General features: G+C 66.9%; 53 protein-coding genes, 1 tRNA gene and 1 pseudogene (2 of these 55 only partly in view). 27 read left to right on the forward strand and 28 right to left on the reverse strand.

The window, feature by feature from the left end; translation table 11 throughout:
- Positions 1–791, forward strand: partial view of a pyridoxal phosphate-dependent aminotransferase gene (locus LL964_RS14695; protein ID WP_104587973.1) — the 3' portion only. 334 nt of this gene lie to the left of the window's left edge; only the last 791 of its 1125 coding nucleotides appear in the window; its start codon lies beyond the left edge, outside the window; the stop codon is at positions 789–791.
- A 223-nt stretch (positions 792–1014) separates the two neighbouring features.
- Here the strand turns inward: LL964_RS14695 and LL964_RS14700 are convergent, their stop codons facing one another.
- The 7 genes from LL964_RS14700 to LL964_RS14730 all read right to left on the reverse strand — a co-directional run bounded on the left by LL964_RS14700 (position 1015) and on the right by LL964_RS14730 (position 8029).
- Positions 1015–1419, reverse strand: coding sequence for a hypothetical protein (locus LL964_RS14700; RefSeq protein WP_104587878.1), 405 nt, complete (start codon positions 1417–1419; stop codon positions 1015–1017).
- Between the two features lie 9 nt (positions 1420–1428).
- Positions 1429–2163 (reverse strand): cell division protein ZipA, encoded by a 735-nt coding sequence (gene zipA / locus LL964_RS14705; RefSeq protein WP_104587879.1) that lies wholly within the window; start codon positions 2161–2163, stop codon positions 1429–1431.
- Positions 2164–2219: 56 nt separating this feature from the next.
- Entirely contained in the window at positions 2220–5723 is a 3504-nt protein-coding gene (gene smc / locus LL964_RS14710; protein ID WP_104587974.1) for a chromosome segregation protein SMC, read from the reverse strand.
- Positions 5724–5930: 207 nt separating this feature from the next.
- Positions 5931–6380 carry a 50S ribosomal protein L9 gene (gene rplI, locus LL964_RS14715; RefSeq protein ID WP_104587880.1) on the reverse strand — a complete coding sequence of 150 codons (450 nt, stop codon included), beginning with the start codon at positions 6378–6380 and terminating at the stop codon, positions 5931–5933.
- Positions 6381–6601: 221 nt separating this feature from the next.
- Positions 6602–6832 carry a 30S ribosomal protein S18 gene (gene rpsR / locus LL964_RS14720; protein ID WP_002804494.1) on the reverse strand — a complete coding sequence of 77 codons (231 nt, stop codon included), beginning with the start codon at positions 6830–6832 and terminating at the stop codon, positions 6602–6604.
- Between the two features lie 11 nt (positions 6833–6843).
- Positions 6844–7275 carry a 30S ribosomal protein S6 gene (gene rpsF, locus LL964_RS14725; protein WP_104587881.1) on the reverse strand — a complete coding sequence of 144 codons (432 nt, stop codon included), beginning with the start codon at positions 7273–7275 and terminating at the stop codon, positions 6844–6846.
- A 415-nt stretch (positions 7276–7690) separates the two neighbouring features.
- Positions 7691–8029 (reverse strand): HesB/IscA family protein, encoded by a 339-nt coding sequence (locus LL964_RS14730; protein WP_104587882.1) that lies wholly within the window; start codon positions 8027–8029, stop codon positions 7691–7693.
- Between the two features lie 203 nt (positions 8030–8232).
- Here LL964_RS14730 and asnS point away from each other — a divergent pair, with 203 nt between their 5' ends.
- The 5 genes from asnS to LL964_RS14755 are packed head-to-tail and all read left to right on the forward strand — an operon-like array spanning position 8233 to position 11148.
- A complete protein-coding gene (gene asnS, locus LL964_RS14735) occupies positions 8233–9627 on the forward strand; it encodes an asparagine--tRNA ligase (protein WP_104587883.1) in 1395 nt (464 codons plus the stop codon).
- A gap of 1 nt (position 9628) precedes the next feature.
- Positions 9629–9886 carry a hypothetical protein gene (locus LL964_RS14740; protein ID WP_104587884.1) on the forward strand — a complete coding sequence of 86 codons (258 nt, stop codon included), beginning with the start codon at positions 9629–9631 and terminating at the stop codon, positions 9884–9886.
- Entirely contained in the window at positions 9883–10188 is a 306-nt protein-coding gene (locus LL964_RS14745; RefSeq protein WP_104587885.1) for a hypothetical protein, read from the forward strand. Before LL964_RS14740 ends, LL964_RS14745 begins: the two co-directional genes overlap by 4 nt.
- Positions 10185–10511 (forward strand): hypothetical protein, encoded by a 327-nt coding sequence (locus tag LL964_RS14750; protein ID WP_104587886.1) that lies wholly within the window; start codon positions 10185–10187, stop codon positions 10509–10511. The genes LL964_RS14745 and LL964_RS14750 overlap by 4 nt, the downstream gene beginning before the upstream one ends.
- A 1-nt stretch (position 10512) precedes the next feature.
- Entirely contained in the window at positions 10513–11148 is a 636-nt protein-coding gene (locus tag LL964_RS14755) for an FMN-binding negative transcriptional regulator (RefSeq protein WP_104587887.1), read from the forward strand.
- 397 nt (positions 11149–11545) lie between these two features.
- Here the strand turns inward: LL964_RS14755 and LL964_RS14760 are convergent, their stop codons facing one another.
- Complete coding sequence (locus tag LL964_RS14760) at positions 11546–12283, reverse strand: hypothetical protein (protein WP_104587888.1); 738 nt, start codon at positions 12281–12283, stop codon at positions 11546–11548.
- Between the two features lie 183 nt (positions 12284–12466).
- A pseudogene (locus LL964_RS20170) lies at positions 12467–12656 on the reverse strand (hypothetical protein); the annotation flags it as partial.
- A 190-nt stretch (positions 12657–12846) separates the two neighbouring features.
- Here LL964_RS20170 and can point away from each other — a divergent pair.
- The 8 genes from can to LL964_RS14800 all read left to right on the forward strand — a co-directional run bounded on the left by can (position 12847) and on the right by LL964_RS14800 (position 22346).
- Positions 12847–13509, forward strand: coding sequence for a carbonate dehydratase (can, locus tag LL964_RS14765; RefSeq protein ID WP_104587889.1), 663 nt, complete (start codon positions 12847–12849; stop codon positions 13507–13509).
- 86 nt (positions 13510–13595) lie between these two features.
- Entirely contained in the window at positions 13596–14126 is a 531-nt protein-coding gene (locus LL964_RS14770; RefSeq protein ID WP_104587890.1) for a 3-hydroxyanthranilate 3,4-dioxygenase, read from the forward strand.
- A gap of 149 nt (positions 14127–14275) precedes the next feature.
- A complete protein-coding gene (locus tag LL964_RS14775) occupies positions 14276–16405 on the forward strand; it encodes an FUSC family protein (protein ID WP_104587891.1) in 2130 nt (709 codons plus the stop codon).
- A 33-nt stretch (positions 16406–16438) separates the two neighbouring features.
- Positions 16439–17713 carry a kynureninase gene (gene kynU / locus LL964_RS14780; protein WP_104587892.1) on the forward strand — a complete coding sequence of 425 codons (1275 nt, stop codon included), beginning with the start codon at positions 16439–16441 and terminating at the stop codon, positions 17711–17713.
- 171 nt (positions 17714–17884) lie between these two features.
- Entirely contained in the window at positions 17885–19252 is a 1368-nt protein-coding gene (locus LL964_RS14785; RefSeq protein WP_104587893.1) for an FAD-dependent oxidoreductase, read from the forward strand.
- Positions 19253–19382: 130 nt separating this feature from the next.
- A complete protein-coding gene (gene sbcB / locus LL964_RS14790) occupies positions 19383–20828 on the forward strand; it encodes an exodeoxyribonuclease I (RefSeq protein WP_104587894.1) in 1446 nt (481 codons plus the stop codon).
- A complete protein-coding gene (locus LL964_RS14795; protein ID WP_104587895.1) occupies positions 20825–21511 on the forward strand; it encodes a DUF2461 domain-containing protein in 687 nt (228 codons plus the stop codon). Before sbcB ends, LL964_RS14795 begins: the two co-directional genes overlap by 4 nt.
- A 268-nt stretch (positions 21512–21779) precedes the next feature.
- Entirely contained in the window at positions 21780–22346 is a 567-nt protein-coding gene (locus LL964_RS14800) for a DUF2939 domain-containing protein (protein WP_104587896.1), read from the forward strand.
- A 49-nt stretch (positions 22347–22395) separates the two neighbouring features.
- Here LL964_RS14800 and LL964_RS14805 read toward each other — a convergent pair whose 3' ends face one another.
- The 8 genes from LL964_RS14805 to LL964_RS14840 form a co-directional block, all read right to left on the reverse strand.
- A complete protein-coding gene (locus tag LL964_RS14805; RefSeq protein ID WP_104587897.1) occupies positions 22396–23139 on the reverse strand; it encodes a spermine/spermidine synthase domain-containing protein in 744 nt (247 codons plus the stop codon).
- A complete protein-coding gene (locus LL964_RS14810; RefSeq protein WP_104587898.1) occupies positions 23136–24101 on the reverse strand; it encodes a 5'-nucleotidase in 966 nt (321 codons plus the stop codon). Before LL964_RS14810 ends, LL964_RS14805 begins: the two co-directional genes overlap by 4 nt.
- A 184-nt stretch (positions 24102–24285) precedes the next feature.
- Complete coding sequence (locus LL964_RS14815) at positions 24286–25062, reverse strand: NAD kinase (RefSeq protein WP_104587975.1); 777 nt, start codon at positions 25060–25062, stop codon at positions 24286–24288.
- A 158-nt stretch (positions 25063–25220) separates the two neighbouring features.
- Positions 25221–27356 carry a bifunctional 23S rRNA (guanine(2069)-N(7))-methyltransferase RlmK/23S rRNA (guanine(2445)-N(2))-methyltransferase RlmL gene (rlmKL, locus tag LL964_RS14820; RefSeq protein ID WP_104587899.1) on the reverse strand — a complete coding sequence of 712 codons (2136 nt, stop codon included), beginning with the start codon at positions 27354–27356 and terminating at the stop codon, positions 25221–25223.
- A 335-nt stretch (positions 27357–27691) separates the two neighbouring features.
- A complete protein-coding gene (locus LL964_RS14825; RefSeq protein ID WP_104587900.1) occupies positions 27692–28642 on the reverse strand; it encodes an SAM-dependent methyltransferase in 951 nt (316 codons plus the stop codon).
- A 146-nt stretch (positions 28643–28788) separates the two neighbouring features.
- Complete coding sequence (locus tag LL964_RS14830) at positions 28789–29295, reverse strand: GNAT family N-acetyltransferase (protein ID WP_104587976.1); 507 nt, start codon at positions 29293–29295, stop codon at positions 28789–28791.
- A 37-nt stretch (positions 29296–29332) separates the two neighbouring features.
- A complete protein-coding gene (locus tag LL964_RS14835) occupies positions 29333–29860 on the reverse strand; it encodes an alpha/beta fold hydrolase (protein WP_104587901.1) in 528 nt (175 codons plus the stop codon).
- Positions 29857–30348, reverse strand: coding sequence for an MOSC domain-containing protein (locus LL964_RS14840; protein ID WP_104587902.1), 492 nt, complete (start codon positions 30346–30348; stop codon positions 29857–29859). Before LL964_RS14840 ends, LL964_RS14835 begins: the two co-directional genes overlap by 4 nt.
- A gap of 23 nt (positions 30349–30371) precedes the next feature.
- On the opposite strand from LL964_RS14840, the gene LL964_RS14845 reads away from it, so the two are divergent.
- Positions 30372–30947 (forward strand): N-acetylmuramoyl-L-alanine amidase, encoded by a 576-nt coding sequence (locus LL964_RS14845; RefSeq protein WP_104587903.1) that lies wholly within the window; start codon positions 30372–30374, stop codon positions 30945–30947.
- Between the two features lie 175 nt (positions 30948–31122).
- Here LL964_RS14845 and LL964_RS14850 read toward each other — a convergent pair whose 3' ends face one another.
- The 4 genes from LL964_RS14850 to LL964_RS14865 all read right to left on the reverse strand — a co-directional run bounded on the left by LL964_RS14850 (position 31123) and on the right by LL964_RS14865 (position 34636).
- On the reverse strand, positions 31123–32067 hold the full coding sequence (locus LL964_RS14850; protein WP_104587977.1) for a DUF1684 domain-containing protein: 945 nt from the start codon (positions 32065–32067) through the stop codon (positions 31123–31125).
- An 88-nt stretch (positions 32068–32155) separates the two neighbouring features.
- Positions 32156–33028, reverse strand: coding sequence for a sulfurtransferase (locus LL964_RS14855; RefSeq protein ID WP_104587904.1), 873 nt, complete (start codon positions 33026–33028; stop codon positions 32156–32158).
- Entirely contained in the window at positions 33025–33822 is a 798-nt protein-coding gene (locus LL964_RS14860; RefSeq protein ID WP_104587905.1) for a CoA pyrophosphatase, read from the reverse strand. Before LL964_RS14860 ends, LL964_RS14855 begins: the two co-directional genes overlap by 4 nt.
- 115 nt (positions 33823–33937) lie before the next feature.
- Entirely contained in the window at positions 33938–34636 is a 699-nt protein-coding gene (locus tag LL964_RS14865; protein WP_104587906.1) for an FKBP-type peptidyl-prolyl cis-trans isomerase N-terminal domain-containing protein, read from the reverse strand.
- A gap of 163 nt (positions 34637–34799) precedes the next feature.
- Between LL964_RS14865 and LL964_RS14870 the strand changes: the two genes are divergently transcribed.
- Genes LL964_RS14870 through nth form a run of 3 tightly spaced genes read left to right on the forward strand, consistent with a single transcriptional unit; the run spans position 34800 to position 36678 of the window.
- Positions 34800–35582, forward strand: coding sequence for an enoyl-CoA hydratase-related protein (locus LL964_RS14870; RefSeq protein ID WP_104587907.1), 783 nt, complete (start codon positions 34800–34802; stop codon positions 35580–35582).
- Between the two features lie 8 nt (positions 35583–35590).
- Entirely contained in the window at positions 35591–35971 is a 381-nt protein-coding gene (locus LL964_RS14875) for a hypothetical protein (protein WP_104587978.1), read from the forward strand.
- Complete coding sequence (gene nth, locus LL964_RS14880; RefSeq protein ID WP_104587908.1) at positions 35968–36678, forward strand: endonuclease III; 711 nt, start codon at positions 35968–35970, stop codon at positions 36676–36678. Before LL964_RS14875 ends, nth begins: the two co-directional genes overlap by 4 nt.
- Positions 36679–36879: 201 nt before the next feature.
- On the opposite strand, the gene LL964_RS14885 is transcribed toward nth, so the two are convergent.
- The 3 genes from LL964_RS14885 to LL964_RS14895 all read right to left on the reverse strand — a co-directional run bounded on the left by LL964_RS14885 (position 36880) and on the right by LL964_RS14895 (position 39568).
- Positions 36880–38439: a SulP family inorganic anion transporter gene (locus LL964_RS14885; protein ID WP_104587909.1), complete on the reverse strand. Its 1560-nt coding sequence runs from the start codon at positions 38437–38439 to the stop codon at positions 36880–36882.
- Between the two features lie 11 nt (positions 38440–38450).
- Complete coding sequence (locus LL964_RS14890) at positions 38451–39131, reverse strand: carbonic anhydrase (RefSeq protein WP_104587910.1); 681 nt, start codon at positions 39129–39131, stop codon at positions 38451–38453.
- Positions 39132–39247: 116 nt separating this feature from the next.
- Positions 39248–39568 carry a hypothetical protein gene (locus LL964_RS14895; RefSeq protein WP_208621461.1) on the reverse strand — a complete coding sequence of 107 codons (321 nt, stop codon included), beginning with the start codon at positions 39566–39568 and terminating at the stop codon, positions 39248–39250.
- A 337-nt stretch (positions 39569–39905) separates the two neighbouring features.
- Between LL964_RS14895 and LL964_RS14900 the strand changes: the two genes are divergently transcribed.
- From LL964_RS14900 to rnt, 8 genes are all read left to right on the forward strand, one after another.
- Positions 39906–41153, forward strand: coding sequence for an OprO/OprP family phosphate-selective porin (locus LL964_RS14900; RefSeq protein WP_104587912.1), 1248 nt, complete (start codon positions 39906–39908; stop codon positions 41151–41153).
- A 174-nt stretch (positions 41154–41327) separates the two neighbouring features.
- Positions 41328–42347, forward strand: coding sequence for a phosphate ABC transporter substrate-binding protein PstS (gene pstS, locus LL964_RS14905; RefSeq protein ID WP_104587913.1), 1020 nt, complete (start codon positions 41328–41330; stop codon positions 42345–42347).
- Positions 42348–42690: 343 nt separating this feature from the next.
- Positions 42691–43782, forward strand: a complete 1092-nt coding sequence (gene pstS, locus LL964_RS14910) for a phosphate ABC transporter substrate-binding protein PstS (protein WP_104587914.1) — start codon at positions 42691–42693, stop codon at positions 43780–43782.
- A 110-nt stretch (positions 43783–43892) separates the two neighbouring features.
- On the forward strand, positions 43893–44867 hold the full coding sequence (gene pstC, locus LL964_RS14915; protein ID WP_104587915.1) for a phosphate ABC transporter permease subunit PstC: 975 nt from the start codon (positions 43893–43895) through the stop codon (positions 44865–44867).
- Positions 44867–45730: a phosphate ABC transporter permease PstA gene (pstA, locus tag LL964_RS14920; RefSeq protein ID WP_104587916.1), complete on the forward strand. Its 864-nt coding sequence runs from the start codon at positions 44867–44869 to the stop codon at positions 45728–45730. The genes pstC and pstA overlap by 1 nt, the downstream gene beginning before the upstream one ends.
- Positions 45731–45752: 22 nt before the next feature.
- Positions 45753–46583, forward strand: a complete 831-nt coding sequence (gene pstB, locus LL964_RS14925) for a phosphate ABC transporter ATP-binding protein PstB (protein WP_104587917.1) — start codon at positions 45753–45755, stop codon at positions 46581–46583.
- 122 nt (positions 46584–46705) lie between these two features.
- Positions 46706–47416, forward strand: a complete 711-nt coding sequence (gene phoU / locus LL964_RS14930) for a phosphate signaling complex protein PhoU (RefSeq protein ID WP_104587918.1) — start codon at positions 46706–46708, stop codon at positions 47414–47416.
- A gap of 304 nt (positions 47417–47720) precedes the next feature.
- On the forward strand, positions 47721–48362 hold the full coding sequence (gene rnt / locus LL964_RS14935; protein ID WP_104587919.1) for a ribonuclease T: 642 nt from the start codon (positions 47721–47723) through the stop codon (positions 48360–48362).
- A 228-nt stretch (positions 48363–48590) separates the two neighbouring features.
- Here the strand turns inward: rnt and LL964_RS14940 are convergent, their stop codons facing one another.
- The 4 genes from LL964_RS14940 to rnr all read right to left on the reverse strand — a co-directional run bounded on the left by LL964_RS14940 (position 48591) and on the right by rnr (position 56119).
- Positions 48591–51623 (reverse strand): ligand-binding sensor domain-containing diguanylate cyclase, encoded by a 3033-nt coding sequence (locus LL964_RS14940; RefSeq protein ID WP_104587920.1) that lies wholly within the window; start codon positions 51621–51623, stop codon positions 48591–48593.
- 262 nt (positions 51624–51885) lie between these two features.
- Positions 51886–52635 carry a 23S rRNA (guanosine(2251)-2'-O)-methyltransferase RlmB gene (rlmB, locus tag LL964_RS14945; RefSeq protein WP_104587921.1) on the reverse strand — a complete coding sequence of 250 codons (750 nt, stop codon included), beginning with the start codon at positions 52633–52635 and terminating at the stop codon, positions 51886–51888.
- A 298-nt stretch (positions 52636–52933) separates the two neighbouring features.
- Entirely contained in the window at positions 52934–53407 is a 474-nt protein-coding gene (locus tag LL964_RS14950) for a GFA family protein (protein ID WP_104587922.1), read from the reverse strand.
- A 207-nt stretch (positions 53408–53614) separates the two neighbouring features.
- Positions 53615–56119 (reverse strand): ribonuclease R, encoded by a 2505-nt coding sequence (gene rnr, locus LL964_RS14955; protein WP_104587923.1) that lies wholly within the window; start codon positions 56117–56119, stop codon positions 53615–53617.
- 121 nt (positions 56120–56240) lie between these two features.
- On the opposite strand from rnr, the gene LL964_RS14960 reads away from it, so the two are divergent.
- Positions 56241–56245, forward strand: a tRNA-Leu gene (locus tag LL964_RS14960) (it continues 82 nt past the right edge of the window).

Here is a 56245-nt window from a genome sequence, read left to right on the forward strand (position 1 = left end):
CGCTCAATCGCAGCGGCGCACTGTTCACCTCGCCACGCGCGGGGCTGGTGATCGCAGACCCGACCTTCGAAGCGCTCGCCGATGTCGCGCTCGCGCACGGCGCGCCGGTGCGCCGCGTCCCCTTGCGCGCCGACGGCGCCCACGACGTCAAGGCAATGGCCAAGGCAGATCCGAACGCCGGGCTGATCTACGTCTGCAATCCCAACAATCCCACCGGCTCGATCACGCCACGTGCGGACATCGAATGGTTGCTGGCCAACAAGCCGGCCAGCGCGGTGCTGGTGGTCGACGAGGCCTACATCCAGTACAGCAACGAAACCTCGGTGGTGGAGCTGGTACGCCAGCGCCAGGACCTGATCGTGCTGCGCACGTTTTCCAAGCTGTACGGCATGGCCGGGTTGCGCCTGGGCGCGGCCATCGCCCCGCCGGGCCTGCTGACCAAGCTCGCCACGCTCGGCGGCAACCCGCTGCCGGTGCCGGCGATGGCCGCCGGCATCGCCAGCCTGCGCGACCCGCAGTTGGTACCGGCACGGCGTGCCGACAACGCACGCGTACGCGAGGACACCATCGCCTGGCTCAAGAGCAAGGGCTACGCCTGCCTGCCATCGCAGGCCAATTGCTTCATGGTGGACGTCAAGCGTGATGCCAAGGTGTTCGCCGATTCGATGCAGAAGCAAGGCGTCATCGTCGGCCGTAGCTGGCCGATCTGGCCCAAGCGCGTGCGCGTGACCGTGGGCACCGAGGCGGAGATGCTGCGCTTCCGTGAAGCGTTCGCCAAGGCCAAGCGCTGATCGCTCAGTGAAGCGAAGCACTTATCCCTTCTCCCCTCGGGAGAAGGTGCCCCGCAAGGGGAGGATGAGGGGGCGCCTCGGGAATCTGCCAGCGTCTGTCATGGCGAACGCGTCGCCACGCGCCGTCAGAATTGAATCACCGACTGCTCCGCTGCCACGCCCCGCACCCCTGCTCCGCACCCCGGCCCGCGCTTGCGGCGCGGGCGCTCCAAGGCCCGCGCGCCTACGGCGCGGGAGCCGTGCCTTCTCGCCCCGCAGGGAGAGGGGCTTTAGCGCGCAGCGTGAGCCGGATCCACAGATAACTGATGACGAAAGTCAGTGCCATCGAGCCGGCATTCCACAGCAGCAGTTCGTGCAGCATCGGCGGGCCCTGCAGGATGTGCAGGTAGTAGCGGCGATCCAGCAGCGCGATGGCGTGCGGCATGAATACGCTGATGAAAGGCGTGGGCACCGGCGCGACCAGCAAGGTGATCGCGGCAGCAAAGCCCACGACCACCCAGGGCGAATGTCGCGGGCGCTTGCGCAGACGCGTGGCGATCCTGGTAAAGATCCACAACAACGGCATCGCCAGGATCGCCCATAGCACCAGCAGCAACGCCACCGCCAGCACGCCCTGCAGACTCAACATGGGCTCAACTCACCAGCGCGGCGACTTGGTCAGCGGCGGCGCCTGGTGCTGGCGGTCGTAGGCGCGCAATTCGTCGCGGATATGCGCGACGCGCTGGCGGCCCAGGGCGTTGCGGCTGTCGTCCAGGACCACGCCATCGAGCAACTCGGCCATCCGCTGCACGGTCGGCAGCATCTTTTCCCAGGCGTCGAGCGCCGTCATCGGCGCCGGCAAGGTGAGGAAGAACGCGATCGCCGGCGTCTGCATCTCGCGGATGTTGGCCATGTCGAAGCTGCCGGGCTTGAGAATGCTGGCCATGCTGAAGATCGGCCCGCGCTCGGGGTGACCTTCCACCAGGCGGTGAAACACATTCATATGGCCGAATACCAGCCCGGTCTTCTCGGCGGCCACCACCACGTCTTCGCCACGCAGGATCTGCCCGGCCTTGGCCGCAACGAACAGCGAGACGATCTTGTCGAAATCCTGATTCGGGCGCTTGCCGACCTCGTTACCGCCGGCCGCGTCCTGCGCATCCAGATCGAGTTCGCTCTGCTCGACATCGCCTTGGGCACGCTCGGGGGCTGCATCGGAGCGGTCGGCATCGCCGGACATCACCGGCTCGCGCCGCTCGCGCGGCTGTCCCTCGTCCTTGTCGACCCGACGCCCCTGTGGCGACTTCTTCGGGCGGCCGAACAGGAAGATGGCCGCGACCAGCAGCAGCCCGGCGATCAGGATTCCGATCCGGATCATGGCCATGTCGGACATTCAGCGTGCCTCCGCAGTAAAGTGACAGGTGTCGTCATTCCGACAAGCATGGCACGTCATGCCGCACCCGCCAAACGGGCGGCCTCTTCCAGGTCCACGCTGACCAGGCGGCTGACGCCCGGCTCACGCATGGTCACGCCGGACAACTGCCGCGCCGCTTCCATGGTGGCCTTGTTGTGGCTGACGAACAGAAACTGCACCTTCTCGCTCATCTCGCGCACCATGTTGGCCAGACGGCCGACATTGGCTTCGTCCAGCGGCGCATCCACTTCGTCCAACAGGCAGAACGGCGCGGGATTGAGCTGGAAGATCGCAAACACCAGCGCCACCGCGGTCATCGCCTTCTCGCCACCGGACAGCAGCGAAATGCTGGACACGCGCTTGCCGGGCGGGCGCGCCATGATGGTCACCCCGGTATCGAGCAGGTCTTCGCCGGTGAGTTCCAGATACGCATGTCCGCCGCCGAACAGGCGCGGATACAGCGCCTGCACGCCGGAGTTGACGCGGTCGAAGGTGTCCTTGAAGCGGCCGCGGGTTTCGCGGTCGATCTTGCGGATGGCTTCCTCCAGCGTCTCCAGCGCGGTCATCAGATCCACGTTCTGCGCGTCCAGGTACTCGGACCGTTGTGCGGCCTCGCCGTACTCCTGGATCGCCGCCAGATTCACCGGTTCCAGGCGCCGCATGCGCCCGTCGATCTGGCCCACCGCCGCTTCCCACTCGGCGGCATTGGCCGCCTCGGGCAGGCCATTGACCACGTCCTCAAGCACGAACCCCGCCTTCACCACCGCAGCCGACAACTGTTCGGCGTTGAGCACCAGCGCTTGCTGATCGAGCTTGCGCTGGTTGATGCGTTCGCGCTGCGCCAGCGCCTGTTCGTCGCGTTGCTGGCGGGTCTGCTCGAAGCTGCGCAGCTCGCCGTCGATGCTGTCCAGCAGGGTGCGCGTTTCGCCGAGCACGCGCTCGGTGCGCACGCGCTCGCTCAAGGCGGCCTGGTGTTCGTGCTCCAGCGTCTCGACCGGCGAATCGCCTTCGCTGAGCTGTGACAGCAGGTCTTCCAGGCGCGTATCGAGCTGACCACGCTGGCTGTCCATGCGCTCCAGGGTCTGGCTGAGCGAGGCGATCTGGGTGCGCTGGGATTCCAGCGTGAGCGCCAGCGCATGCATCGCATCGCGCACCCCGCGCGCGGCATCGCGTGCCTGATCGCGCGCGTCGGTGAGCTGGCGGCGCTCGTTCTCCAGCGACTGCCGGGTGCCCTGCAGATCGCCCATCAGGGTGACCGCGTCCTCGAGCTTGGTGCGCGCTTCGCGCGCCTGCTCACGACTGGCATCCAGGGTTTCCAGCAACTGCGACAACTCGGTTTCGATCCGCTCGATGCGCGTGCGCGCCGCATCCACCTTGCCCTGCTGGCTCTGCAGTTGACCGGCCAGCTCGGACACGCTGCGATGGGCCATGTACAGCTGCCGCTGCGCATCTTCGCGCTGTTGCTCGGCCGCCAGCGACTGCTCGCGGAAGCTGGCGAGCCGGTGTTCGAGGTCGGCCTCGCGCTCCTGCAGCGTCTCGATCTGGGTACGCAACTCCTGGATCTCGCGCTCACGCAGCAAGGCGCCCTGCTTGGCCGCGCCCGAGCGCGATACACGCACCCAGCCCTCGCCCAGGCGTTCGCCATTGCGGGTGATCACCGAATCGCCTTCGGGCAGGCTGCGTTGCAGCGTGCGTGCCGCCTCCAGATCCTCGGCCGTGTGCAGGCGCGCCAGCAGGCGGCGAATCGCGATCGGCCCCTGTACCTTGGCGGCCAGCGAGGTCGGCGCGAAGTTCGCAGTGTCGGTGACGCCGGAAACCAGGGCGATGCGGCCTTCGCCCAGCTCGTCCAAGGCATCGACCAGCTGTTCGGGCGCATCCACCAGCACGCCTTCGATCAACTGCCCCAGCGCGCTTTCCACGGTGTTTTCCCAGCCGCTTTCGACCGTGAGGCGCTCGCCCACGCGCGCGGCCGAATCCAGTCCGCGCGCCTTCAACCATGCCACGGCCGCGCCCTGCTCCTGACCGAGCGCGGCCTGCTGCAGGGTTTCCAGCGACGACAGGCGGCCACGCGCAGCCTGCGCCTGCTTGCGCACTTCGGCCAACTCGCCCTGGCTGGCACGTTGCTGTTCCTGCAAGGCGGACAGGGTCTGCTTGCGGGCCTCCACCTGCTCGGTCAGCCCGTCCAGCGAAGCCTTCTGGGTTTCGTGGCGCAGCTCGATCTGCTCGAACGCCTCGGCCAGCGCATCCAGATCCAGCCCGGCGCGTTCATTGACCAGCGCTTCGCGGCGGCGCTCGGCTTCCAGCGACTGGCGGTCCAGGTAATCCACGCGCGTGCGCTCCACCTCGCCGGCACGCGAGGCTTCCCCGGTGTCGCGGTTGTGGGTCTCCCAGCGTTGCTGCCAGTCGGCCAGCCGCGCTTCGGCCTCGCGCAGCGCTTCCTGGCGGAACTCGTGGTCTTCGCGCAGCTGCTCCAGCTGCGGCTCGGCATCGGCCACCGCTTCGCGCAGCACGCTCAGCTTCGCCGAGTCCCCGCTGATGTGCTGGGACAGCTCCTGCAGCTGGCTCTGCGCCTCATCGCGCGCCTTGTGCAGGCGATGGGAGAGCTCGCGCTGGTGCTGGATCTGTTGCTCGATCCGCGCCAGCGCGCTACCCACCTGGTAGACATCGGCCTGCGCCTTGGCCACCGCTTCGGCGGCCTCCTCGCGGCGCACGCGCCCGGTTTCGATGCGCGCCTCGGCATCGCGCTGATCTGCGATCAGCTGCTGCAGACGCGTCTCTTCCTGGTTCAGTTTCTCCCGCAGGCCCTGCAACTGCCCGTCCAGAGCGCGGTACTCCAGCGCTTTCCACTCGGCGTCCTTGATCCGGCGCTCTTCCTGCAAGGCCTGGTACTGCTCGGCCTGGCGTGCCTGGCGCTGCAGGTGCGCCAGCTGTTTGGTGATCTCCTCGCGCAGGTCTCCCAGGCGGTCGAGGTTCTCGCGGGTGTGGCGGATGCGGGTCTCGGTTTCCTTGCGGCGTTCCTTGTACTTGGAAATGCCGGCGGCTTCTTCCAGGTACACGCGCAGGTCTTCCGGGCGCGCCTCGATGATCTGGCTGATCATGCCCTGCTCGATGATCGAATAGCTGCGCGGCCCCAGGCCAGTGCCCAGGAACAGGTCGGTGATGTCGCGCCGCCGGCACTTGGTGCCGTTGAGGTAGTACGCGCTGTTGCCATCGCGGCTGACCAGGCGCTTGACCGAGATCTCGTTGAACGAAGCGAACTCGCCGGAAATGGTGTGGTCGGAGTTGTCGAAGATCAGCTCCACCGTCGCCTGCGACACCGGCTTGCGCGCCGAGGAGCCGGAGAAGATCACGTCCGTCAGCGAGTCGCCGCGCAGGCGGCTGGCCGAACTCTCGCCCATCACCCAGCGCACCGCGTCGATGATGTTGGATTTGCCGCAGCCATTGGGGCCGACGATGCCGGTCATGTTGGTGGGCAGGTGCAAGGTCGTCGGATCGACGAACGACTTGAAACCGGACAGTTTGATCGTGGACAGGCGCATGGACGGGCGGGTTCCGGGCACCGCGCGGACCAGCCGGCAGGCGCTTTCCTGTGAAGCCGACGCCAAGCCCTTGATCGACAAGATCTACGGGCCACGCAACCGGCGATGGGGCATGAGTATAACGGGCGCGGTCGCTACGCTGCGGCCGGCCGTAAAACACGAAGGGCGCCTAACCAGGCGCCCTTCGGGTACTGCGTGCGGCGGTGATCAGACGTCGGATTCGACGATGACCTTGACCGAGGTTTCCACATCGGCGTGCAGGTGCAGCACAACGTCGTACTCGCCGACATTGCGGAATGCGCCTTCGCCCAGGATCACTTCGCTCTTTTCCAGCGGCAGGCCGGCGGCGGTGAAGGCCTCGGCGATATCGCGCGGGCCGACCGAGCCGTACAGCTTGCCTTCGGTCGAGGCATGCGCCGCGATGGTGACGCTGGCGCCTTCGAACTTGGCGGCACGGCCCTGTGCGTCGGCCAGAATGGTGTTGGCCTTGGCTTCGTACTCGGCGCGCTTGGCTTCGAACGCTTCGACGTTGGCAGCGGTGGCCGGCACGGCCTTGCCCTGCGGCACGAGGAAGTTGCGGCCGTAGCCCGGCTTGACGCTGACCTTGTCGCCCAGATTGCCCAGGTTGGTCACTTTCTGCAGAAGAATCAGATCCATGGTGGTACTCCGTTATTCGTTAGCGCCAGCACGATGGCGGGCGCAACGGGTGCTGTCCGAAAAGACGGGATTCGGGATTCGGGATTTGGGAATCGCAAGAGCGCGATCGACACCGCATCCCGAACCACCAGACGCCTATCAATTGATAACCCGCACATGGATGTGCGGGCTTTTGTGAGGAACTCACATACTACCGTGCGGGCTTTTCCGAGGGACTCGGATTAAACGTCGTGGTTGTCCGTGTACGGGATCAGCGCCAGGAAACGTGCGCGCTTGACGGCCGTAGCCAGCTGGCGCTGGTACTTGGACTTGGTACCGGTCACGCGGCTCGGCACGATCTTGCCGTTCTCGGTGAGGTACTGACGCAGGGTGTTGAGATCCTTGTAATCGATCTCCTTGACGCCCTCGGCGGTGAACTTGCAGAACTTGCGGCGACGGAAGAACTTGGACATGACAGCGCTCCTTAAGCGGCTTCGGCGTTGTCGCCGTCGGTATCGTTGGCGGCGGGGGTTTCGCCCTCTTCGTCGTCACGACGACGACGGTCGCTACGCTCGGGCCGGTCGCCCTTCTCGTCCTTGCTCTTCATGATCAGCGACTGCTCGGTGTCGGCGCCATCGCGCTTGACGACCAGGTGACGCAGCACCGCGTCGTTGAAGCGGAAGCTTTCCACCAGCTCGCTCAGCACGGCCTGGTCCACTTCGATGTTGAGCAGCACGTAGTGCGCCTTCACCAGGTTCTGGATCGGGTAGGCCAGCTGACGGCGGCCCCAGTCTTCCAGACGGTGGATGGTGCCGTTACCGCCTTCGATCAGCGACTTGTAGCGCTCGATCATGGCCGGGACCTGCTCGCTCTGGTCCGGATGGACCAGGAACACGACTTCGTAATGACGACTCATGTTTGTTTTACCTTTCGGATGTGGCCACGTGGGCCGGACAGCCCCCCGGTGGTCCGCGCAAGCGGCCGGTGGAGCAAGGGTTCCCGCCCGAGAGCCAGGCAGGAAGCTCGAAAGTATGGCAGCTCAGGCGTTTAGCCGCAACCGGCCGTCCAGCAAGGACGTTCTAACGCCCTCCCCCGCCGGGGCGAGAAGGCACGGCTTACGCGCCACTGGCGCATGCGCCTTGGAGCGCCCGCGCCGCAAGCACGGGCCGGGGGTTGAGTGAGGGTACGGGCAAAGCAGTCGTAGCGTCACTTCTGAAGGCGCGTGGCGACGCGTTTTTGATTCCGGGCACTGACAGATGCCTGGGGCACCCCCTCATCCGCCCTTCGTGCAACTTATCCCGCAGGAAAAGGGATAGCGCGCGTCGGCCGGCTCAGCGATGCTCGGCGTCGGTAGTGAAGCTCTCGCCGCATCCACATTCGGCAGTTGCGTTGGGGTTGCTGAAAGTAAAGGTCTCGCTCAGACCATGCTTGCCGAAATCGATGCGGGTGCCATCCACCAGCGGCAGGCTGACCGGGTCGACGAAGATGCGCACCCCACCCTGCTCGAACACCGCGTCGTCGTCGCGCGCCTCGCGCGCCAGGTCGGTGATGTGGCCCCAGCCGGAGCATCCGGTCTTGGTCACGCCAAAGCGCAGACCCAAGGCACCCGGGGTCTGCTGCACGAAACGCTGCACGCGCTCCAGCGCGGCGGGGGTGAGGCTGACGGCCATGGGAGCTCTCCGGAACGGTGGTGGCAAGTATAGCGAGGCCGCACATCACGGGTGGCAGGCCGGGTGGCGGGGTCTGCAACACATGGGGGCAGCACGCGCGCGCGACAAGCGGGCACCGGGCAAGCTGTTCAGATGCTCGCGCCAGCGCGGCCGCAGCCAGTAAACTCGCAGGTCATTCAAGGTCGCAACGGCGGGGAATAGTCATGACGGTGGTCAGCGTTGAACATGCGCTTGCGGGCAAACTGCCCGAAGGCGGCGAAGTCACGGTACGGGGGTGGGTGCGCACGTTGCGCGGATCTGCCGGACTGGCCTTCATCAACGTGACCGACGGCTCGTGCTTCGCTCCGATCCAGGTGGTGGCCAATGACACCCTGCCCAACTTCGACGAACTCAAGCGCCTGACCAGCGGCTGTTCGCTGATCGCCAAGGGTGTGCTGGTGAAGTCGCAGGGCAAGGGCCAGTCGTTCGAGATCCAGGCCAGTGGCGTCGAGATCGTGGGTTGGGTCGAAGACCCCCTGACCTATCCGATCCAGCCCAAGCCGATGACGCCGGAGTTCCTGCGCGAAGTGGCGCACCTGCGCCCACGTACCAACCTGTTCGGCGCGGTCACCCGCATCCGCAACTGCCTGGCGCAGGCGGTGCACCGCTTCTTCCACCAGAACGGCTTCAACTGGATCAGCACCCCGATCATCACCACCTCCGATGCCGAAGGCGCCGGGCAGATGTTCCGCGTGTCCACGCTGGACATGGTCAACCTGCCGCGCGACGCCGCCGGCAATGTGGATTTCAGCCGCGATTTCTTCGGCAAGGAGACCTTCCTCACCGTGTCCGGCCAGCTCAACGTAGAGGCCTACTGCCTGGCGCTGAGCAAGGTCTACACCTTCGGCCCGACCTTCCGCGCAGAAAACAGCCACACCACACGCCACCTGGCCGAATTCTGGATGATCGAGCCGGAGATCGCCTTCGCCGATCTGGCCGAAGACGCACGCCTGGCCGAACACTTCCTCAAGTACCTGTTCCGCGCGGTGCTGGACGAACGCGGTGACGACCTGGCGTTTCTGGCCGAGCGCGTGGACAAGAACGCGATCACCAAGCTCGAAGCCTTCATCAACGCGCCGTTCGAACAGATCGACTACACCGATGCGGTGAAGCTGCTGCAGAACGCCGGCAAGAAGTTCGACTTCCCGGTGGAATGGGGCCTGGACCTGCAGACCGAGCACGAGCGCTGGCTCACCGAAGACCACATCGGCCGCCCGGTGGTGGTGACCAACTATCCCGAACACATCAAGGCGTTCTACATGCGCCTGAACGACGACGGCAAGACCGTCGCGGCGATGGACGTGCTGGCGCCGGGCATCGGCGAGATCATCGGCGGCAGCCAGCGCGAAGAGCGCCTGGACGTGCTGGATGCACGCATGGCGCAGTTCGGCCTGGACAAGGAGCATTACGGCTGGTATCGCGATTTCCGCCGCTACGGTTCGGTGCCGCATGCCGGCTTCGGCCTGGGATTCGAACGCCTGGTGGTCTACGTGTGCGGGCTGAGCAATATCCGCGACGCCATCGCCTACCCGCGTGCGCCAGGCAGCGCGGAATTTTGAGGTGAACTTGCCGGCCGCCATCCCCATCCTCCAATCGCTGGCCTTCGGGCTGGCGGCGATTACGGGCGGGCTGGCAGCGATACGTAACGTGTCGCTGGCGCGGCTGGCGTCGCGCCAGCTGGATCCGCAGCGCTGGTGGCAGACCAACAGCGCGCGTACCGCAACCCGGCATGCCACGGCTCCGCTTCGCTGGGCCATTGCAGCGCTGATCATTGGCGCGCTACTTCCGAAACTTTTCCTGATGCTGGCGGCCGCATGATTCTGTTCTTCGCCCTGTGCTTCGTCGGCCTGGCCGTCGCAGGTCTGACCGCGCTGCTGATCTTCTGGCCGCTGACCCTGGTGCACCTGCGCGACCGCCATCCGCAGGCGCTGGAAAGCTTCGGCGACCCGGCCTTCATCAGCCCCGTGGCATTGCGCTGGTTGCTGGCGCGCCATTACCGCAGCTACCGCGACAATGCGCTGTCCGGGTTGGCCACGCCCGCCTGGCTCTCGCTGCTCACCATCTTCTTCGGCCTGGGCATGGCGGCCCTGCTCGGCCTGCTCTCCAAGGTTCTGACATGACGACTGCTGCACCGGATACCGACCTCGATCGCGATCAATGGTGGCTGGCCACCATCGGCCGCACCCTCATCTGGGCGCGCTTGCGCATCAAGGCCGCCGGCACCGCCGAGGTGCTGGACAGCGACGGCAAGACACTGGCCTACGACAGCGAAGACAGCGCGCGTGCCGCCCTGTTCGACGCCGAATTCGTGGCGCTGGACGGGCTGGACGAAGAAGATGCGTTGATCCGCGGCTTCTCGCTGCACGAGATCACGCCACCGCGAGGCGACGACGACACCGACCTGCGCGAACGCATGGTGGTGAACATGGGCGGCCGCGCCTGAGATGTACGCACCGCGCGCCTTCGCCCGGACCGATCTGGCGCTGCTGGACCGCCTGCTGGCGCGCGACCCGTTCGTCACCCTGATCAGTCCAGGCGACGACGGTGTCCCGGCGATCTCGCACCTGCCGGTGCTGTACCGTCGCGATGGCGAGGCCGTCACCATCGAGGGGCATTGGGCGCGCCCCAATCCGCAGGCCCGCGCCACTGGCGATGCGGTAATCGTGGTGCACGGGCCGCACGCCTATGTGTCGCCGAACTGGTATCCGGACAAGGAGGCAGCTGCGCGCGTGCCGACCTGGAATTACGCCGTTGCGCATCTGCATGGCGAATGCAGCCGGGTGGAGGACGAGCAGGCCCTAGGTGATCTGATCGGCCGCATGAGCCGTCACTTCGAGCAGCGCGTCGGCAGCGACTGGCAATTCGAGATGGAACGCGACAGCCATCGCCGCCAGTTGCGCGGCCTGGTCGGTTTTCGCTTCGTCCCCCGCCGTATCGAGCTCACTTTCAAGTTGAGCCAGAACCACCCGGCGGCCAATCAGCGCAGCGTCAGTCAGTTCCTGGCGCAGCAACACGACCAAGCCTCGCACGCGATCGGAGCGTTGATGCAGGCGGCAGTGGATGCCGATACGACACGCTGAGACAACCTCGGCTGCGCACCTGGACGACTATCGCCAGACCGCCGCGCCGCGTCGGCCACATCCGAGCGCACGCTGCAGCGAATCGACGGATGTTCGGCAGGAGCACGCGAGCGAGCTTGTCATACGCTCACCAGGGACTATCGGTTCCGGACTGATTTAGCCATCGTAGATGCTGGTGTTCGCAATGGTGCAGATGGCGATGCGGCGCCGCGACGGGTACGTGCGTCCAGCGCGTGGTACGCACGTTAGACGGAGCCGTGGCGAACCGTACCGCACTGAGCCCAGAGGCACCGCCTCTGCGCCGAGTCCGGCACCGGCCAGAATGAACATCACATTGCAGCCCAGCGCGCTGCCTGAGGACATATCCTTAACTGGCAGATGCGCCCTTGCAACCACCTCAGGGCATCCGCTCGAACAGCGTCGTATCGCGCTGACCTCTCACAACAAGCGCGAGCTCTGCACTGCCATCGGCGCGGATCCGCAGACTGGCCTGGCCATCGCTGAGCTGACGGCAATAGCCCCTATCGTTAGCCACAATCCAGGCATTCAACGCGTCTGCAGAACGCCCGGCATAGCGCAATTCCACCTGGCAGTCGCGAGGGGCGCCGTAGCGCAGGCGACCGAGCACGTCTCCCGGGCGGATTGTGGTCGCCACGATCTCCAGCTGTGCGGAGATCAGGCCCGCCCCGCGCCAGCGCCCGGCTTCCGCCAGCCCTGCGCTGCTCTGGTCCAGGACAACGATCAATGGCGAGTCGCGGCCTTGCAGCGTGAGTTGCATGCGGGAGCTTGCACCATCGGACACCTGAAGCTGGGCACGCCCACCGGCCAGCGCATCGCAAAACCTGCCGCCATTGCGCGACGACAGCGCGTAGCCGTCCGGCTGCGCACGTAGCTCAAGCGCGCAGTTGAAGGGAGGGCCGAACCGCAAGTCTGCCGTCTGTATGCCGTCGGCTCCCGTCGCGCGCCCGCTCAGGCGGACATAGACCGGGCCGGCGCTGGTGCTTGAGGACAGGATGCCGCGCCAGTCACCGGCCGGTATGCCGTCAACCGCAGCAGCCTGTACTGCAGTCAGCGAAAGACAAAAGGCCAATGCCGAGGTGACGCGGAAGATGTGACGTTGACCTTGACCAGACATGGGAAAGCTCCGATAGGAAGTTGGACGGCATGGAAAGCCCGATCGAGCTACTGCTCAGCACGCCACTTGTAGCAGTCACCAGAACGGCAGCCAAGCCTATGATGAAGATGGATCGCCGCCGGCACCGAGACCGCCGACAAAGATCTGTATGCAAGGCGGCCACATCGGTTGCCAGCCGCTCGGCTACCGCACGGGCATCGGCGTCTGACAACAGCGACCTCCTGGCACCGTGCCGAGACCGGACAGTGGCACGTCCACGGACGGATGAAGCGGCCACTGCTTCAACGCAATGCCATCAAACCAAGCACGCCACGCGGACATCGCTTCATTGATCGCCGATTTTCAGCGAGTGCAAAGGCGTACGGCGGCAAGGAGATCCCGCGGGGCTGCTGGATGGTTGAAGTCAGCCATCGGCGCCCCCGGTCGAGCGATCTGCGGCGCCAGTGTCCGCATCAATGCAATGGCTGGACATTCGCCGTTGCCGATACTATCGAGCCTGAAAGCTGATTCGTTCCGGCTCCGTCAGGAGCCACCACAACCGCGTTTTCTGGAATACTGCCCACATGAACGAACTCAACCATCTGCTAGACAACAACCGCGCCTGGTCAGAGCGTATCCGTCGCGAAGATCCGGAATTCTTCTCCAAACTGTCCACCCAACAGACGCCCGAGTACCTGTGGATCGGCTGCTCGGACTCGCGCGTGCCGGCCAATCAGATCATCGACATGGCGCCGGGCGAGGTGTTCGTCCATCGCAACATCGCCAATGTGGTCGTGCATACCGATCTGAACTGCCTGTCGGTGATCCAGTTCGCGGTCGATGTGCTCAAGGTCAAGCACATCCTGGTAGTCGGCCACTACGGCTGCGGCGGCGTGTTCGCCAGCCTCACCCAGAAGCGGATGGGCCTGGTGGACAACTGGATCCGTCACGTCACCGACGTGGCCGACAAGCATGAAACCTGCCTGCACGACGCGGGCGACCTGCCGGTGCAGCATGCACGCCTGTGCGAGCTCAATGTGCTGGAACAGGTGGTCAACGTCTGCCGCACCACCATCGTGCGCGATGCCTGGGACCGTGGCCAGGCGTTGTGCGTGCATGGCTGGGTGTACAGCCTGCGCGATGGGCATGCGCACGATCTGGGCATGTCCATCGATCGCCCGGAGCTGCTGCAGGAGCGTTACGACGCCGCGCTGGCGCAGATCCAAGCCGATCACGCCGAACGCTGAGTCGCCGCCGCACGCATGGTCCACCGCGGCGCCCACCGGCGCCGCCGGTTGGCTATGCTGGACGTCTTCTTTGCCGAGGAACGTCGATGCTGGTCCCGCCGATCAACCTGCATGCCTGGATCGCGCAGCACCGCCACCTGCTCAAGCCACCGGTGGGCAACAAATGCATCCAGCAGGACGGCTTCATCATCATGATCGTCGGCGGGCCAAACGCGCGCACCGACTATCACTACGACGAAGGCCCGGAGTGGTTCTTCCAGCTCGAAGGCGAGATGGTGCTGAAGGTGCAGGACGAGGGCGTGGCGCGCGACATTCCGATCCGCGCCGGCGAAATCTTCCTGCTGCCGCCGAAGGTGCCGCATTCGCCGCAGCGTGCCGCCGGCTCGGTCGGCCTGGTCATCGAGCGCGAGCGCCTGCCCAACGAGCGCGACGGGCTGCAGTGGTATTGCGCGCACTGCAATCACAAGCTGTACGAGGCGATGTTCCCGCTGCGCAATATCGAAACCGACTTCCCGCCGGTGTTCGATCACTTCTACCGCTCGCCCGCGCTGCGTACCTGCACCCGATGCGGGCAGGTGCACCCTGCGCCCGAACGATATGCCGCGGCTGGCGACTGAGTGGGCGGCAGGCCTGACGCGAAGCGGGCGTGCGCCGTGACGTGCCCGGGACAGGGCATGATCAACCGCATTCCTGAACCGCCCGGATCTGGCGTACGCAGGCAGCCGCCGAGTCAGCTCCCTCCACTGGCACCACAGCCGCCGGCACCATGCTGCGCGCACTGATCGACCTGAAACCGCGCGATGTGCCGCTGCGCGTCGCCTTGCGCAATACGGCGGCGGTCGTGCTGCCGCTGGCCGTCGGCGTCGCCACCGGGCATGTCGCCGCCGGCCTGGCGGTGTGCAGCGGCGCGCTCAACACCATGTTCTCCGATCAACCCGGCCCGTACCGCGCACGCCTGCAGCGCATGCTGATGGCCGCGCTGGCCGCGGGTCTGGCGGCCTTGCTGGGCGTGTGGGTCGGGCACGACACGCCGGCCCTGGTGCTGGCCGGGCTGCTGCTCGGCCTGGGTGGTGGCCTGCTGGTGGCACTGGGCCCGGTGGCGGCGCGGGTCGGCCTGACCAGCATGATCCTGCTGGTGGTCAGCGCCGACATGCGGCTGCCGGTCGACCAGGCGCCCGGCGTGGCGGCGCTGATCTTCGCCGGCGGCCTGCTGCAGGTGCTGCTGGCGCTGGCGGCCTGGCCGTTGCAGCGCTACCGGCCGGAGCGTTTCGCGCTGGCCGAGCTGATGCGCCAGCTGGCCGGCATCGCCCGGCAACGTCCGGAGGCCAGCGCGGCACCGCCGGCCACCCAGGAAGTGCTGGATGCGATGGTGATGCTGCATGGCGAGCACCGCTCGCGCGCGATCGCCGTGCAGAGCTTTCGCATCATCGCCGAGCTGTGCGATCGCGTGCGGCTGGAGCTGCTGTCGCTGGCCGACGCCGACACCCGATTGAGCGAGTCGCAGGCGCGCCCGGCGATCGAACGGGTACTCGAACGCAGCGCCATCGTGCTGGACCAGCTGGCGCATGCGATGACGGTGGGCGAAGACCCGGAGGCGGCCGCTGCCTCGATGACCGGATTCGACGATCTGATCGCCGCGATGGCGCAGATCCAGCACGACAATGCCGACACCCGCGAGCGCCGGTTGGTGCGCGTGGCGGTGGCGCGTGCGCAAGGCCTGGGCGGGCAGTTGCGAGCGTTGATCCGCAATGCGCACTGGGCCAGCAGCCGCGGCGATATCCAGGCGCAACTGGCCGAGGCGCGGTTACCGGCCGCGTTGCGGCCGGCAGCCAGATGGGCCACCCTGCGCGCGAATCTGAATCTATCCTCGGTGGCGTTCCGGCATGCATTACGCTGCGGCGTGTGCCTGGCACTGGCCATCGCCGTTCAGCGCTGGCAGCAGATTCCGCACGGTTTCTGGATTCCGATGACCACCGCCATCGTGCTCAAGCCGGATTTCGGCGGCACCTTCAGCTTCGGCGCGCTACGCGTGGCCGGCACCTTCGTCGGACTGCTGCTGGCCACCTTGCTGGCGCACCTGGCGATGGATGGCGCCAGCATTCGCCTGGCCTTGCTGGCGCTGTTCTGCCTGGGGTTCCGTTTGCTGACCCAGGTCAATTACGGCATCGGCGTGGCCTTCCTCACCGGCATGCTGGTGCTGCTGCTGTCCTTCGAAGGCGTCACGCCCGGCGAAGCGGTCGGCGCGCGCCTGCAAGCCACGGTGGCCGGCAGCACGCTGGCGCTGATCGCCTATGCGCTGTGGCCCACGCGCGAACGTCGGCATATCCGCGCCGCGCTGGCGCAGTTGCTCGACGCCTATCGCGAGCACCTGCACAACCTGCTGCTGGGGCGGATGGACCACCTGGGCGACAGCCGCGCTGCGGCGCGCGTGGCGCGTACCAACACGCAGGCCTCGATCGAACGCCTGCGTGGCGAGCCGCGCAGCCGGCGCAACCTGCAGGAGCTCAAACTCGCTGAGTCGCTGCTGGCCAATGGCAACCGGCTGATCCGCGCCACCCTGCTGCTGGAAGCGGTGCTGCGCGATGGCCATACCTTGCCCAGGCTGGATGCGCTATCGGCGTTTGCCGATCGCGCCGACCAGGCCCTGGCCGAGCTCATTACCTGCCTGGTCGACGGTGGCACGCCGGCCGCAGCCACCTTGCGCAGCGCCGAGCGCACGCTCTCCGAAGCGCTGGCCGCACTGCCCGACAGCTCGCCCGCCAGCGCCGCCCTGGCCGATACCATCGACCGCGTCACCGACAGCATCGGCACGCTCACCCATCTGCTGCGCCCCGCGCGAGCGATCTCGACAGAAACATCCGCAGCGCATGACGGCGTCCACGGAGCCGGCGGGTAAACTGCCGCATCGCTACAGACCACTGCCAGCCCGATGACCACCGACCCACTGTCCCGCTCCCATGCCGCAGCGCTGGATGCCGCCGACCCCTTGCACGCGCTGCGCGATGCCTTCGTTTTCCCGCAGCATGCCGGTGCGGACCAGACCTACTTCGTCGGCAATTCGCTGGGCCTGCAGCCCCGCGATGCGCGCGTCATGGTGGACGAGGTACTCGATCACTGGGGCGCGCTGGCGGTGGAAGGCCACTTCACCGGCCCGACCCAATGGCTGACCTATCACCAGCTGGTGCGCGACGGGCTGGCGCGCGTGGTCGGCGCGCAACCCGGCGAAGTGGTGGCGATGAACACCCTCAGCGTCAACCTGCACCTGATGATGGCCAGCTTCTACCGCCCGACTGCCGAGCGCGGCGCGATCCTGATCGAGGCCGGTGCCTTCCCGTCCGATCGCCACGCGGTCGAATCGCAGCTGCGCCTGCACGGGCTGGATCCGGCCACGCATCTGATCGAAGTGGAGGCCGATGAAGCCAACGGCACGTTGTCGATGGCGGCCATTGCCGATGCCATCGTGCAGCACGGTCCGCGCCTGGCGTTGGTGCTGTGGCCGGGTATCCAGTACCGCACCGGGCAGGCATTCGATCTGGGCGAAATCGCGCGGCTGGCGCGCGCGCAGGGCGCCGCGGTGGGCTTCGATCTGGCCCATGCGGTAGGCAACATCCCGCTGACCCTGCATGACGATGGCGTCGATTTCGCGGTGTGGTGCCACTACAAGTATCTCAATGCAGGCCCGGGCGCGGTGGGCGGTTGCTTCGTGCACGCGCGGCATGCCAACAGCGAGCTGCCGCGCATGGCGGGATGGTGGGGGCATGAGCAGCACACCCGCTTCCGCATGGACCCGCAGTTCGTCCCCTCGCCCGGCGCCGAAGGCTGGCAGCTGAGCAATCCGCCGGTGTTGGCGCTGGCACCGCTGCGCGCCTCGCTGGCGTTGTTCGACCAGGCCGGCATGGCCGCATTGCGGGCCAAGTCCGAACGGCTGACCGGCCATCTGGAGCAGTTGATCCATGCGCGTTTGCCGCAGGTGCTGCAGATCGTCACTCCGGCCGAACCTGCGCGGCGCGGCTGCCAGCTGTCCTTGCGCGTGGTTGGCGGGCGCACGCAGGGGCGGGCGTTGTTCGAGCATCTGCGTTCGGTCGGCGTACTCGGCGACTGGCGCGAACCGGACGTGATCCGCATCGCGCCGGTGCCGCTGTACAACCGTTTCAGCGATCTGCACACCTTCGTGGAACAGGTCGAAGCCTGGGCCGCGGCCTGAGCGCTCAGGCTGACTGCACCGCCACCACGCCGCACGGCCGGCGCGCGGAATCGCTGCAGGTCAACGTACACTCCGAGCCCGCCCACGGCTGATGCCAGGGCGGCCGTCATTGCCAGCCGTTGTCTTCCCCCTTTTCGCCGGCGCTGCGTCCGGCTGCTGCCGGACATTGCATTGAGCCCAGTTTCCCCCCGCTCCCTGACCCTGATCGGCGCCGGCCTGGCCGGTTGCCTGCTGGCCATCCTGCTGTCGCGCCGCGGCTGGCAGATCACCATGTACGAGCGCCGTGGCGACCCGCGCATCAAGGGTTACGAGTCCGGCCGCTCGATCAACCTCGCACTGGCCGAACGCGGCCGCCACGCACTGCGCCAGGCCGGTGCCGAAGAGGCGGTGATGGCCAAGGCGGTGATGATGCGCGGACGCATGGTGCACCCGATCGGCGCAGAGCCGCAGCTGCAGCGTTACGGCCGCGACGACAGCGAGGTGATCTGGTCCATCCACCGCGCTGCATTGAACGTTGCGCTGCTGGAGCTGGCCGAACAGGCCGGCGCACGCGTGCACTTCCATCGCCGCCTGCACACGGTGGACTTCGATGCCGGCTACGCGCGCTTCATCGACGACCGCGACGACCAGCCGCACGAGATCCACTTCCAGAGCCTGATCGGCAGCGACGGGGCCGGCTCGGCACTGCGCGCGGCGATGCAGCGCAAATCGCCGCTGGGCGAGCGCATCGAATTTCTCGATCATTCGTACAAGGAACTGGAAATTCCGCCGTTGCCCGATGGCGGCTTCCGCATCGAGCGCAATGCGCTGCACATCTGGCCGCGCGGGCGCTACATGTGCATCGCGCTGCCCAACGACGGCGGCACCTTCACCGTGACCCTGTTCCTGCCCAACGCCGGCGACCCCAGTTTCGCCACCACCCGCACCGGCGAAGAAGCCCACGCCCTGTTCGCCCGCGATTTTCCCGACGCGCTGCCGCTGATTCCGCAGCTGGAAGAACACTGGGAAGAACATCCGCCCGGCCTGCTCGGCACCCTGACCCTGGAGCGCTGGCACCTGGACAGCCGTGCGCTGCTGATCGGCGACGCCGCGCATGCGATGGTGCCCTTCCATGGCCAGGGCATGAACTGCGCATTCGAAGACTGCGTGGCATTGGCCGAGCAGATGGATGCGCACGACGACATCGGCAGCGCGTTCGCCGCATTCGAGGCCGCACGCCGCGACGATGCCTCCGCGATCCAGCAGATGGCGCTGGAGAACTATCTGGAAATGCGCGACCGCGTGGGCGATGCCGACTTCCTGCTGCAACGCGAACTCGAACAGCAACTGCAGGCGCGCTGGCCCACCCGTTTCGTGCCGCACTACACCATGGTCACCTTTCTGCGCACGCGCTATTCGATCGCGCTGGCGCGCAGCGAGATCCAGCGGCAGATCCTGGTCGATGCCACGCGCGGGCATCGCGACCTGTCGCAGATCGATTGGGCCGCGCTGGAAACGGTGGTGCATGCGCGCCTGGAGCCGCTGGAGGGCGCGCACTGAAACAGGCGCCTGCAGCGTGTCGCGCGCGGCGGCACAGCCGCGCCTCAGCGTGCGGACCCGGCGATGAGGGATACTAGCGGCCACTGGCGGCGCATACGCCGTGCGCCGCGGATCCGGATGTCGCCACCGCATGCCTGAGAGCTTTCTCTTCTACGACCTGGAAACCTTCGGCCAGGACCCACACCGCACCCGCATTGCGCAGTTCGCCGCCGTGCGCACCGATGCGCAGCTGCGCGTGATCGAAGAACCGATCAGCTTCTTCGTGCAGCCTGCCGACGATCTGCTGCCCTCGCCCTACGCCACCATGGTCACCGGCATCACCCCGCAGCACGCGCTGCGCGAAGGTGTGAACGAGGCCGAAGCGTTCGCACGGATCGCCGAGCAGATGATCCGCCCGCAGACCTGCACGCTGGGCTACAACTCGATCCGCTTCGACGACGAATTCGTGCGCTGCGGCCTGTTCCGCAATTTCTACGACCCGTACGAACGCGAGTGGCGCGGCGGCAATTCGCGCTGGGACCTGCTGGATGTGCTGCGTCTGGTGCATGCATTGCGCCCCGACGGCATCGTCTGGCCACAGCGCGAGGATGGCGCCACCTCGTTCAAGCTGGAACACCTGGCCGACGCCAACGACGTGCGCGAGGGCGAGGCGCATGAAGCGCTGTCCGACGTATACGCCACCATCGGCATGGCGCGCAGGTTTCAGCAGCACCAGCCCAAGCTATGGGACTACGCATTGCGCCTGCGCGACAAGCGCTTCGCCGCCACCCTGCTGGATGTGATCGCCATGCAGCCGGTGCTGCACATTTCCCAGCGCTATCCCGCCTCGCGCCTGTGCGCGGCGGTAGTGTTGCCGCTGACCCGGCATCCGCGCATCGACAGCCGGGTGATCGTGTTCGATCTGGAAGGCGATCCGGAGGTGCTGCTGCGGCTGAGCCCGGATCAGATCGCCGAGCGCCTGTACATCCGCGCTGCCGATCTGCCCGAGGGCGAGCAACGCATCCCGCTGAAGGAAGTGCATCTGAACAAGTCGCCGGCACTGGTCGCCTGGCAGCATCTGCGCGAGGCCGATCTGCAGCGCCTGGGCGTGGACCGGGCGGCGGTACTGGCCAAGGCCGAGCGCCTGCGCGCACTCGGCCCGACCCTGGCCGAGAAGGTGCGCCAGGTGTATGCGGGCGAGCGCAGCGCCGATGCGGCGGGTAACGACGCCGACGCCTCGCTCTATGACGGTTTCCTTGCCGAAGGCGACAAGCGCCTGCTGAGCCAGGTGCGCGCCAGCGCACCGGCCGAACTGGGCGCACTGGAAACGCGGTTTCGCGATCCGCGCCTGATCGAGCTGCTGTTCCGCTATCGCGCGCGCAACTGGCCGCACACGCTGTCGATCGCAGAACTCGATCGCTGGAATGCCTACCGCCGCCAGCGCCTGCTCGACGACCGTGGCCTGGGCGAACTCACCCTGGAGCAGTACCACGCGCAGATCGCGGATTTACGGCTTGCTCACCCCGACGATGCTACCAAGCAAGCCCTGCTCGACCAGCTCGCCGCCTGGGGCTCGGATCTCCAACGCACGCTATGACCACCTATTTTTCCGACGCCAGTTTCAAGTTCCTGCGCGCCCTGGCCCGCCACAACGACAAGACCTGGTTCAACGACCACCGGCATCAGTACGAAGCCCATGTGCGTCAGCCATTCCTGCAGCTGATCACCGATCTGCAGCCGGCGCTTGCGCAGGTGAGCGAACACTATCGCGCCGATCCCAAGACCCAGGGCGGCTCGCTGTTCCGCATCTACCGCGACGCACGCTTTTCCAACGACAAATCGCCGTACAAGACCTGGCAGGGCGCGCGCCTGTTCCATGCGCGCCGGCGGCAGGTGCCGGCGCCGTCGTTCTATCTCCATCTGCAACCGGGCGAGAGCTTTGTCGGCGCAGGTCTCTGGCATCCCGAGCCGGACACCCAGCGCAAGTTGCGCCAGTTCATCTTCGACAATCCCGGCAGCTGGAGGGCCGCCGCGCACAGCCCCACGCTGCGCCGCAAGTTCGCGTTGGACGACAGCGAAAAACTGGTGCGCGCACCGCGTGGTTTTCCCAACGACTTCGAGTTCATCGACGATCTCAAGCACCGCAACTGGGCCTACCTGCGCCATCTGGACGACAGCATCATGACCGGGCCGCGCCTGCGCCAGACCATCGAGGCGGACCTGGTCATCCTGGCCCCGTTCGTCGATTACCTGTGCGCGGCGCTGGATCTGGAATTCTGATGCGGCAGGCGAGGCAAGCCGTCGCAGGCCTGCAGTTGCCACGCGTCATCGGCAACGCCCATCGCGCCCGGAGGCGCGGCTACCGGCATCCCGCGGCTGCTCGAGTGCCGGGCGAAAAGTCGGTAGCCAGCCCCACGTCCTCCCGCAGGCGCGCACCCGGGCGCGAGCTGGCGTTCGCGGTGACGCGGGATCGCCTGCGCGATTCACTCCACGCCTGCATCGGCCGGCTGCGCGCCGACACCTCCCACACGGCAACCGGGTGCGAACGATGAAGAAGCGTTGGTGGCTGTTGCCGTTGGCAACGGTGGTATTGCTGGCCGGCTACGTGATCGCCGGGCCGTATCTGGCCATCCGCGGCATCAGCCAGGCCATCGCCGAGCGCGATGCCGCGCGGCTGGAGCGCTACGTGGATTTTCCCAGCCTACGCGTCAACCTGAAGGCGCAGCTGGACGATTATCTGGTGCGTCAGGCCGGCAGCGGCCTGCAATCGAGCCTGTTCGGCGGCTTCGCCCTGCAACTGGCCAGCGGCATCGGCGGTGCGGGCGTGGATACCCTGGTCACGCCGCTGGGCATCGGCGCCGTGCTGCAGGGCCATCACGTGTGGAATCGTGTGACCGGCGACACCGTCAGTGCCGACACCTATGCCGCGGCCGCACCGGCGCGCCCGCTGCAGGACGCCAACCAGCGCTTCGAATCCATCCGCCGCTTCACCGCCACCACGCAGACCGCGGCCGGCGCGCCGGTGGTGTTCGTGCTGACCCGCCAGGGCCTGCGCTGGCGGCTGACCGATATCCGGCTGCCGCTGACCGATACGGCAACGGCGCCCACACCGTAGCGCGCGGCGCAGCGGCTGCACGTGCCGCGCTGTGGCGGCGGCGCGCCGGTTATGAAAACCGCCAGGCCCGTTGCTGCCAGGCCGCCTGCAGCCGCCGCATCGACGGGCGCAGCTGGCGACGCGCCATCCACGGCAACGGCGCCAGCGCCTGCTCCAGCGGTGCCGGCGTCCCTCGTCTGGTCCAGGCGAACGCGATCTGGTTGCGCAGATCAGGCTCGGGCAAGACCAGCACCAGGCCGTCGAAGAGCGTGCGCAGCTGCCCCAGATGCTCGGCGATCGGCACATCGTACAGATTGAATGCCAGCACCCCGCCTGGGCGCAGCGCGGCCCGGCACTGTGCGTAGAACTCCGGCGTACACAGCGCCGGCGGAATGCCGTCGGCGTCGTAGGCGTCCAGCAGCAACAGGTCGTAGCGCCCGGCGCGGCTGGCGATCCACTGCGCCCCATCGCCCAGCGTGATCTCCAGCCGCGCGTCGTCGCGCGGCAGCACGAATGCATCGCGCAACGCCAGCACCTGCGCATCGGCTTCCACCGCCTCGATGCGTGTGCTGGGCAGGTAGCGGTGGCAGAACTTCAGCTGCGCACCGCCGCCTACGCCGATCAATCCGATGCATGCCGGGCGTGGCTGCAGCCACAGCGCTGCCAACATGCTGCGCGTGTACGGCAACACCAGCCGATGCGGTGCCCAGCGCGACATGCGGGTCTGCACCGTGTCGTCGCTGAAGGACAGTTCGAGCTTGCGCCAGGTGCGCAGCAGCCCGGCACGCGCCGGCGGCCGTGGCCCCTCGCTCATGCCTGCGGCGGGTCGTTGGCCACCCCGTGCGGCACATGTCCGGCCGCCACGTGCTGATGCTGGCGTGCGCTGTCGATGTTGTGCTGGGAGTCGTCGAAGAAGATGTCTGCGCCAAACGCCTGCAGGAACGGGCCCTTGTGCCGTCCGCCGAGAAACAGCGCCTCGTCCAGGCGCACTCCCCATTCGCGCAGGGTGCGGATCACCCGTTCGTGCGCCGGCGCCGAGCGCGCGGTGACCAGGGCAGTCCGGATCGGCGACGCTTCGCCGGGCGGAAACGCGGCCTGCAGGGTATGCAGCGCCGACAGGAAGTTGCGGAATGGCCCGACCGACAGCGGTTCGCGCGCACGCTCGCGCTCGTGCCGCCCGAACGCCTCCACGCCCTGCTCGCGCGAGATACGTTCGCTCTCGTCACCGAAGATCACCGCATCGCCGTCGAAGGCGATACGTAGCTGCGTGGACAGGCGGCTTTCGTCGTTGTCGGCGATCGCCGCGGCGGCCTCGGCGCGCTCGCCGGGCGCGCGCGGCATGATGGTCGCCGCAGCGATGCCGTGGGCCAGCGCGCGGCGCACCGATTCCGGATTGGCGGACAGGAACAGATCGGTGCCGAACGGCTTCACGTACGGCCAGGTCGGCTCGCCAGAGGTGAACGTGGCGCGCACGATGCCCAGGTTGTAGTGCTGGATCGAGTTGAAGATGCGCAGGCCGGTATCGGCCGAATTGCGCGACAGCAGGATCACTTCCACGCGCGGGGTTTCTTCCGGCGCACCGTGGTTGAGCGCCAGCAACTTGCGCACCACCGGAAAGGCCACACCCGGCTGCAGGATGTCGTCTTCGTGCTCGCGTTGGAATGCCGAATACGCCTCCACCCCGCTGGCCTCGAACAAGGCATGGCCTTCCTCGAGATCGAACAGCGCGCGCGAGGTCACTGCGACGGTCAATAACCTGGGGGAGTTGTCGGGCATTGGAAAGGCCGGGATTGGTGATTGGGGATTCGGGATTGGTCTGGCGCGGCGATCGGGAACGGGAAATCAGGCGTTGCACGACCCGCGCCGCATGCTAACGCGTCGGCGCGACCGCAGGCAGACGGCATCGCGTGCCGTGCCGTTGTCATGATCAATCCGAATCCCCACTCCCGAATCCCCGCCGTCAAACCGCAAACTGCTCGCTGAAGATGCGCTCTTCCAGGTTGTGCTCCGGGTCGAACAGCAGGGTCACGCGGCGCTCGCTGGATTCGCGAATGGTCACTTCCACCACATCGCGAATCTCGTGCGAATCGGCGGTGACGCTGACCGGGCGCTTATAGGGATCGAGCACGCGGAAGCGTACTTCCGTATCGGCCTTGAGGATGGCGCCGCGCCAGCGCCGCGGGCGGTATGGCGCGATCGGGGTCAGCGCCAGCGTATGCGAGCCCAGTGGCAGGATCGGCCCGTGCGCGGAGTAGTTGTAGGCCGTACTGCCGGCAGGCGTGGCTACCATCACGCCGTCGCCGATCAATTCGGCGATGCGGGTCTGGCCGTTGAGATCAACGCTCAGATGCGCGGCCTGCCGGGTCTGCCGCAACAGCGACACCTCGTTGTAGGCCAGCGAGCCGGCGCTGGTGCCGGACTCGGTCTGCACCAGCATTTCCAGCGGCCGCAAATGGGCCGGCTCGGCACGTTGCAGGCGCGCCAGCAAATCGTCCTCGCCATCGCGGTACTGGTTCATCAGAAATCCCACCGACCCCAGCTTCATGCCGAACACCGGCTTGTCGGCGGCGCCGTGGCGATGCAGGGTCTGCAGCATGAAGCCGTCCCCACCCAGCGCGCAGACCACATCGGCCATCTCCAGCGGATGGTCGCCATAGCGCTGCACCAGGCGGGCGCGCGCGTTCATCGCAGGCTCGGTGGGGCTGGCCAGGAAGGCGATACGGGGTGATGCGGTCATCGTCGACTCCAGTACATGCGAGCCAGCATACCGCAGCGCCGTCATGGGCTCACTGCGCTGCGCTCCGCCCTCGCCTGGGTGAACGCGCCTGCGTCGCGGCAACGCACGCCCACCTCGCCAGCGCTACGCGTCATGCCGTCCCGGCAGCCGGCCTCAACTCACGCCGTCAACCGCCAGGCACGATGGATGCGTGCATTCCGCTCGAAATCCGGATCAATGGTGCGTGGGCTGATCTCCTCACACTGCGCGAACTCGGCCACCGCCACCTCGTCCAGTTTGAAACGGCGGAAATTGTTGGAGAAATACAGCACGCCACCGGGCGCCAGCCGTGCCACCGCCGCACGTAGTAGACGCACGTGCTCGCGCTGGATATCGAAGTCGTCCGCGCGCGCCGAATTGGAGAAGGTCGGCGGGTCGCAGAACACCACGTCGTAATGCGCACGTTCGGCTTCCAGCCAGGCCAGCGCATCGGCCTGCACCAGCGTGTGGCGTGCGCCGCTCAGCCCGTTCAAGGCCAGGTTGTCGGCGCACCACTGCAGGTAGGTGCCGGACAGATCCACGCTGGTGGTGGCGCTGGCCCCGGCCACCGCCGCTTCCACGCTGGCGACGCCGGTGTAGCAGAACAGGTTGAGGAAACGCCGCCCCCTGCATTGCTGCGCCATGGTCCCGCGCAACGGACGGTGATCCAGGAACAGCCCGGTATCCAGATGGTCGAACAGGTTCACCCGCAGCAACGCGCCATGTTCGCGCACGTGGATGAACTCGTTGCGCTGCTCGAAACGGCCGTACTTGCTGCCGCCCTTGCCGCGCTCGCGCGACTTCAGCGCCACGCGCTCGGCCGGGACGTCGAAGACCTCGCGTGCGGCGGCGAGCAATTCGTTGAGACGGCGGCGGACATCGGCTTCGGGAATCGTCGCCGGCGCGGCGTACTCCTGCACATGCAGGAAGCTGCGCCGGTCGCCATCGGCCTGCTGGTATACGTCGATGGCGGCCGAGTACTCCGGCAGGTCGGCGTCATAGGCGCGGAAACATTCGATGCCTTCGCGGGCACGCCACTTCTTGAGTTTCTGCAGATTCTTGCGCAGGCGGTTGGCCACCATCTGCGCGCCATCGCTGAGCGCGGTCGGTGCCGCCAGCGGGGTGCGTCGCGGCACTGCGATCGGGTCGCAGACGATCAGGGCGCACTCGATCGCGCCATTGAACAGCTGGTACTTCTTGCCCGCGCGCAGGCCGGTCGCATAGGCCAGCTCGGCATTGCCGCACAGCAGACTGGCGCGCCACTGCGGCACGACCCGCTGCAAGGTGTCGCCGAGCCGGCGATACAACGCCGCATCGGCGGCCAGGCGTTCGTCGTAGGGCGGATTGCACACCACCGCGCCGGTGGCGTGTGGCGGCGTCTGCAGATCGCCCACCTCGCGCAGGCCGAACCAGATCGCTTCGGCCACGCCGGCGACCTGCGCATTTTCCCTGGCAGCACGGATCGCATGCGGATCCATGTCGCTGCCGTGGATCACCTGCTTCAGCGCGGCACGTCCGGCGCTGTCGCGATCGCGTGCCTCGTTCACCAATTGCTGCCAGCCCTCGCGGTCGAAACCGCGCCAGCGGCTGGGCACGTCGCTGCCATAACGCTGCAGGCCGGGCGCCACGTCGGCGGCCATCAGCGCCCCTTCGATCAGCAGCGTGCCGCTGCCGCACATCGGGTCCAGCAGGCCGCCGCCATCGGCATACACGCGCGGCCATCCGGCGCGCAGCAACACCGCCGCAGCCAGGTTTTCCTTCAACGGCGCCTCGTTCTGCGCCATGCGCCAGCCGCGCCGATGCAATGGACCACCGCCCAGGTCCACCGAAATGGTGGCGCGGCCCTTGCGCAGCGACAGGTTCAAACGCAGGTCCGGGCTGTCCACGTCCACCGACGGGCGTTCCAGGCCCTGCCGGCGCATGCTGTCGACCACTGCATCCTTGATGCGCTGCGCCGCGTAGCGGGCATGCGTGATGGCGGTACCGGAGACGTGCGCATCCACCGACAGGGTGTGCCCCACCGCCAGATGCTCGTGCCACGGCAACTCGGCAACGCCGGCGTACAGCGCGTCCTGATCCGGGCAGTCGAATTCGGTCAGGGGCCATAGCACCCGGCTGGCCAGGCGCGACCACAGCACCGCGCGCTGCGCATCGCGCAACTGGCCTTCGACGTTGACGCCGGAAATGGTGGCGGTGGCCTTGCTGGCCCCCAGCGTCAGCAGCTCGTCGGCAAGCAGGTATTCCAGGCCTTTGGCGCAGGATGCGAAGAATTTCACGTGGGCAGGTATCGATAAAGACGCTGGCCGCGGCGGCGAGCGTGGGAACAGGACAACGGGCCGGCGCCCGCAGGAGCTGGGCCGTGGCCGCCGTGGACGGGCGCAAATGGTCGGCCATCGGAGCCAGCATTACCAGCCCGTCGGCCAGACGTCCCCCTGCACGGTTCACCACGGTGCCAGCCCTCCCCGATGCCAGCGCCACCAGCGCACGCCGCTCAGTGCCCGGGACTGCCTGCAACGCCCACCAATTGCCGCGATGACCGGATCGCCCGGACCTGGCAGCGGCACCGCCGAACGCCGCCACTGCCGCGGGCGTACCGGCCAGTGACCGCCTCTCAGGCCTTGGCGGGCTTGTGTGCGATAACGGTGGGAAAGAGGCTGGCGCGATCGTCGATGAAACGGATGTCGGCAAAGCCGGCGCTCTCCAGTTGCCCGCGCGTTTGCGCGTGCGTGCGGAACGATGCCCAGCGTGCCTGCACGATATCGACGAAGATCTGGCTCTGCAATGCCAGCGCCGCCGGGTCGATCAGCGTCATCTGCCATGGCGAGTGCGCGCACAGGCTCGGAGGAGGAGTCAGGAAACTGGTCAGCAGCGTGCCGCCGGGCCGCAACCTGTGGAAGAACGCGCGATACAGGGCGATCACGCGCGCGTCGTCCGGCTCGTAGAGATTGAGTCCGTTACTGGTCAGCACGTCCACGCTGTCGGCATCGCCCTGCGTCCAGGCGTCTTCCAGCCGTAGCGACAGCCGCCCCTCCAGCCCGTACTGGCGCGCCAGTTTCAACGCACCTTCCAGCGCCTGCGGATCCAGGTCGATGCCGAGCAACTGCACCTCCGGACACTGCCGGTAGTCCAGGCTCAGCACGTCGCCCATCCAGCCGCAAGGCACCGAAGCCAGCGTCATGCCAGGCCGCAGCAGGGCCTGCAATTGCGCACGGAAGATACCGAACCGCTCGCGCGTGGCGAGCACGGCCGGGAGTGTCTCGAACAGGGCGTATTCCAGTGCCGGCGTGGCCTCGCGCGCCAGGCTGCCTGGTGGGTGCGTCACCAGGCGATGGGTCCAGGACGCATCCAGCCCGCGGTTGCGGAGCAGGAACCGGCCCAGCTCCACCTCCCATAGCGCATCGAGCAACTGCAGCAGGCGCTCCACCTCGGCCGCGGACCGTGCCGGGTCCTGGCCAAGCCGCGCCTTGATCGAGGCGAGCAGGGTCGCATCGTCCCGCGGCAGATCGCCCGCGTGCGAAATCAGGCGCGCCTGCGGCGACACCGGTTGCGTTTCGTGTTGCATCGTTCACCTCGTCAAGCGTTGATCGCGGTCCATCGACCATGGTGACGGCTGACGCTGGCCGCGACGGTGACCAGAGCGATGCAGTCTGCCGGCGAACGAACGCGACCGCAGGCCGAGGCAAGGCGCCGGGCAGCCATGCACACGGCTCAGCCCAGTCCGAATGCCGGGTGATAGGCGACGTCGGCCAACGGCAGCAGGCGGTCGCCGAATGCCAGCGCCTGCAGCTCGGGGACGACCGCGCCGGGCAATGTCAGGCCGGGTTCGACCGCGAATCCCAAGCGCTGGAAGAAGGCCGGCGCGCCCAACGCCACGCAGCCTGCCGCGCCGCGCTCGCGCAGCGTGGCCAGCGCGGCCTGCGCCAGCCGCGTGCCCAGGCCCTGCCGTTGATGCCCTGGCCCCACTGCCAGCGGACCCAGTGCATACCAACCGGACGCCTCGTCCGACAGCGCTACCGGCGACACCGCCACATGCCCGACCACGTAGCCCTCGTGATCGGCCACCAGCGACAGCGCCAGCGCGCCGTCTTCGCGCAGTGCGGCGATCACCTGGTGCGCGTCGTGGCGGCTTTGCGGCTCGCGCATGAACGCCACCATGGTCAGGATCTCGATGGCGGCCGCATCGCCTGCGGTGGCCTCGCGTATCAGCACATCCATCGTCATTGGCCGCGCGGCAGGCACGTGTGCGCGCGCATCACAGGCTGCCCAACAAGTCGGCGAACGCGCTCGCGGACACGTCCACGTGCGCGGCCAGATCGTGTTCGTCGTCGACCAGCAGCAGCCGCGCACACCGCGCCTGTGCCCAGGCGATCACGTCCGCCGCGGGAATCAGCGCATCGCGCCAGGCATGCACGATCGAGATCGGCACCTGCGCGGCGTCCAGCGCCGGCAGCGGGCCCATGGTCGTCGGCGGCACCATCAGGAACAGGCCCCTCACCGGCACCTGCAGCGACACCTGCGCGGCGATGTACGCGCCCAGACTGGAACCGACCAGCACCAGCGGCCCCTTGTCGGCAGCGGCGCGTGCGATCTGCAGCAGGCGTTGCAGCCGACCCTGCACATCGCCGAGCCGGCTGATGTCGCGCTGCGCGTCCAGGTCGGTGAAATCCGGGCGCTCGTGGGTCCAGCCCAGGCGCTCGGCCACCTCGGCCAGTGCGCTGACCTTGCGTGCCGCCGGGCCGCTTTCGAACCCGTGCGCCAGAATGCAGTGACCGCGACTCATAGCGCCTGCACCGCATCGCCCAGACGCAGCACGCCGCCGCGCAGGATGCGCGCGCACAGGCCGCCGTGCCCGCGCATCGCGTTATAGCCTCCCGCGCCCAGCGCCTCTTCCATGCGCGAGCAGGGGTCGCACGGTTCGGTGCCTTCCAGTTCGACATCGCCGATCCGGAACCGCCGCCCCTTCAAGGCAATCAACGGGATGCCGCCCACCACCAGATTGCGGCGCAGGGTGGCCGGCGCGATCGCCGCATGCCCGGCCAGTGACGCGATCACCGGCAGATGCTCGGCCTGGATCAGGGTGACTCCACGCTTGCCACTGCCGCCCTGGTAGCGATCGCCCACCAGACCGAGACCGGCGGTGGCCTGCACCGCATCCACCTCCAGCATGCGCGCATCGCGCGCAGGGCGCACGCCGATCCAGGTCACCTGACCGGTCTGCGGCAGCGTCGCCATCAATTTGCCCAGCGGGCTGTCGGGATTCAAAGCCATCGGGCAATGCTAGCATCCGCTTCATGTCCGATGCCGCCCTGCCGTCGCCGCCGATCACCTACGCGCCGTTGCCTTACGAATCGCGCCTGGCCCGCCGCGCGCTCGGCCAGATCGACATGGTGGTCATCCACTGCACGGAACTGCCGGACATGGCGATGGCGCGCGACTACGGCGAGCGCGTGCTGTACGACAGCGGCACCGGCAACAGCGGGCATTACTACATCGACCGCAACGGCAGCATCCAGCAATACGTCGCGCTGGACCGCGTCGCGCACCATGTCCGCGGCCACAACCCGCATACGCTGGGCATCGAACTGGTCAACAGCGGCCGCTATCCGCACTGGCTGGATTCGCGCCATCAGACGATGCACGAGCCCTACCCGGATGCGCAGATCGCCGCACTCGTCACGCTGCTGCAGTGGTTGCAACAACAGCTTCCTTCGGTACGCCGCATTGCCGGCCACCAGGAGCTGGACACCACCCTCGAAGCGGCCAGCGACGATCCGGCCTGCAAGATCCGGCGCAAGCTCGACCCCGGCCCGCTGTTCCCATGGGCACGGATCGAAGCGGCGGTTGCCTGGTCGCACCGCCTGCGCTGAGCGGCGCCCAAACGCACAGGTCTGTCCAAAGCCCGGCACGGCTGCGCGCGCGTGCCGCCCATCACGCTGGCGATCGATCCATTGCACCACTCCGGCCGATGCGCTGACGCGGCCGGGCGCGCTGCAATGCCATCGCTGCGATCGACCCAGAAATCGGCGCCACGCCTGCGCCGGCTCAGGGATCGGCGGGGCGATAGAGGGTTTCCCCCGCATTCACCGCAATCGCCAGGCGATTCTGCAACGGCGCGATGGGACAGACCGCATGCGGCGTGAAGGCGCAGGGCGGGTTTTCGGCCAGGTTGAAGTCGAGCACCACCTGGCCATCGTGCGGCAACGCGGTGACCAGATAGCGCGCGCCGCCGTAGCTCTCCTTGCCGCTGGTGCGGTCGGCGAACAGGAACACCAGACCGCCGCCATCCTGCGCGATCGGCTGCAGGCGGTAATGCCGTCCGTCGCGTGCGAACACCGCCTCGCCCGGCACCTGCACCGTCAGCGTGGTCCCGATCGACGTCAGCAGCGTCGCGGTGCGCGCGGGTTCGTAGGCTTGCCAGTGCGCCCGCACGCGCCAGCGCGGATCGGTGGGAAAGTACTCCAGCCCCTCGAACTGGCTCAATCCAGGCGCCGCCGGATCCCGCAACCGCCAGCCGAATGCGTGGCCGGTCTGCACCAGAAAGAACTGCCTCCCTTCCATTTCCAGGCGATCGCCCCGCTGCCCCGCACGCTCCGGCCGCAGCTCCGCGACCTGCACCGGCTGGCCGTTGACCGTCACCGCAGCGCCTTGTGCCACCTCGAATCGCGCATGGCCTTGCGCATCCAGGGTCAGCTGCCCCAGTTGCGCCGGCCCGACCGGCAGCACGATATCGCTGTCTGCATCGCTGCCCACCCGGTGTCGGCCCACCTGCACACGGCCCGAACCGATGAAACTCAGCCAGCCCTCGGGCGCACGCAGGCGCGCCAGGCGCTGCGCGCGGGCATGCGCCAGCGTCAGTTGGTAACTGGATTGCGCGTCGCCGAGCCGGTCCTCCGGCGTACCGTCGGCCTCGGCTGTCGACCCTGCACTACACGCCGCCATCGAACACAGCGCCACCCCCACGAGACAAGCTCGCCATTGCAGCCACATGCGCGTCCCCACCACCGCAAGAAACTGCGCTCCGCGCAGCGAGCCCGCACTTGCACAGGCCACCGTTCCTGCAGCCATTGTGCATGCATCAGCCCGTGGTTTCGACCGGGCGCGCCGGATCCTGCAGCCAACCGCTCCACGAGCCCGCGTACACACGCGCACCGGAAAGGCCGGCCACTTCCAGCGCCAGCAGCAGATGGCAGGCGGTCACACCCGATCCGCACATCACCACCGCCTGCTCCGGTGGATACGCTCCCAGCAACGCCGACAGCTCGGCGCGCAATTCCTCGGCGGGTTTGAAGCGGCCGTCGCGCAGACTCAGGCCCAGCGGACGATTCAGCGCGCCGGGCACGTGCCCGGCGACCGGATCGATCGGCTCCACTTCACCGCGAAAGCGCTCGCCCGCCCGCGCGTCCAGCAGCCAACCCGGCGGCTGCTGCAGCCGTGCCAGCAGATATTCGGCATCGACCACCGCATCGGCGTCGAAACGGCCCGGATATGCAGGGCCATCGCGCCTTGCCGGCAGCTGCGTCGTCTCCGGCAAGCCGGCGGCACGCCAGGCGGCCAGCCCACCGTCGAGTACCGCCACGCGGCGATGGCCCATCAGCCGCAACATCCACCAGGCGCGCGCGGCGGCCATGCTGCCGTCGCCCGCGTCGTAGACCACGACCTGACTCTGTGGATCGATGCCCCAGGCACCCAGACGCCCGGCGAAGGTCGCGCCATGCGGCAGCGGATGCCGCCCTTGCCCGGCGCGCGACAGGTCGGCCAGATCGCCATCCAGATCGGCGTAATGGGCGCCCGGCAGATGCCCCTGCGCATAGGCGATGCGTGCGGCCGCCGGATCCGGTGCGGTCGGCGGCGCAGCGCGCGCGTCCAGCAGGCGCAACTGCGGGTGTTCCAAGACAGCCGCCAGCGCGGCGCTGTCGACCAAGGTGGTCCAGTTCGGATCGGCACTCATGCAACCTGCTCCAGGCGGCGACGGAGATTGAGAAGAATGGCGGCGGTGGCGCCCCAGATGCGCTGCCCGGGCCAGTCGTATTCGAGCACACGCCGCGGCCGCCCGCGGAACTCCAGTTCCACGCTGCGCAGGTTGTCCGCCTCCATCAGGTAGGCCAGCGGCACTTCGAACACCTCGGCCACCTCGTCGGGCTGCGGGACTGCGACGAACGCGGGATCGATCACCGCCACCACCGGCGTCACCCGGAATCCGCTGACGGTCAGAAATGGATCCAGATAACCCAGGACATGCACCTGCTGCGCGCCCAGCGCGATCTCCTCGCAGCTCTCGCGTAACGCTGCGGCCGCCGCATCGGCATCGGAAGGCTCGATCCGCCCACCGGGAAAGCTGACCTGCCCGGCATGGTGACGCAGGCTGTCGGTGCGCCGGGTCAGCAACACCATGGTGCCTTCCGCGCGCGGCACCAGCCCGCACAGCACCGCCGCCTCGGCCAGGCGGCCGCCTTCACTCAGATCCACCAGTTCGGCGTGATTCCAGCCCGGTCCATCCGGTGCGGTGTCCAGCGGGTACAGCGCACGCTGCAGCTGCGCGTATTCGGCCAGCGCTGCCACCAGCGCGCGCGCCGGCAGCACGGTCTGCAACAACTCCTGGCGTTCGGTCTCACTCATGCTCATCCAGCGTGCGATTTCATCCAGGCTGCGCAGGCAACCGACGCAGTGCGACTGCGTGTCCAGCGAACATACACCGATACACGGGCTGGGCAGCCGCCCGTTGGCCGCAGCAGTGCCGCTCATCGCCCGCTCCTGGGCTCGCCGAAGTGGCTTCGCATCGCATTGCCCGAACAGTTGGACGGATCGAAACGACAACGCCGGCCCACGGCCGGCGTTGTCACTGCACCATCGGATGCGATTACTTGACGCTGACCAGCTTGATCTCGAACTGCACCGCCACGTTCGGCGGGAACGGGGTCCGCGGATCGGCGCCATAGGCCTTTTCCGGCGGCAGGGTCACTTCCCACTTGGAACCGGCCGGCATCTGCAGCAAGGTGTCGCGCATGGCCTGCATCTCGACTTCGCTGACCTTGATGGCCGGGATCTGCTGCGCCGGACGCGCCTTCTCACGGTCGCCGAAGGGGAACGGACCGGCCACTTCCAGCTGCACCGTGCTGGCCTGGGTCGGCTTGGCGCCCTTGCCCGCTTCGATCACGCGGTACTGCACACCGCTCGGCAGCGTCTGCACGCCCGCAGTGCCCTTGTTCTTGGCCAGGAACGCGTCGCTCTTGGTCTTGTTGGCGGCAGCGGCCTTGTCGTATTCGGCCTTGGCCTGCTGTGCACGGCCCTGCTCACGCTTCTGGAACGCTTCCACGGCCGGCTTCAGCTGATCGGCGGTGATCGCCGGCTGCTTCTTGGCGTAGGCGTCCTGCAGACCCTTGACCACCGAGTTGATGTCGAGCTGCTCGCCGCGACCGGAGAGCTCGGCAAGGTTGTTGCCGTAGTCGTAACCGAAGTAGTAGCTCAACTTGCCCTTCTCGGACGTCGTGTCCTGGGCCAGTGCATTGCCCGTCAGGGCCAGGGCCGCCACGGCGACCGCGATAGAACGCAACTTCATCAAACAATTCTCCAGGGTGGTGGCACAGGACGGGTCTGCCGCCTGAGATGACGCGCTAGGATAGCGGCCGCGATACCGAACCGCTACTTGTCGCGAAAGCTAGGACCAGCAAGGCTTTCGGAAGTTCCGCATTTACTATTTTTTTACGTTCGCAAGGTTCCCGATGTCCACTGACGCCATTCTGATCGCCGACCACGCCACCGTCCGGACCATTACGGTCAATCGACCGGACAAACTGAACGCCCTGAATCGCGACACCATGCTGGCGCTGGACCAGGCCTTTGCAGACGCGGCCAATGCCGATGACGTGCGGGTCGTGGTCCTGACCGGGGCCGGCCCCAAGTCCTTCGTGGCGGGCGCGGATATCGCCGAAATGAGCGCGCTGTCGGCAATGGAAGGACGCGAATTCTCCCTGGTCGGTCAACGGTTGATGCGCCGCATCGAACGCATGCCCAAGCCGGTGATCGCCATGGTCAACGGTTTTGCGCTCGGTGGCGGGCTTGAGCTGGCGATGGCCTGCCATCTGCGCATCGCCGCGGCCACCGCGCGTCTGGGCCAACCGGAAATCAACCTCGGCCTGATCCCGGGCTTTGGCGGCACCCAGCGCCTGCTTCGCCTGACCGGGCGCGCTGCTGCGCTGGAGCTATGCCTGCTCGGCGCGCCCATCGAAGCCTCCCGCGCCCTGCAACTGGGCCTGGTCAACCGCGTGGTGGAACCGGACGCCCTGCAACAAGAGACCCTGGCCATGGCGCAGCGCCTGGCAACCGCCGCGCCGCTGGCCGTGCGCGGCGTCCTGGACGCGGTGACGTTCGGCGGCGAATGCGGCATCGAAGAAGGTCTGCAGCTGGAAACCGCGCAGTTTTCGCTACTGTTCGCCAGCGAGGACATGCGCGAAGGCACTCGCGCCTTCATCGAAAAGCGCCCCGCGCAGTTCCGCAACCGGTGAGCGCGGCCATGCTGCCCGACACCGCTGCCTTACCCCGCCCGCTGCCTCTACAACTGTTCGACTGCGTGCAGGCCGACGATCTCGATCGCGCGCTGGCGCTTGGCTTGATGGACTACCGGCCCGAACCGCACGCCGACGCTGGCGATCCGGCGACCGCGCAGGTGGTTGCCGCGCTGCTCGCCGCGCAACAACGCCTGCGCGTTGCCTGGGCCGCCCGAGAACGCTACCGCGCACGCGCGGCGCGGCTGCAGCGGCGTGCCGCAGAACGCGATGCCCGCCGTACGCCACCACCGGCACCCAGCCAGCCGGCAGCCCCCGCGCTGCCGCCGTTGGCAGCGGCGATCCTGGCGCGCGCCAAAGCCCGGGCGGCAGGCCAGAACCCGACATGAGCGCCACGCCTTCGCTTGCTCCGGCACGCCGCGGCGGCCGCATGCGCAAGCCCGACATACAGGAAATGTTCGAACGCCTGCGCGAACTCAATCCGCACCCCACCACCGAACTGGAATACACCACCCCGTTCGAGTTGTTGATCGCGGTGCTGCTGTCGGCGCAGGCCACCGATGTCGGCGTCAACAAGGCCACCCGCAAGCTGTATCCGGTGGCCAACACGCCGCGCGACATCCTGGATCTGGGCGAAGAGGGCCTGAAGCGCTATATCTCCACCATCGGGCTGTTCAACGCCAAGGCCAAGAACGCCATCGCCACCTGCCGCATCCTGCTGGAGCAGTACGGCGGCGAGGTCCCGCACGACCGCGCCGCATTGGAGGCGCTGCCCGGCGTTGGCCGCAAGACCGCCAATGTGGTGCTCAACACCGCGTTCGGCGAGCCGACCATGGCGGTGGATACGCATATCTTCCGCGTCGCCAACCGCACCGGCCTGGCGCCCGGCAAGGACGTGCGCGCCGTCGAAGACCTGCTGGTCAAGGTCATTCCCGCCGAGTTCCTGCATGACGCGCACCACTGGCTGATCCTGCATGGCCGCTATGTCTGCAAGGCGCGCAAACCCGATTGCCCAGGCTGCGTGATCCACGACCTGTGCCGCTATCGCGACAAGACCCCCGCACCCGCCGAACGGCCGAGAGCACCCAAAGGCTGACCAGGCGTCACGACAACCAACCCGCAAACCGACGCCAGGCCATCACGCCGACAAAGCCGGCACGTGCTTTTGCGAATCCCAAATCCCGCTTCCCACATCCCGGCCCAAAAAAATCGCGACCGGATGATGCGTCTTATGGCGCCATGCATCATCCGATCGCGACACACTGGCCCCGGCGCGTACGCCGGGGCTGCAACGGCGTCAGGCCGCCTTGCGCGGCGCGTCCACCACCGCAGTTTCGGTTTTCGCCGGGCCTTCGACGCGACGATCCAGCTCGTTCCAGTCCACCACCAGTTCGCACCCGCGCGAAGCCGCGTTCCGGCTCCAATCACGCAGCAACTCGATGCAGGCGTGGTCGACGTGATGCAGCTTGGCCACGTCCAGATGCAGCGCGGTGTTCGGCGGCACGCTTTCCAGCGTACGCGCCATTGCCGGCACTTTCAGGAAGGTGGCCGAACCCTGCAGGGTCAGATGCATCTCGTCCTTCTTGTCGGCGTGCTCGCGCACTTCGACCTTCAGACGCGAGGAGTGCAGCGCCAGACGGAACAGCGACAGTCCGAAGCCGATCAGCACGCCGGTCAGCAAGTCGGTCGCCACGATCGCCAGAGTGGTCGCCAGATAGATCGCAGCCGTTCCACGGCCATAGGTCGCCAGTTCCTTGACCTGCCCGATCTTGATCATCTTCACGCCCGTGTAGACCAGGATGCCGGCCAGACACGCCACCGGCGTCATCCGCAACAGCCACGGCAGCAGCATTGCGAACACCAGCAGCCAGCTGCCATGCAGGATGGTCGACGCGCGTGTGGCGGCACCGGCCTGCACGTTGGCCGCACTGCGCACGATCACGCCGGTCATCGGCAACGCACCCAGGAAACCGCACAGCATATTGCCCACACCCTGTGCCGCCAGCTCGCGGTCGTACTGCGTGCGTGCACCCTGATGCATGCGGTCCACGGCCGCTGCCGACAGCAGGGTCTCGGCACTGGCGATGAACGCGAAGGTCACTGCCGACACCAGCAGCGTGTGGTTGAACACGCCGAAGATGTCGGAAACGCTGGGGATGGAGATCGCGGAGAACAGATTGGTCGGAACGTCAACGCGATTGACGTTCAGCCCCTGCAACTGCGCGGTGGCGGTGACGGCGACCACTGCGATCAGCGCGCCGGGCAGGAAGCGCAGACGCTGCGGACGCAGCTTCTCCCAAGCCAGGATGATGCCGATCGTCGCCAGACCCACGAACAACGCGGTGCGCCCGGTGCCTTCGCTGATGGCCTGCCACAACACGCCAGGCAGTGCAGCGAAGTTCTCCAGACCACGCGCCTTGGGCGCTGCATCCATCAGCACATGCGCCTGCGAGGCCACGATCAGGATGCCGATGCCGGACAACATGCCGGCCACCACGGCCGGCGATGTCATGCGGAACCACACGCCTGCGCGGCACAGGCCGGCGATGAGCTGGATCGCACCGGCGACCAGGATCACCGGCCCCAGGGCTGCGGCACCATGCTCACGCACCAGCTCGAACACCAACACAGCCAGGCCGGCGGCCGGCCCGCTCACCTGCAGAGGAGAGCCCGCCAGGAAGCCGACGACCAGACCACCGACGATGCCGGTAATCAAGCCTGCGGCCGGCGGCATGCCGGAAGCGATCGCGATGCCCATGCACAAGGGCAATGCGACCAGGAAGACCACGACCGACGACAACAAATCGCGCCCGAACAGTCCCTGACGGAAATATCCGCCGATACCTGATGTGCTCATGATCGGCTCCGTCAGGCGAGTTCGGCGCGAACGACTTGCTGCAGTCGCGGACGCGGGGTGGCTTCGGGCGTGCTATCGGCCAGCAACGGCCGGAAGCCGCCCTTCTCGGCATCGAATGCGCGGATATCGCCATGGGCGATGTCGTAGATCCAGCCATGGATGCGCAAGGTACCGGCAGCCAGACGCGCGGCAACCACCGGCTGGGTGCGCAGGTGATCCAGCTGCGAGACCACGTTTTCCTCGGTCATGCAGCTCAGTGCATCATGGCTGTGCGGATCGTGGCCGTGGTGGGCGGTGACATGACGCGCTGCGTCGGTGTGCTTGAGCCAGGCCGCCACGGAGGGCACGTCTTCCAGCGATTCCGGCTTGAGTACGGCCTTCATCGCGCCGCAGTCGGTGTGTCCGCAGATCACGATGTGACGCACGCCCAGCACGGCGATGGCGTATTCGATCGCCGCGACCACACCGCTGACGTGCTGCGAGTACGGCGGCACCACGTTGCCGATGTTGCGGTAGACGAACAGTTCACCGGGTTGCGCGGAGAAGATCAATTCCGGCATGACGCGCGAATCGGCGCAGGTGATGAACAGCGTGTGCGGGCTCTGGCCGCCGGCCAGCTCCTGAAAGCGCGCACTCTGGCGCGGATAGACTTCCTTACGGAAATGGCGAAAACCTTCTAGCAAACTTTCCATGGGAGATTCCTCTAGGCAACGGATAGCAATCCCCGACGCGAGCCGCGGATTGAAAAAGACAATCAAATCAAAGAGAAAGCCGGCGCGTAGCGCACCGGGTATCGCGACAGCGGGGATCAGCCAAGCAACGCGTTTGGAGGACGCAGTTGTGGGATCAGGTCGCGTTTCTGATTGGCAGGCGCATGGTGCGCATGCCAGGAGGGCGAGTATCGCGCCAGCATCGGCCAAGCCTGGGAGGGCAAGGGAATATCGTCTGCAGGATGGGTGTCGACCTGGCTCTGCGCGTCGGCATCGCCCTGCAGGATGTCTGCGCTATCACGCTCGTCGCCAGCCTCCGCCATCATCGCCACGCCGTCGCCCAGCCACGCGTCCTGGACGCGCGTCTGGGCACTGGCAGCCGACCACACGCCGAGCGCGAGCAGGCAGACCAGCAGCAGTTGGAGAATTCGCGGAAACATGGCCTCGAAACTAACAAGTTGGAACGGGCATATGCAAGTGGTGCGTTGCACAAGCTGACATATATGTTCAGGGTGTCATGTTTCCGGTTCAGGTCGCCAGCCCGGCAACCCGCCGGGTGCCGATTTTCCCGCTCTCCGGACGGTGGTCACACGCTGGCGACGTTCAGGCCGACGACACACGACGACATAATTGAAACACCCGTAAACTATTGTCTTTATTGACAAAAAATACAATGTGACGGTTTGCCGATTTGTCACATTAACGCAACCTTCACACCATAGCCTGCGCCCACTTTCCCGCCAGGTCGCACGCTCCATGAAATCCGCTCCTACCCTGCTCTGCTCCGCATTGCTGCTGGTGCTCGCTGCGCCGGCAGCGCACGCCGAGATCGCCATCGACGTCATCGGCGGCTCGGAGATCTCGCTGGAGGGCCTGATCCAGGCCGATGGCAACTGGTTCCACAACGATGTGCAGGATCTCAATGGCCCGATCGGTGCGAACGGCGACAACTCCGAATTCAGCATCCGCCGCGCCGAGTTGTCGCTCAAGGGCAAGGGCCCGGGCAATATCGACTGGGTGGCCGGCTACGACCCGAGCGTGCTGAAGGAGGTGACCATCCGGGGTACCACCATCCGCAGCAGCGGGCGCTTCCTGGACAACAACATCAAGTACAAGTTCGGCGGCAACGCCAACAACTACCTGCAGATCGGCCAGTTCAAGCAGCCCAACAGCCTGGAAGAACTGTCCAGCACCCGGAACAACGACTTCGTCTCCAAGGCCGCGGTCACCAACACCTACGGCATCTCGCGTCGCCTCGGCGTGGCCTATGCCATGGGCGACAACGACTGGAGCGTGACAGCCAGCGCCTTCGGCCGCGAACTGACCCGCAACCAGGCCCACGGCAGCGGCTATGGGGCACGCGGCACCTGGGCCCCGATCAACGAAGCCGGCCGTGTGCTGCACTTCGGCCTGAGCTATCTGGACTACGACACCGACGACGACACCTTGCGCCTGCGTGCGCGCCCGGATGCGGACCTCACCACCATTCGCCTGATCGACACCGGCGCGCTCACCAATGTGGACCGCGTGGGCGTGGCCGGCGCCGAGGCGATGTGGATCGGCGGCCCGTTCAAGCTGCAGGGCGAGTATTTCCAGGAAGACGCCAAGCGCATCGGCAACGCGCAGGACTACAAGAGTGACGGCTGGTATGTCAGCGGCGTCTGGAACCTGACCGGCGAGACCTGGGGCTACAAGGCCGGCGTGCCGACCACCCCGCTACCCAATGCGCCGGCCTCGGGCATGTGGCAACTGGCGGTGCGCTACGACACCCTGGATCTCAACGACGGCCACCTGGTGTCCAACGGCAACACGCCGTTCGTCGATGGCGTGCTGGGCGGCAAGATGGACGTCTGGACGATCGGTGCGAACTGGTACTGGCGCTCCAACTTCAAGCTCGCGCTGAACTACGCCAAGGTCGAGAGCACCCGTTACAACAGCACCACCCGGGGTCTGGTCGACGACAACCCGTCGATCGTCGAGGCGCGCGCGCAGTTCTATTGGTAGTGCCGTCGGTGCCGGGCTGCGCCCATGCACGCCCACCTGCAACTCTCTGTCACCGCGGGCACGTCCCTGCCCGTCATCGATCTGTCATCCATGCGACACCGCGCGGTCACGCCCCTGCCCTGCAATGGCGCGACTGCGGGGCTGTCTTGACCCAACCCATTCTGGAGCCGCTTCGTGATCCATCTCTTCAAGACCCGTCTGGCCGTCGGCGTACTCGCCGCTTCGCTGGCGCTGTGCGCCCAGGCCGCCGACGTCACCGGTGCCGGTGCGTCGTTCATCTATCCGGTGATGTCCAAGTGGTCGGCCGACTACAACACCGCCACCAAGAAGCAGGTCAACTATCAGTCGATCGGCTCGGGTGGCGGCATCGCGCAGATCAAGGCCGCCAGCGTGGACTTCGGTTCCTCCGATGCGCCACTGAAGCCGGAAGAGCTGGCCGCCGCCGGCCTGGCGCAGTTCCCGTCGGTGATCGGCGGCGTGGTGCCGGTGGTCAACGTGCCGGGCATCGCGGCCGGTGCGCTCAAGCTCGATGGCAAGATCCTGGGCGACATCTTCCTGGGCAAGGTCAGCACCTGGAACGATCCGGCCATCGCCGCGCTCAACCCGGGCATGAAGCTGCCGGCCGGCAAGATCACCGTGGTGCACCGTTCCGATGGTTCGGGCACCAGCTTCAACTTCACCAATTACCTGTCCAAGGTCAACGCCGACTGGAAGGGCAAGGTCGGCGAAGGCACCGCCGTGCAGTGGCCGACCGGTATCGGCGGCAAGGGCAACGAGGGCGTGGCCGCCTACGTGAAGCAGATCAAGGGCGGCATCGGCTATGTCGAGCTCTCGTACGCGCTGCAGAACAAGATGGCCTACACGGCGATGAAGAATGCGGCCGGCAAGTTCGTGCAGCCGTCCGATGAGAGTTTCGCCGCCGCAGCCGATAGCGCCGACTGGGGCAATGCCAAGGACTTCTACCTGGTGATGACCAATGCCGCCGGCGAAAACGCCTGGCCGATCACCGCCACCAATTTCATCCTGGTGCAGAAGAAGCCCAAGAATCCGGCCGGCCTGAAGAACACCCTGGAGTTCTTCCGCTGGGTGTACAGCAAGGGCGATACGCAGGCCAAGCAACTGGACTATGTGCCGCTGCCGGACGCGCTGGTGACCCGGATCGAAGCGTATTGGGCCACGAACCTGCCGCACTGAGCACACCGCATCTCGGCGATGCGGTGGCAACAGGGACATGCGATGCCTCGGCCGGTAGGGGACCGTGGTCTACGCAGACACCCTGCCCCAGGCGCATCGGCTGGCACGTGGTGAATCCTGTCTTGCCGCCCTCGCCGTAGGCGCCCAGCAGGTCAGGACCGACGCCGTCTCTCTCCCCGGCGCCGGGACCGGGACGCGGATCCCGGAGGGTGTACCGCCCTCCGTGGTCCGCGTCTTTTTTTGTGATGCCTTCGCCAGAAGACGCTGTCATGCACGTGTAACAAAAACATCATTTCATAGCGTGGTCTGCCGGACATCCGGCCAATCCAGTCTCGGAGCTTCCATGAAATTGCAGTCGGCCAGCCTGACCGCCCTGTCTCTTACCCTCGCCATCGCGCTTGCCGCGTGCTCGCCCGGCAAGGACGCGCAATCCGGCGACGCGACCAAGGGCGCCGCCAGCGCCGGCGCAACGGCAGGCGACAGCAAGAGCGCCGAAATCTCGGGTGCCGGTGCGTCCTTCATCTATCCGCTGGTGTCCAAGTGGTCGGCCGACTACAACGCCGCCACCGGCAACAAGGTGAATTACCAGTCGATCGGCTCCGGCGGCGGCATCGCCCAGATCAAGGCCGGCACCGTGGACTTCGGGTCGACCGACAAGCCGCTGGACAGCGCCGAACTGCAGCAGGCCGGCCTGGGCCAGTTCCCGTCGGCCATCGGCGGCGTGGTACCGGTGGTCAATCTGGAAGGCATCACACCGGGCAAGCTGCGCCTGACCGGCGCACTGCTGGGCGACATCTTCCTGGGCAAGGTCACGATGTGGAACGACGCGGCGATCGTCGCGGCCAACCCAGGCGTGACCCTGCCGGCTGCCAAGATCAACCTGGTGCATCGCTCAGACGGTTCGGGCACCACCTTCAACTTCTCCAACTACCTGTCCAAGGTCAGCCCGGAGTGGAAGAGCAAGGTGGGCGAAGGTACCTCGGTGCAATGGCCGGGCGGCGTCGGCGGCAAGGGCAACGAGGGCGTGGCTTCGTACGTGCAGCAGATCAAGGGCTCGATCGGCTATGTCGAGCTGGCCTATGCGCTGCAGAACAAGATGCCCTATACCTCGCTGCAGAACGCGGCCGGCCAGTGGGTGGAGCCGAACGCGGACAGCTTCGCCGCCGCGGCCGCCAGTGCCGACTGGGCCAACGCCAAGGACTTCAACCTGGTGATCACCAACGCGCCGGGCGAAAAGGCCTGGCCGATCACCGCCACCAATTTCATGTTGATGCACAAGCAGGCCAAGGACGCGGCGCGCAGCAAGGCGACGCTGGACTTCTTCAAGTGGGCGCTGGAAAACGGCCAGGCCCAGGCCAGCGAACTGCATTACGTGCCGCTGCCGCCGGAGCTGGTGAAGCAGATCGAAGCCTACTGGGGCAGCGAGTTCAAGTAAGGCCTGCACCCGCCTGCGCGGCGGGCTGCGCGGCGGCGAGGTGCCTGCGGGTGCCTTGCCGCTCCTGATCTCTCACGCCCCGCCACTGCGCGGGTGACGGGTTCAATCGAATGAATGCCACTGCCATTCCCGAAGCGATGACCGCCCCGCGCGGACGCGACCTGCGCGATGCGCGCGCCGATCGTCTGTTCAAGCTGGCATTGGCGGCCACCGTGGTGTTCGTACTGCTCGCACTGGGCAGCGCGGCATTGTCGATGCTGTGGGGCGGCCGCCATGCGCTGCAGATGCAGGGCCTGAGCTTCTTCTATTCCGCCGACTGGAATCCGGTGGAGAACAAGTACGGCGCATTGGCGCCGATCTACGGCACCCTGGTCACGGCGATGATCGCGATGCTGATCGCGGTACCGGTGAGCTTCGGCATCGCGTTCTTCCTCACCGAGGTGGCGCCGCGCTGGCTACGGGGCCCGATCGGCACTGCCATCGAATTGCTGGCCGGTATTCCATCGATCATCTACGGCATGTGGGGCCTGTTCGTGCTGGTCCCGGTGATGACCGAACACGTGACGCCGTGGCTCAACGACCACCTGGGCACGCTGCCGTTGATCGGCCCGCTGTTCCAGGGGCCGCCGCTGGGGATCGGCCTGCTGACCGCCGGTTTCGTGCTGGCGATCATGGTGATCCCGTTCATTTCCTCGGTGATGCGCGAGGTGTTCCTGACCGTTCCCACCCGTCTGAAGGAATCGGCGTACGCACTGGGTTCCACCAAGTGGGAAGTCAGCTGGGACATCGTGCTGCCGTACACGCGCTCGGCGGTGATCGGCGGCGTGTTCCTGGGCCTGGGGCGCGCGCTGGGCGAGACCATGGCGGTGGCCTTCGTGGTCGGTAATACGGTGCGCCTGTCGCCGTCGCTGCTGGAGCCGGGAACCACCATCGCCGCGTTGATCGCCAACGACTTCGGCGAGGCTACAGAGACCTATCGCTCGGCATTGCTGCTGCTGGGCTTCGTGCTGTTCATCGTGACCTTCATCGTGCTGGCCATCGCGCGCCTCATGCTCATGCAGCTGTCGCGCCGGGAGGGCAACTGATGTCCTCGGTCTCGCAGTCGCTGTACAACCGGCGCCGCATCACCAATGCGGTGGCCTTGCTGATCTCGTGCATCACCGCGCTGTTCGGGCTGTTCTTCCTGGCCTGGATCCTGTGGACCCTGTTGTCCAAGGGCGTGCCCGGCATCGACCTCAAGCTGTTCACCGAGATGACACCGCCGCCGATGCAGGAAGGCGGCCTGCTCAACGCCTTCTTCGGCAGTGCGGTGATGTGCGGCCTGGCGCTAGCGATCGGCACCCCGCTGGGCGTGGCGGCCGGCACCTGGCTGGCCGAATACGGCAATGCGCGCAAGGCCGGCATCGTGGTGCGCTTCGTCAACGACATCCTGCTGTCGGCGCCGTCGATCGTGCTGGGTCTGTTCGTCTACACGTTGTACGTCATGCAGACCGGCGGTCGCTTCTCGGCGTTCGCCGGCGCGTTGTCGCTGGCCTTCATCGTGCTGCCGGTGGTGGTACGCACCACCGACGAGATGCTGCGGCTGGTACCTGCGCAGATGCGCGAGGCGGCGTTGTCGCTGGGCATTCCACAGTGGAAGGTGACGGTGCAGGTGCTGTACCGCAGCGCCTCGGCCGGCATCGTCACCGGCGTGCTGCTGGCGCTGGCGCGTATCAGCGGGGAAACCGCGCCGTTGCTGTTCACCGCGTTCGGCAACCAGTACTGGAACAGCAACATCTTCCAGCCGATGGCCAGCGTACCGGTGATCATGAACCAGTTCGCCGGCAGCCCTTACGAGTCCTGGCAGACGCTGGCCTGGGCCGGCGCGCTGGTGCTGACCGTGTTCGTGCTGCTGGTGAGCCTTGGCGCACGTGCGCTGCTATTGCGCAACAAGATTTCCAATGACTGACCTTTTCCTCCGGACACCTGACATGAACGATCTCCAAAACGCCAAGCCGATGCATCGCATCGCGGTTCCGGCCGCCAAGGGGGCACCGACAGCGCAGGCGCCGGTGAAGGTGGCCGCACGCAATCTGGACTTCTACTACGACAAGTACCACGCGTTGAAAGGCATCGATCTGGAGATTCCGGAAAAGCGCGTCACCGCGCTGATCGGTCCATCGGGTTGCGGCAAGTCGACCCTGCTGCGCATCTTCAACCGCATCTATGCGCTGTACCCGAAGATGGAGGCGCGCGGCGAGGTATTGCTGGACGGAGAAAACATCCTGTCGCCGAAGTACCCGATGAACCGCTTGCGCAGCAAGGTCGGCATGGTGTTCCAGAAGCCGGTGCCGTTCCCGATGACGATCTTCGAGAACGTGGCCTACGGCATCCGTCACCACGAAAAACTGTCCAAGACCGACATGCAGGACCGCGTGGAGCAGGCGCTGCGCCAGGGCGCGCTGTGGGACGAGGTCAAGGACAAGCTGGGGCAAAGCGCGCTGGGCCTGTCCGGTGGCCAGCAGCAGCGCCTGTGCATCGCGCGTGCGGTGGCCCTGCGGCCGGACGTGCTGCTGCTGGACGAACCCACTTCGGCACTGGATCCGATTTCCACCAGCCGTATCGAACAACTGGTGGAAGAACTCAAGCGCGACTACACCATCGTGATCGTGACCCACAACATGCAGCAGGCTGCACGCGTGTCCGACTACACCGCCTTCATGTATCTGGGCGATCTGATCGAGCACGACCGCACCGAAACGATCTTTTCCCAGCCGTCCAAGCAGCAGACCGAGGACTACATCACCGGTCGGTTCGGTTGATGTAAGGCGAAGCCTCACCTGCGCCGCAACGAAGCGGCTCCCTTGCCCTGCCCGCGCGCGCGCGCGCGACGCCGCGCGCGCGCAGGCGAGGGACATCCACCCCTGCCACGAGCGAGACCACGATGAACCAGCACCTCAACGACCACATCGTCAAAAGCTACGACGAGGAGCAGCACCGTCTCGTCGCCGAAATCGTGCGCATGGGCGAGACGGCGGTGGCGCAGCTGGAAGCGGCACTGGACGTGGTGGAACGCCGCGACGACAACGCCGCGCACCGCATCGTGGTCAACGACGAAGCCATCGATGCGCTGGAGCATGCCATCAGCCACGACGTGATGCGCCTGGCCTTGCGCGGGCCGATGGCGCGCGACCTGCGCGAGATCCTGGCCGGCCTACGCATTCCGGCCGATATTGAACGGATCGGCGACTACGCGGCCAATGTCGCCAAACGCTCGATCGCCCTCAATTCCGCACCGCCGCTGCCGCAGACGGTGGGATTGCGCGCGCTCGGCCGGATGGCGGCCGATGCGGTGCGCGCAGCGGTACAGGCCTATCGCGACAAGGATGCCGATGCGGCAGTGCGCGTGCGCGACGAAGATGCGCGCCTGGATGCGCAGTACACCGCGCTGTTCCGCGAACTGCTCACCTACATGATGGAAGACCCGCGCAACATCACTCCCTGCACGCACTTGCTGTTCATGGCCAAGAATCTGGAACGCATCGGCGACCACGCCACCAACATCGCCGAGAACGTGTGGTTCCTGGTGCATGGCGAACAGCCGCTGCCGCCTCGCGTGAAGCGCGACGATACCAGCACCACTGGCGTGGTCTGAGCCGCCAGAATCTGCGTATCGAGCGCTGCCGACCGGTGCGCGGCGCGCTGGTTGCGCACCGCCGTTGGCTTGAAGCGTCGTCAGGTTGGTCCGTGCCACGGCTCCGTGGTACGGGCCTTGTTTTTGTCGGCCACCGGGGGCTATCGATTCAAGCGGGCAGGTCCTCGCGCGCTCGGGGAGTGCGTCGACGGTCAGAATGCCCACGGCCCCGCCCGCGTCTCCCAGCGCCTGGCTATCGAGCGAGAGAGCACACCGGATGGCAAAGGATGACCCAGGTCAGCGCCGCGGTGCGACCTGCTAGGCTATGCGGATGAACGAACCGGTCGACCCACAGCCTGCCCCTGCCTTCCTGCCCATGTCGCGGCGCTTCCGCGGCTACCTGCCTGTGGTGGTGGACGTAGAGACCGGTGGCTTCGACTGGAACCGGCACGCCCTGCTGGAGATCGCGTGCGTGCCGATCGAAATGGACGCGACCGGGCGTTTTTTCCCCGGCGAAACCGCCAGTGCGCATCTGGTACCCGCGCCAGGGCTGGAGATCGACCCGAAGTCGCTGGAAATCACCGGCATCGTGCTGGACCACCCGTTCCGCTTCGCCAAGCAGGAAAAGGACGCGTTGGACCATGTGTTCGCGCCGGTACGCGCGGCGGTCAAGAAGTACGGCTGCCAGCGCGCGATCCTGGTCGGCCACAACGCGCACTTCGATCTGAACTTCCTCAATGCGGCCGTCGCGCGCGTGGGGCATAAGCGCAACCCGTTCCACCCCTTCAGCGTGTTCGATACGGTGACCCTGGCCGGCGTGGCCTACGGACAGACCGTGCTGGCGCGCGCCGCGCAGGCGGCCGGGCTGGACTGGAACACTGCCGATGCGCACAGCGCGGTCTACGATACCGAGCAGACCGCTCGGCTGTTCTGCACGATCGCCAATGCCTGGCCGGGGCCCGTTTAGGTCGGGATTCGGGATTCAGGACTGACAAGAGCACGCGTTCGGGCTGAGAGCTTGTCCTGTCGAAACCATGAAACACAGCCTGTGCGTGGCCCAGATCCTCTCGCGGCATGTAGTCACAATCGGTTTGGACACCCCACCACTGCAGAGCGTAGGCCGTCAACGGAAAAGGCGAAGCGCCGGTACAGCAGGTGTTACGAATCCCGAATCCCGAATGCCCAATCCCGGCGACTAGCCCACGCTGATCCGGTCGCGGCCCGCGCTCTTGGCGTCGTACAGCGCGTGATCGGCGCGCTGCATCAGCGACGATGCGGTGTCGTCGTCGTGCAACTGCGCCAGGCCGGCACTGAAGGTCACCTGCAGCCCTTCCACGCCTCCCCAATCGCGGCGGGCGTGGAACAGTGCACGAATGCGCAGGCACAGCGGCTGGGCGTCGTCCAGCCCGGTATCGGTCAGCAGCAGTGCGAACTCTTCGCCACCCAACCGCGCCGGCAGGTCGGTGGCGCGTGCAGCGGCGGTCAGCAGTGCGCCCACTTCGTGCAGCACCGCGTCGCCGCTGGCATGCGAGTAATGATCGTTGATGCGCTTGAAGTGATCGATATCCAGGATCGCCAGCACCAGCGGACGCCCGCTGCGACGGGCGCGGCTGATGTCGCGCGCCAGCGCTTCGTCGAAATGGCGACGGTTGGGCAGTCCGGTCAGCGCGTCTTCGTGCGCCTGGCGCTCGAACACCTCGGACTTGATGCGCAGGCGTGTCAGCAGCTCGCTCTTCTCCTGGTTGGCCTGCAGCAATCGCTGCGCCTGCCGCTGCAGATCCTGGGTCCGGCTGCGCACCAGTTCGGCGAGCCGGGCGTTGTGGGTCTTGTAACGGCGCAGCAGCAGCCGGTAGGACAGGGTCAGCGCGATCAGCGCCGCCAGTAGCGCCGCGAGGCGTACATCCTGGCGTTGCCACCACAGCGGCAGCACGTCGAAGGTCCAGCGTGCCTCCTGCCCGCTCCATGCCCCGCCCGGGTGGCGTGCGCTCACGCGCAGCGTGTAATGGCCGGGAGGCAGCCCGATGAATTCGACGCTGCGCTGTCGCCCGCGTTCGATCCAGGCGCTGTCCAGGCCATCCAGGCGTGTGCGGTACTCGATGCGTTCGGACAGCAGGAAGCTCATGCCGGCGTAGGCCACGGTGAGCCGGCGACCGCCAGGCAACCTGGCCTGTCGACGCCAGCCCAGCGGCTGCCCATCCAACTGCACGCTTTCGATCACCGACGGCGGCGGGCGGCGTTCGCGAAAACGCTGCAGACGTGTCGGATCGACCGTGCTCACGCCACCTGCGGTCACCACCCACACCGAACCGTCCGTGCGCTCGATCATACTCGGGCCGGAGCTGCCGTTGGCCTGCGCATTGCCCATGCCGTCGATCTCGCCGTAACGCTCGATCGTGAGCGTGCCGCGTCCGTCGGCCACCGCGTCGAGCGCATCGAACTCGATGCGCAGCACGCCGCGGTTGCTGCTGATCCACGCATTGCCGAGCCGGTCCCTGACCAGCTGAAACACCGTATCGACCGGCATCCCCTGCTCCAAGCCCACGCGTGCGAGCGTGCCGCGACGTGCGCGATACAGGCCGCGATCGGTGGAGATCCACACCGCGTCACCGATGGAGCGGAACCCGAACACACTACGCGCGCCGCCCAGGCGCTCCAGGTCCAATTGCTGCAAGCGGCCATCGCGCAGCACCGCCGCACCGTCGACCGAACCGATCCACAGCGCACCATCCAGACTGGCCAACGCGGTGATCACCCCATCGGGCATGCCGGCGATCGCCAGCGGCACGCGCCTGCCATCCACCAGCTTCACCACACCACGCTGGGTGGCCAGCCACACCGCCTGCTGTGCGTCGATGGCGATGGCGCGGATATGGCCGCTGGGAATGCCTTGCGCCTCGCCGAAGTGCCGCAGCAGCCGCCCGTCGCGCAGCACGAAGACGCCGTCGGCGTAGGTACCCACCCATAGGTCGCCGCGACGATCCTGCGCCAGACTGAGGACCGACGGCCGGCGCCCGGATGGCAACGCGACCGGTACCGGCACGATGCGGCCGTCCGGCAGCATGCGATCCAGGCCTGCGGTGCTGGCGATCCACAGACTGCCGTCGCGGTCTTCGAGCACGGCACGCGCATAGTCCCCACTCAACCCGTCACGCTGGCTGTAGCTGCTGAACAAGGTCTCGCGCAGACGGAACAGCCCCCCGTTGGCACCCACCCAAATGCTGCCTTCGGCGTCCTCGCGCAGGCTGACGATGCGGCCAGTCGGCAGGCCGCGCCCCGCTGGCAGGTGTTCCACCCCATGCCTGCCGACACGCAACAGCCCCCGGTTTTCACTGCCCAGCCACAGATCGCCGTTGCGATCCTGCAGCATCGCGGTGAAGTGTCCCTGCCCCGGCAGGCGATGCACCCGCTCGGCGCGTTCGTCGTGCAGGCGGTACACCCCATCGCCCGCCACCACCCACAGCGTGCCGTCCGCGGCGCGATACGGCCACGCCAGGCCGGGTGGAAACCCGAAGGCGGCCGGTGCACGGTGCATGCGCCCATCCGGTTCGCGATAGATCAACCCATCCAGGGTGCCGATCAGCAGCCGGCCCCGTGCGTCGAACAGCATGCGCGGAAAGCTGCTCTGCAGCGGTACGCCGTCGCGCGGCGGAAAATACACGAAGCGTCCGTCAGGCCACAGGCATCCCAACCCATGCCCTTCGAACAGCAGCCACATACGACCTTGCGGGTCCATCGTCATCGCATGGATCAGCGCCTGCGGCCATTGCCCCTTGCGCTGCCAGTTACGCCACTGCCCATCGGCGCCATGCCGAACCAGATTGCCGCGCGCATCGCTGAGCCACAGCGCGCCGTCGCGATCGGCGTAGAGGGCACCGACGCCGTTGTCGGGCAGACCCGGCCGGGTGCTGCGGTCGATGACGCTGAATTCCAACCCGTTGTAGCGCACCAGCCCTTCCCAGGTGGCGAACCACAGGTAGCCATCGGGCGTTTGCGCGATATCGCGCAGTGAATTGTGCGGCAGGCCGTTGCGCGAGCTCCAGCTGTCGATGGCGTAGTTGCGCAATGGCGCCGTGCCGACGGGCTCGGCGGCTGCGGCGAACGCGTACAGCAACAACCATGTGCACACGCCGGCGCCAAGCCAGCGCCACCACTGCCGATGCCTGCGTACTCGCGCCTTGCCGGCATTTCCGTTCTCGCCCCTGCCGCAGGCGCCCACCCCAAGTTTCATCAGACACGACACGCCGGTTACTGCCGATATGGTAGGCAAAAAGCGGCCTGCGCGCTGAACGATGGCGGCCTCCGCGTTCGCAAGCGTTGATCCAGCAGCGTTGGGCGTCTGCCCCGGTGTTACTTGCGGCGATCCCGGCCCGGCGATCTGCGCGGATCGCCGACAGGCCCACGGGGCACCCTGGCGGCCGCGCGCGCGTTCGCCCGACGCGACCGGCAAGCCGACGTCAGCGACCCCAACCGCAGCGCGAAACGCCGAGCGATCATCTGCCCAACCGTTGGCGCACTGCCTCGAACAATGTCACCCCGGTAGCCACCGATACATTGAGGCTTTCGATATCGCCCGGCATCGGAATCTTGACCAGCCCGTCGCAGTGTTCGCGGGTCAGCCGGCGCAGGCCATCGGCTTCGCCGCCAAGCACCAGCCCGACATTGCCGCGCAGATCCACGTCGTACAACGACGCCTCGGCTTCGCCGGCCAGGCCGTACAGCCACACGCCTTGCTTCTGCAGATCGCGCAGGCAGCGTGCCAGGTTGGTCACCGCCACCACCGGAATGCGGTCGGCAGCGCCGGCCGAGGTCTTGCGCACGGTGGCGTTCACGGTGGCCGACTTGTCCTTTGGGATGACCACTGCGGTCACGCCTGCCGCCGCCGCACTGCGCAGACAGGCGCCCAGGTTGTGCGGATCCTGCACACCATCGAGCACCAGCACCAGTGCGCGCCCGTCGGCTGCGGCGATCAGCCCTTCCAGTTCGTTCTCGGCCCACAGGCGCGCGGCGGCATAGCGCGCGGCCACGCCCTGGTGGCGCACCTGCCCGCCCACGCCGTCCAGCGCCTGCGTGGCAACCCGGCGCACGTCGATGCCCTTGCGGCGCGCCTGCTCCTCGATCTCGGTGAGGCGTGGATTCTTGCTTCCTGCCTCGATCAGCACCTCGCGCACGTTGTCGGCGTCGTTCTCGACGGACGAGGCGACGGCATTGACGCCGACGATCCACTGGTTCTGCTTGCTCATTGCGCGGGAATAGAAAAAGGTAAAGGGGAATGGTAGGGCCTGCGGCCGGATACGTCACGGCCGGGGCACGCGCCATGACGTGGGGCCGCGATGCCCGCACGCCATGCAGTGGCTGGCCCGACTGGCGCACCAGCGATTCCCGACCAAGGCACGGACGCCTTGCCGCGCATCGCGCCATGATCGGCTGTCAGCCGCTAGCTGCGTGCGCCTTGCCGCAGGCGGATATCAGTAGCGAACCAGACCACACCGTCGGGATGCCTGCGTACCGCGATCGAGCACGCGCCACACCCTGAGCTGCTTACCCCGGCCACCGCTCGGTATCGTGGTCCGGATGCTGCCGCGACACCACGCTGGCCAGGAACGCCACGGCGGCGGCATCGTCTTCGGGCGGGCGCGGGGGCAACTGCGCCAGGTTATCGACGAAGGGCAGCTTGCGATCCACGCCGTACTGGATATGCGGCGGCAATCGTTCCGGTGCATCGAATGCGCCCGCGGCGACCGCTACGCCATCGGGCGCCTCGTAGGTCAATGGAGTGCCGCACTCGGCGCAGAAACCGCGCTGCACCACCGACGAGGAGGCGAAACGCCTGGGCGCACCGCGGGTCCAGCGGAACTCGGTACCGCGTACCGACACCAACGGTGCGTAATACGCTCCGAAGGCCTTCTGGCACATCCGGCAGTGACAGATCGATGCATCGACCAACACGCCACGCACGTGAAAACGCACGGCCCCGCACTGGCAGCCACCACTGTACTCGCTCGAAGTCTCCATCGTCTGCTCCGCAAGTCGGTCTGCTACGCACGCCATTGCGGACCAGGAACATCCGCTACGGCCCACCCATCGATGGGAGCGGCCGACACTACGACTGCGCAGCCGCACCCACCTGCTCACTTCCCGCTCCACCTTGCCGGCGTTCTTCCGGTTGCCTCGCCGTCGTGCGGGCCACCATCCCGCAAGCCCGCCACGCCATCGGACATCTCAGAGCGACTTTTTCTTCTTGCGCTTGGTCGGGGTCTCGCGCGGCGGCAGCGGCGCCTCAGGCGCTGCGCCATCGTCGGTCAGGCGGAAGTCGATCTTGCGCTCTTCCATGCTGGCCTTGAGCACCAGCACGCGCACCGGATCGCCCAGACGGAACTCACGGCCGCGGCGTTCGCCACTGAGCGTCTTGCGGATCGGGTCGAACTGGTAATAGTCCTGCGGCAACTGGGTGACATGTACCAGGCCGTTGACCTTGGACTCGTTGAGCTCCACGAACAGGCCGAACCCGGTCACGCCACTGATCACGCCGTCGAACTGGCGGCCGACGTGTTTTTCCATCCAGGCAGCGCGGTAGCGCTCGTCCACCTCGCGTTCGGCCTCGTCGGCGCGCCGCCCACGCTCGGAACACTGCAGCGCCAGCGCAGCCATCTGCCGCGGGGTGTAGAGGAATTTCTCAGGGCTGGCGCCAGTCAGCGCATGCTTGATCGCGCGGTGCACCAGCAGATCCGGATAACGGCGGATCGGCGAGGTGAAATGCGCATACGCCTCCAGCGCCAGGCCGAAGTGGCCGTGGTTGTCGGGCGAATACACCGCCAGACTCTGGCTGCGCAGCAGCACCGATTCCAGCAACGCCGCATCGGGACGTGCGCGCACCTTCTTCAGCAGCTTGGTGTAATCGCCGGGGCGCACCTTGCTCCAGGCCGGCAGGCTGAGCTGGAATTCCTTGAGAAACTCCAGCAGGTCCTCGTATTTGCTCTCCGGCGGCCGCTCGTGCACGCGGTAGGGCGCGGGCACATGCACGCTCAGCAGATAGCGCGCCGCCTCCACGTTGGCGGCGATCATGCATTCTTCGATCAGCTTGTGCGCATCGTTGCGCACCAGCATGCCGGCCTGGGTCACTTCGCCGGTGTTGTCGAGTACGAAGCGCACTTCCGAGGTTTCGAACTCGATCGCGCCACGCTGCGTGCGCGCCTTCGACAACAGGTGGTAGAGCTGATGCAGACGCTGCACCTGCGGCAACAGCGGACCGATGAAGGCCTTGGTGTCGGCATCGTCCTCGCCCACCGCCTTCCAGACCTGGTTGTAGGTCAGGCGCGCATGCGAATTCATCACCGCTTCGTAGAAGCGCGACCCGGTCACCTCGCCATCGCGCCCCACCTGCATGTCGCAGACGAAGCACATGCGATCCACCTTGGGCATCAGCGAGCAGATGCCGTTGGACAACGTCTCCGGCAACATCGGCACCACGAACCCGGGGAAATACACCGACGTGGCACGTTTCTGCGCCTCCTCGTCCAGCGGCGTGCCTGGGCGCACATAGTTGGACACGTCGGCGATCGCCACCACCAGACGGAAACCGTCGGCATTGGGTTCGCAGTACACCGCGTCGTCGAAATCCTTGGCGTCCTCGCCGTCGATGGTGACCAGCGGCATCTGCCGCAGGTCCACCCGGCCGCCGATCATCTGCGGCTCCACCACCAGCGGCACGGCCGCCGCTTCGTCCAGCACTTGCTGCGGAAACTCGTGCGGCAATTCGTGGCCGTGGATGGCCATCTCCACCACCAGCGATGGCGTCAACTTGTCGCCAAGCACAGCGATGATCCTGCCGATGGCGGGGCGGCGCGCGTCCGGCGGCGCGATCAGCTCGCATACCACCAGCTGGCCTTCGCGCGCCTCGCCAATCCCGTCCGGCGCGATCTGCACATTGCGCTGGATGCGCTTGTCGTCCGGATCGACGTAGGCCACGCCGTGTTCGTAGAAGAAGCGGCCCAGCATGCGCGACATGCCACGTTCGAGCACACGTGCGATGGCGCCTTCGCGGCGCCCGCGGCGATCGATGCCGGTGACATTGACCAGTGCACGATCGCCGTGCATCACCTTGCGCATTTCGAAAGGCGGCAGGAACAGGTCGTCGCCGCCCTCGTCCGGCTTGAGGAATCCGAAGCCTTCCGGGTTGGCGATCACCACCCCGGCGATCAGGCTGGTCTGCTGCACCGGTGCATAGCCGCCGCGGCGGTTCTGCACCAGCTGCGCCTCGCGCACCATCGCGGCCAGGCGCTTGCCGAGTGCGTCGATACGCGCGCTCAGGCCCAGCTGCTCGGCGATCTCTTCGGCGGTCTGCGGGCCGTCGCAGGCCTCCAGCAGCTGCAGGATGGCTTCGCGGCTGGCGATCGGCTCGGCATAGCGCAGCGCCTCGCGGTCGGCATGCGGGTCCTTGAAGCCCGGGGCGGAAGCGGCCGCAGGCTCGGCGAACCGCTCGGGCGGCGGCGCCGGTGGCCCGCTCTTGCGCGGATGCGGTGCGCGCGTGGCGCTGGGCAACTCCGGAGACGACTTGGCGGCGGAGCGCTTGTTTGCGGACCTGGTCGAAGCGCCGGCGGCGGCGCGAACCAGAAAGTCCGGCATCCACCCCGGCAACTTCTGTTGCTCGGCGGTAGAGGAATCGCCCGCTTTGGAGGCTTTACGGCGACTGGGCCGGGCGGAATCTGGGGGGTTTTTCTTTGTCATTGCGCTTATGGTACCCCCTGCGGTCCTGGCGTGGGCGGCAGGCCGACGCCGGCCGTCGGCGATCGGCCTGTAAAAAGCGTTGACAAGCCCTGCGGGAGTCTGCAGAATTCGCGGCTCACCTGCCCA

It is taken from the genome of Xanthomonas melonis, assembly GCF_020783655.1.
GTDB classification, from domain to species: domain Bacteria; phylum Pseudomonadota; class Gammaproteobacteria; order Xanthomonadales; family Xanthomonadaceae; genus Xanthomonas; species Xanthomonas melonis.

Bases quoted from the DNA above. Each gene is read 5' to 3' on its own strand.
- LL964_RS14700 (WP_104587878.1), bottom strand. From the start codon at position 1,419: ATGTTGAGTCTGCAGGGCGTGCTGGCGGTGGCGTTGCTGCTGGTGCTA.
- zipA (WP_104587879.1), bottom strand. From the start codon at position 2,163: ATGTCCGACATGGCCATGATCCGGATCGGAATCCTGATCGCCGGGCTG.
- smc (WP_104587974.1), bottom strand. From the start codon at position 5,723: ATGCGCCTGTCCACGATCAAACTGTCCGGTTTCAAGTCGTTCGTCGAT.
- rplI (WP_104587880.1), bottom strand. From the start codon at position 6,380: ATGGATCTGATTCTTCTGCAGAAAGTGACCAACCTGGGCAATCTGGGC.
- rpsR (WP_002804494.1), bottom strand. From the start codon at position 6,832: ATGTCCAAGTTCTTCCGTCGCCGCAAGTTCTGCAAGTTCACCGCCGAG.
- rpsF (WP_104587881.1), bottom strand. From the start codon at position 7,275: ATGAGTCGTCATTACGAAGTCGTGTTCCTGGTCCATCCGGACCAGAGC.
- LL964_RS14730 (WP_104587882.1), bottom strand. From the start codon at position 8,029: ATGGCCGTCAGCCTCACCCCCGCCGCGCTGGAGCGCGTGCAGCGTTTC.
- asnS (WP_104587883.1), top strand. From the start codon at position 8,233: ATGACGGTGGTCAGCGTTGAACATGCGCTTGCGGGCAAACTGCCCGAA.
- LL964_RS14745 (WP_104587885.1), top strand. From the start codon at position 9,883: ATGATTCTGTTCTTCGCCCTGTGCTTCGTCGGCCTGGCCGTCGCAGGT.
- LL964_RS14750 (WP_104587886.1), top strand. From the start codon at position 10,185: ATGACGACTGCTGCACCGGATACCGACCTCGATCGCGATCAATGGTGG.
- LL964_RS14755 (WP_104587887.1), top strand. From the start codon at position 10,513: ATGTACGCACCGCGCGCCTTCGCCCGGACCGATCTGGCGCTGCTGGAC.
- LL964_RS14760 (WP_104587888.1), bottom strand. From the start codon at position 12,283: ATGTCTGGTCAAGGTCAACGTCACATCTTCCGCGTCACCTCGGCATTG.
- can (WP_104587889.1), top strand. From the start codon at position 12,847: ATGAACGAACTCAACCATCTGCTAGACAACAACCGCGCCTGGTCAGAG.
- LL964_RS14770 (WP_104587890.1), top strand. From the start codon at position 13,596: ATGCTGGTCCCGCCGATCAACCTGCATGCCTGGATCGCGCAGCACCGC.
- LL964_RS14775 (WP_104587891.1), top strand. From the start codon at position 14,276: ATGCTGCGCGCACTGATCGACCTGAAACCGCGCGATGTGCCGCTGCGC.
- kynU (WP_104587892.1), top strand. From the start codon at position 16,439: ATGACCACCGACCCACTGTCCCGCTCCCATGCCGCAGCGCTGGATGCC.
- sbcB (WP_104587894.1), top strand. From the start codon at position 19,383: ATGCCTGAGAGCTTTCTCTTCTACGACCTGGAAACCTTCGGCCAGGAC.
- LL964_RS14795 (WP_104587895.1), top strand. From the start codon at position 20,825: ATGACCACCTATTTTTCCGACGCCAGTTTCAAGTTCCTGCGCGCCCTG.
- LL964_RS14800 (WP_104587896.1), top strand. From the start codon at position 21,780: ATGAAGAAGCGTTGGTGGCTGTTGCCGTTGGCAACGGTGGTATTGCTG.
- LL964_RS14805 (WP_104587897.1), bottom strand. From the start codon at position 23,139: ATGAGCGAGGGGCCACGGCCGCCGGCGCGTGCCGGGCTGCTGCGCACC.
- LL964_RS14810 (WP_104587898.1), bottom strand. From the start codon at position 24,101: ATGCCCGACAACTCCCCCAGGTTATTGACCGTCGCAGTGACCTCGCGC.
- LL964_RS14815 (WP_104587975.1), bottom strand. From the start codon at position 25,062: ATGACCGCATCACCCCGTATCGCCTTCCTGGCCAGCCCCACCGAGCCT.
- LL964_RS14825 (WP_104587900.1), bottom strand. From the start codon at position 28,642: ATGCAACACGAAACGCAACCGGTGTCGCCGCAGGCGCGCCTGATTTCG.
- LL964_RS14830 (WP_104587976.1), bottom strand. From the start codon at position 29,295: ATGGATGTGCTGATACGCGAGGCCACCGCAGGCGATGCGGCCGCCATC.
- LL964_RS14835 (WP_104587901.1), bottom strand. From the start codon at position 29,860: ATGAGTCGCGGTCACTGCATTCTGGCGCACGGGTTCGAAAGCGGCCCG.
- LL964_RS14840 (WP_104587902.1), bottom strand. From the start codon at position 30,348: ATGGCTTTGAATCCCGACAGCCCGCTGGGCAAATTGATGGCGACGCTG.
- LL964_RS14845 (WP_104587903.1), top strand. From the start codon at position 30,372: ATGTCCGATGCCGCCCTGCCGTCGCCGCCGATCACCTACGCGCCGTTG.
- LL964_RS14850 (WP_104587977.1), bottom strand. From the start codon at position 32,067: ATGTGGCTGCAATGGCGAGCTTGTCTCGTGGGGGTGGCGCTGTGTTCG.
- LL964_RS14855 (WP_104587904.1), bottom strand. From the start codon at position 33,028: ATGAGTGCCGATCCGAACTGGACCACCTTGGTCGACAGCGCCGCGCTG.
- LL964_RS14860 (WP_104587905.1), bottom strand. From the start codon at position 33,822: ATGAGCGGCACTGCTGCGGCCAACGGGCGGCTGCCCAGCCCGTGTATC.
- LL964_RS14865 (WP_104587906.1), bottom strand. From the start codon at position 34,636: ATGAAGTTGCGTTCTATCGCGGTCGCCGTGGCGGCCCTGGCCCTGACG.
- LL964_RS14870 (WP_104587907.1), top strand. From the start codon at position 34,800: ATGTCCACTGACGCCATTCTGATCGCCGACCACGCCACCGTCCGGACC.
- LL964_RS14875 (WP_104587978.1), top strand. From the start codon at position 35,591: ATGCTGCCCGACACCGCTGCCTTACCCCGCCCGCTGCCTCTACAACTG.
- nth (WP_104587908.1), top strand. From the start codon at position 35,968: ATGAGCGCCACGCCTTCGCTTGCTCCGGCACGCCGCGGCGGCCGCATG.
- LL964_RS14885 (WP_104587909.1), bottom strand. From the start codon at position 38,439: ATGAGCACATCAGGTATCGGCGGATATTTCCGTCAGGGACTGTTCGGG.
- LL964_RS14890 (WP_104587910.1), bottom strand. From the start codon at position 39,131: ATGGAAAGTTTGCTAGAAGGTTTTCGCCATTTCCGTAAGGAAGTCTAT.
- LL964_RS14900 (WP_104587912.1), top strand. From the start codon at position 39,906: ATGAAATCCGCTCCTACCCTGCTCTGCTCCGCATTGCTGCTGGTGCTC.
- pstS (WP_104587914.1), top strand. From the start codon at position 42,691: ATGAAATTGCAGTCGGCCAGCCTGACCGCCCTGTCTCTTACCCTCGCC.
- pstC (WP_104587915.1), top strand. From the start codon at position 43,893: ATGAATGCCACTGCCATTCCCGAAGCGATGACCGCCCCGCGCGGACGC.
- pstA (WP_104587916.1), top strand. From the start codon at position 44,867: ATGTCCTCGGTCTCGCAGTCGCTGTACAACCGGCGCCGCATCACCAAT.
- pstB (WP_104587917.1), top strand. From the start codon at position 45,753: ATGAACGATCTCCAAAACGCCAAGCCGATGCATCGCATCGCGGTTCCG.
- phoU (WP_104587918.1), top strand. From the start codon at position 46,706: ATGAACCAGCACCTCAACGACCACATCGTCAAAAGCTACGACGAGGAG.
- rnt (WP_104587919.1), top strand. From the start codon at position 47,721: ATGCGGATGAACGAACCGGTCGACCCACAGCCTGCCCCTGCCTTCCTG.
- LL964_RS14940 (WP_104587920.1), bottom strand. From the start codon at position 51,623: ATGAAACTTGGGGTGGGCGCCTGCGGCAGGGGCGAGAACGGAAATGCC.
- rlmB (WP_104587921.1), bottom strand. From the start codon at position 52,635: ATGAGCAAGCAGAACCAGTGGATCGTCGGCGTCAATGCCGTCGCCTCG.
- LL964_RS14950 (WP_104587922.1), bottom strand. From the start codon at position 53,407: ATGGAGACTTCGAGCGAGTACAGTGGTGGCTGCCAGTGCGGGGCCGTG.
- rnr (WP_104587923.1), bottom strand. From the start codon at position 56,119: ATGACAAAGAAAAACCCCCCAGATTCCGCCCGGCCCAGTCGCCGTAAA.